Raw genomic sequence first — 57,485 nt, 5'->3', positions numbered from 1 at the left:
GCTCCCCTGCCTGTCCTCGCGGATGTCGCTGCGGATCTTGCCCGCGTCGAAGTGGTACGGCCCCTGGGTGGTCTCCTCGGTCAAAACGCACGTCGGCGCGTCCTCGAACAGCGCGGCCAGTCCGGTGGAGGAGGCGGTGGTCGGCTGAACGGTCGCGGTGCCTCCCGTCGTCGTCGCCACCCGCGTGGTGCTGCTGTCCGATCCGGCGCAGGCGGCCAGCAGCGTCCCGAGGCCCACGGTGCCGAGCCCTGCCAGAGCCGTTCTCCGGTCGATGTTCTTCATGGCGATGCCTTCCTCGTGTCGGCCCCTCGTGTCGGCCCCCACGCTCACCGCGCCCTCTGGACTCTCGCTGAGCGGGTCCTTAACGCTTGATGAGAAGCCTCACGGCGCCGCGGGAATGTGGGCGCGGGCCGAGGAGCCCGGCAGGCGGACCCGCGCCAGGATGCCGCCGCCCTCGGCGTTCCTCAGCTCCACCTCTCCCCCGGCGTCACGCACCGCCTTGGCGACGATGGCCAGCCCGAGCCCCGAGCCGGGCATGCTGCGGGCCGAGGAGGACCGCCAGAACCGGTCGAACACGTACGGCAGCTCCTCCTCCGGGATGCCGGGGCCGTGATCCCGCACGGTCAGCTCGCCGTCGCCGAGCCGCACCTGCACGGGTTCGGCCCGGTCGGCGGAGAACTTCACCGCGTTGTCCAGCAGGTTCACCACGGCCCGCTCCAGGGCCGCCTGGTCGCCCAGCAGGTACCAGGGGCTCAGCTCCACCTCGATCGAGGTGTCGGGGGCGCGCAGCCGCGCCCTGCGTACGGCCGCCTCGACGGCGTCGTGGAAGGCGACCTCGACGTGCGGTTCGTGCTCGTCCTCCGACCGTGAGAGCTGCAGCAGGTCCCCGACGAGCGTGGACATCTCCTCGAACTGGGCCTTGAGGTTGGTCAGCAGCCTGCGTTTGGGAGCGGCGTCGAGAGGGCGGCCGGCGTTCTCGCTGCGCAGCAGCAGGTCGATGTTGGTGCGCAGGCTGGTGAGCGGGGTGCGCAGCTCGTGGCCCGCGTCGGCGATCAGCCGCCGCTGGCGCTCGCGGGACCCGGCCAGCGCGGTGGTCATCGCGTTGAAGGAGACCCCCAGTCTGGCGATCTCGTCGTTGCCCTCGACCGGGATCCTGGTGTCGAGGTCCTCGGTCCTGGCGACGTACTCGACGGCCTCGGTGAGGCGGCCGACGGGGCGCAGCGCCGTACGGGAGACGAGCAGCCCGGCGGAGGCGGCGCCGAGCACGCCGAGCGCGGTGACTCCCGCGAGGATCCCGGCGAGCGTGGCGAGGGTGGTGCGGACCTCCTCCAGGGATCGGGACTCCATGACCGCGACACCGGGCCGGACGTTCCTCGTCAGCACCCGGACCTCCTCGCCGTCGTCGGTGACGCCGTTCCTGAACACCTGCCGGCCCGGGGGGCCGTGGGTCAGGGCCAGGTCCGCCGGGGTGACCTTGACGGGGGTGGAACCGGCCACGCACCTCTCGCCGTCGGCGTAGAGGAGCTGGATGGGCGCGAGGCGGGGCAGCGGCCTGCGACCGGGGGCCCCTCCGGGGTGATCGGGGCCATCGGGGACCTTTCCGGGATGGTCGGGACCTCCCGGAACCCCCACCCCTCGCGGCCCTTCGTGGCAGTAGGGAGCGATCCACTCGATGCCCTGCGGCCGTCCCTCCAGCGAGCGCTCCACCTGCCGCAGCAGCTCGGCCTTCACCACGAACCAGCACAGCGCCGCGCACACCGCGATCGCGAGCGCCACGGCCGCCGCCACCAGCAGGGTAAGCCGGGAGCGCAGGGAGCGGCGCCCGTTCACGCGGAGGTCCGCAGCACGTATCCGACGCCCCGGACGGTGTGGATCAGCCGGGGGCGCCCGCCGATCTCGGTCTTGCGGCGCAGGTACATGACGTAGACGTCGAGGGAGTTGGAGGACGGTTCGAAGTCGAAGCCCCACACCTCGCCGAGGATCTGCTCGCGGGTGAGCACCTGGCGGGGGTGGATCATGAACAGTTCCAGCAGCAGGTACTCGGTGCGGGTCAGCTCCAGCGGCTCGCCCGCGCGGGTGACCTCGCGCCCCGCGGTGTCCATCCGCAGGTCGCCGAAGATGAGGACCCCGTCGTCCCGGGCCGTGGGGGCGCTCAGGGCGCCGCGCCGCAGCAGCGCCCGGACGCGGGCCAGCAGCTCGTCCAGCTCGAACGGCTTGACCAGGTAGTCGTCGGCCCCCGCGTCCAGGCCGGACACCCGGTCGCCCACGGCGTCGCGGGCGGTGAGCATGAGCACCGGCAGGTGGTTGCCCGCCGCCCTGAGCCTGCGGCAGGCGGTCAGCCCGTCCATCCTGGGCATCATGACGTCGAGCAGGACCAGCTCGTACGGCTCCCGGTCGATCGCCTCCAGCGCCGCCTGGCCGTCCGGGGCGACGCCGACCCGGTAGCCCTCGAACTCCAGGCTGCTCTGCAGCGCCTCCCTGAGCGCGGGCTCGTCGTCCACGACCAGCACCCGCGCCGCCTCACCCTCAGCCATGACCTCCACGGTAGACGCACACCATGAGAGCGGGATGAACGCCTCAGGTGAGCGGCGCCATCGCTGCCATCGCGGCGTTGTGGCCGGGGATGCCGCTGACGCCGCCGCCGCGCCTGGCGCCCGCGCCGCAGAGCAGGACGCGCTCGAAGGCGGTCTCCACGCCCCAGCCCCCCGGTTCCCCGTACGGCCAGGACAGGTCGCGGTGGAAGATGTGACCGCCGGGCAGGCCCGCCTCGTTCTCCAGGTCGACCGGGGTCTTGGCCTCCAGGCAGAAGCTGCCGTCGGGGGCGCGCAGCAGGCAGTCCTCGACGGGTTCGGCGAGCACCTCGTTCATCGAGGCGAGTGTGGCGCGCAGCGCCGCCTCGCGCGCCCCCGCCGGGTCCTCCCGGAACAGCCTGGCCGGCATGTGCAGGCCGAACAGCGTCATCGTGTGGGCTCCGCTCCGGCGCAGCTCCGGGCCGAGGATGGAGGGGTCGGTCAGCGAGTGGCAGTAGACCTCGGCCGGGGGCAGCGAGGGGATCCGTCCCGCCGACGCCTCCCGGTACGCGCGGGCGAGCCGGTCGCGACCCTCGTTGATGTGGAACGTGCCGCTGAACGCGGCCGCGGGGTCCACCCCGGTGTCCCTCAGGCGCGGCAGCCGCGAGAGCACCATGTTGACCTTGAGCTGTGCCCCCTCGGGGGTGGCGGGCTCGGCGTCCCCGAGCAGCCGGGCGAGCACGGCGGGCGGCACGTTGGCCAGGATCCGCTCGCCCGTCACCGTGTGCTCCCCGAGGGCGTCGCGGAAGGAGACCTCACCGGAGGGATCGACCGCGAGGACCTCGGCGCCGGTCAGGATCTCCGCCCCCGCGGCGCGGGCGGCGTCGGCGAGCGCGCCGGAGACCGCGCCCATGCCGCCGACCGGGACGTTCCAGTCACCGGTACCGTCGCCGATCACGTGGTAGAGGAGGCAGCGGTTGGCGAGCAGGTCCGGGCCCGCGGGGTCGGCGAAGGTGCCGATGAGGGCGTCGGTGAGGACCACGCCGCGTACGGTGTCGTCGGCGAACCGCTCGTCCACCACCTCGCCGATCGGGCGTTCGAACAGGTCGCGCCAGGCCTCCTCACCGACGAGGTTCCGCGTCGCCGCGCGGTCGGCGAGGGGTTCCAGCAGCGTCGGCGCGATCCGCCGGGCCACCTCGGCGGTCATCCCGTAGAAGCGCCGCCACGCCTCCAGCTCACCGGTGCCTCCGGTGACCCGGGCGAAGGAGGCGGCCGTCCGCGCGGCGTCGCCGTTGTCGACGAGCAGCCCGGTGTCGCCCACCGGCGTGTACGAGGCGTACCTGCGCCGGCGCAACTCGATCTTGAGCCCCAGGTCGGCGACGATCTTCGAGGGCAGCAGGCTGACCAGGTAGGAGTAGCGCGAGAGCCTCGCGTCGACCCCGGGGAACGCCTGCGCCGAGACGGCGAGGCCGCCGACGTGACCGAGGCGTTCCAGGACGAGGACGCGTCGTCCGGCGCGGGCGAGGTAGGTGGCGGCGACCAGGCCGTTGTGGCCGCCGCCGACGATCACGGCTTCGTAGCGAGAGCGGAGCACGAGACCTTCCAATCGGTGATGGGTGAGGTGGATGGGATGAGGTGAGGGAGTCGGTCCGGGGTCATCGCCGCTCGCGGGCGGCGGAGAGGGTGATGTCGAGGAGGGTGGCGGCGGGGCCGGTGAGGACGCGGCCGTGGCGCCACACCGCCCGCAGGCGGCGCGTGAGGTCGATGTCCTTCGTGGGCACCTCGACCAGGCGGCCGGTGGCCAGTTCGGCCTCCACCGCGTAGCCGCTGAGCACGGCCGGGGCGGCGCCCTCACGGGCGGCGCCCTTGACCGCGGTGTTGGAGCCGAGTTCCAGCCTCGGGGGGGCGACCGTGTGGCCGGTGAGCGCGAGGTCCAGCGTCTCGCGGGTGCCCGACCCCCGCTCGCGGACGACGAGCGGGGTGGCGGCCAGCTCGGCGGCGAGCAGCGGGGTGCGACGACGCGCCCACGGATGCCCCGGCGCGACCACCACCACGAGCCTGTCGGTGGCCACCACCCGCGACACCAGCCCTGCCGGGACCGATGGCCCCTCCACGAACCCGAGCTCGATCTCCCCTCCGATCAGCTTCGCCACCTCGGCCGAGTTCTGCACGTCCAGGCCGACCTGGACCTGGGGCTCGCGATCCTGGAGTTCGCCCAGCCAGCGCGGCAGCAGGTATTCGGCCACCGTCATGCTGGCGGCGATGTGCAGGTGCGCGGCCCGGCCGTGCCGTACCGCCTCCGCCCCCCGCATGAGCTCCTCCGCCGCGGCCAGCACCTGCGCGGCCCAGGCCGAGACCATCACGCCCTGCGGGGTGAGGGTGGATCCGCGCGGGGTGCGTTCCAGCAGGGGCAGCCCGAGACGGCGTTCCAGCAGGGAGATGCGCTTGCTCACCGACGGCTGCGCGATGCCCGCGGCCCGGGCGGCCTGGCCGAGACTGCCCAGGCGTTCCACGTCGACGAGCAGGCGCAGGGATTCGAGGTCGGGCAGCTCACTCATAGCGCCAGGCTATGACCTGCCACAGAGGTGACGGCTACCGGCCTCCCGGCGTCACACCGACACTCGGGGCATGCCCGTCTCGCACTCCCCCCGTCCTGTCGGCTCCGCCACTCAGTCCCCGACGACGCCCGTACGCCCGGCACCGGGCTCGGCCGCGGCACCGACATCGGCACCGGGCGCGCGGCCCGGAACCCTCGGGGCGTTCGGGAGGCTCGCGCCGGGGCTCGGGGCCGCGATCGTCGCGGTGGTCCTGGCGACGGCCGCGACCGGGGTCGTTCCGGGGGTGAGCGCCGGCGTGATCGCGGTGTTCCTCGGGGTCGCGCTCACCAACCTCGGCGGCCTGCGCCGGTCGCTCGTCCCCGGGCTCGGGTTCGTCTCCCGCCGGGTGCTCCGCCTGGCGATCGTGCTGCTCGGCCTGCAGATCGCGTTGCCGGAGCTGCTGGCGCTCGGCTGGCGGGCGCTCGCGGTGGTCGCCGCGGCGACGGGCGTCACGTTCGCCGCGACGCGGTGGATCGGCGGCCGCCTCGGGGTGGGGCCGCGCAGGTCCCTGCTGATCGCGACCGGCGTGTCCGTCTGCGGGGCGGCGGCGGTGGCCGCGATGCACGAGGTCGCCGACAGTGACGACGACGACGTGGCGGCCGCGGTCGGCGTGGTCGTCCTGTACGGCAGCGCCTCGATCGTCACGCTGCCCCTGCTCGCGGGGGCGCTGGGACTGACGTCGCGGCAGCTGGGCCTGTGGGCGGGGGCCTCGGTGCACGAGGTCGCGCAGGTGGCGGCCATCGGCGCGGCGGCCGGAGCGGGTGTCCTGGTGAGCGCGGTCGCCGTCAAGCTGGCCCGGGTCGTCCTGCTCGCCCCGATCGTCGGGCTGACCTCCGTCTCCCTGCGCCGTGCCGCGACGGACCGCTCCAAGACCGGGGGCCCTCGGAACGCGGAGAGCGCCGCAGACGACGGGAACTCCAGGAGCACCGGGAGTGCCGGGAGTGCCGGGAGCACCGACGGCACGCTGCGGCGCCCGCCGGTGGTGCCACTGTTCGTCGCCGGGTTCGTCGCGGCCGTGGCGGCGCGGAGCCTGGGCGCGGTGCCGCCCGAGATCATCGAGGTGGTTCCCGGTCTCACGGCGGTGCTGCTCGCCGCCGCGCTCTTCGCCCTGGGTACCGGTGTGGATCTGAGAAAGCTCGCGCGGGGCGGGCGATCGCTGCTCCTGGGCGGGATCGCCACGGCCATCATCGGCGGGATCTCACTGTTCGGGGTGCTGGTCATTGGCTGATCTTTAAGTGGACGTCTCCCCGCAACCGCCGTAACGTGCTCTTTTTGGGGAAGACGGTGTCGTTTACACCGTTCCAAAAGCAAGCAATGATTACGACCTCGGACAAGGAGACAGAACCAGCTCATGCGTACCACCCGACAGTCCCTCTCCGGTGTGCTCCGCCCCTCGGACGAGGTGGCCGAAGCGCTGGAGCGGGGTGCCCCGATCGTGGCACTGGAGTCCACGATCATCTCTCACGGCCTGCCACAGCCCCGCAACCTCGAGGTCGCGGTGGAGCTGGAGCGGATCGTCCGGGAGACCGGGGCGGTGCCCGCGACGATCGCGGTGCTGGACGGCGTGGCGCGCATCGGCCTCGACAAGAGCGAGCTGGAGCGCGTCGCCGGCGAGCCGGGGCTTCGCAAGCTGGGCTTTCGCGACCTGCCCACCGCCGCCGCGCTCGGGGCGAGCGGGGCGACGACGGTCTCCGCCACCTCGTTCCTCGCCGCCAGGGCGGGCATCCGGGTCTTCGCCACCGGCGGCCTCGGCGGCGTGCACCGCGGCTGGACCGAGAGCCAGGACGAGTCGGCCGACCTCGACATGCTGAGCCGGACCCGCATCACCGTGGTCTGCGCGGGGGTGAAGTCGATCCTGGATGTTCCGGCGACCCTGCAGCGGCTGGAGACGCGCGGCGTCACGATCGCGGGGTTCCGCACCGACGAGTTCCCCGGCTTCTACCTGCACTCCTCCGGCGAGCCGATCGACTGGCGCATCGAGACCCCCGACGAGGCGGCGGGCATCATGCGGGCCCAGGACGCGCTCGGCGGCCCGGAGACCGCGCTCATCGTCGCCAACCCGGTGCCGCTGACCGAGCAGCTCGACCCCGAACTGCACGACCGCGTCCTCGCCGGTGCCCTCGCCGAGGCGGAGGAGCGGCGGATCACCGGTCAGGCCATCACCCCGTTCCTCCTGGGCTACCTGGTGCGCGGCACCGACGGCGCCTCGCTGGAGGCGAACCTGGCCGCGGTACGGGGCAACGCGCGTGTCGCCGGGCAGATCGCGGCCTCCTGGAGCCGGGGAGACTGAGGGCACCGTGGCCGGAACGGGTCTGCTGATCATCGGCGACGTGGTGACCGACGTCGTCGCGCTTCACGGCGGGTCCGCCAGGAGCGGTCTGGCCGTCGGGACGGACACCGCCGCCGACATCGTGCTGCGTCCCGGCGGCTCCGGCGCCAACACGGCCTCCTGGGCCGCCTGGCTGGGCGCCGACGCGCGGATCCTGACCCGGGCCGGCTTCGACACCGCCGACTGGCACGCCGCCGAACTGCGGCGGTTCGGGGTGCGGCCGCATCTGCGGGTCGACCCCGACCGGCCCACCGCGGTGGTGATCGCCATGGTGGACGTGACCGGGGAGCGTTCCATGCTCACCAACCGGGGCGCGGGCGGGCACATCGGCACGGGCGACTGGGACGAGACCCTGCTCGACGGTGTGGGTCATCTCCATCTGTCCGGATACACACTGTTCGCCGAGCCTGGGCTCCAACTTTCCCGGCTGGCGATGGCCGAGGCGTCCCTGCGCGGGGTCTCGATCAGCGTGGACCCGGCCTCGACCGGTTTCCTGCGCTCGTTCGGCGTCGAGCGGTTCGTCCGGGAGACCCTCCCCGCCCAGCTGGTCATTCCCAACCTGGACGAGGCGCTGCTGCTCACCGGCGAGACGACCCCCGAGGGGGCGGCCGAGAGTCTGAGCCTGCGCTACGGGGCCGCGGCGGTGAAGCTGGGATCCCGCGGCGCGCTGATGGCCAGGGAAGGAAAGTTGGCCGCCCGGGTTCCCGCGCTCACCACCGAGGTGGTTGACTCCATTGGAGCGGGGGACGCGTTCGCCGCCGGGCTGCTGACGGCCCTGCTGAGCGGGGCCGCCGACGAGGTCGCGCTGGACGCGGGACGCCGTGCCGGGGCGGAGGCCGTGACGGTTCTGGGTGGCCGTCCACGTGTCCTACCGTCTGATTTGGGTACCAGGGAGCTTTACCCTCTTAATGCCAATTGATAGCTTGCGGCGTAAGCTGCACCATTAGCCACACGCGTCACTTTGGGGAGGTTACGGTCCGCCGATGGATGCCGAGTCATCGATCTGCCTGAGTGATCTGGTCCCGGCCCTGCGCTGGAGCCGTCCCCAGCAGGTCGCCGAAGCCCTCGCCGACCCCCGGCTGCCCGCCGGCTGGTGGTCGTCGGTCACCCTGCCAAAGGCCCTCGGCGCCGCGGGGCTCGACTGGGTTTGCGACAGGCTGGCCCGGCTCTCGCTGTCACGCTGGGATCATCTGCCGTTGAGCGACGTGCTGCCCGCGCTGCACGTGCACACGGTCGATCCCACCCTGCCCGACTGGCCGGAGCCCGCGCGCTCGGCCATCGCCGGCCTGGGCGGCTGGAGCCGCCTGCGCCGCCTGACCGCGGGAGACCTGAGCGCGCCCGCGATGCCCTCCCCGGAGATCGTGGTCACCGCCGTCTTCCGCGAGGTGCTCAGCCACGTCCCCGGGCTCGCCGAGCAGACCGCGCCGTCCGCGCCGGCCGCCGTCCACGCCCAGGTCCCGCTCCAGGAGCACGACCAGGACCCGGCGCAGACGCCCGCGCCGCGGATCCCGGCTCAGCCGTCGGCGCCGCCGGCACCCCAGGTGCCGGTCCCCGAGCCCGCGGCCACAGAACCGGCGGTCCCCGAACCGGCCGCCCCCGCGCCCCCGGTCAACCTCAACGACTATCCGCTGGTGCGCCTGGTCGACAACATGTTCCGCGACTGGAGCCCGCTGGAGCGCGCGGTCGCCGTGGAGCGGCTCTTCGCGGTCGAGCCGATCAGCCTGCGCGCGCTCGCGCACAAGCTGAACGCCGACCGTGACGCGCTCTCGGCGGCCCAGCGCGCCGCCGAGGAACGCATCCTGCTCTGGCTGCGCTCCCCGGAGTCCGCCCCGCTCACCGGGCACATGTTCGGGCTGACCGAGTGGCTCGGCGCCGCCGCCACCAAGGACCAGCTCATCGGCGCCGACCCCGCGCACCCGATCGAGGTTCCGACCCTGCGGACCCCGCTGTGGAGGGTGCTCGTCACGCTCATGCCGGACCGGCGGCTCCAGGACGACTGGCTCGTCGTGGGCGATCTGGGCGGCCTGCGCGAGCGGACCCGCCAGCTCCTGTCGAACAAGCCGATCGACAGCGACTCGCTCAGGCTCATGGAGCACCAGCTCGGCATCCGCGCCCACTCGGCCCAGCCCTGGCTGGACGCCCTCGCCGCCGCGAGCACCGCGCAGGAGGCGGCCCTTCAGGAGGGTCCCTCCGAGGAGGTCAGGCAGCTGCCACGCCGCACCCCGGGGGCCAACGGCCACCACCACCGCGGCGGGCAGCCGATCCCGCAGGTGAACGCCGGCGCCATCGATCCCCGCGCGGCCCTGGCCACCCTGTCGGCCCTGGCGAGCGGAAACTCCAGACCGCACCTGATCACCAGCCAGCGGGCCCCGCTGCACTCGCCCGCGAGCCCGTCGTCCGACCCGGGCCGCTGGCAGCGCATCGAGGTGACCAGCGACCACCTGCGGGGCGGCCCGGTGGCCGTGCCCGAGGGGTACGCCACCCGGCTGGGCATGCGTCCCGGCACGCTGCTGTCGGTCACCGGCCCCGGCGACAACGCGGTGGTCCTGGTCTGGCGGGACCACCCCGTCTTCGACTCGCTGCAGCCCGTCCTGATGCGTCTGAACGCCCGTCCCGGCGACCAGGTCTACGTCACCGTCGACGGCTACCGCCTGGACGCCCAGCTGCCCGCCTGATCCCTTCCCTGTGGGGAGACCCACGGGAAAGGACGGCGTGAGGCACGAGAATCCAGCGGGAAGAGCGGGCTTGATTTCGCTTATGTGAATCGGCGCTATGCTTGGGCCTCCCGAGGCTGGAATCAACAATGGGACCCGCATTCCAGGGGTCCCATTGGTCGTTTTCATGTCAACAAAGTCCCATTTCTCCGCTTCTGCTGGCGATTTTGACGGCCCACCTCACAAATCAGTTGTCAGCTGTTGTCCAACGGCTGACAACGAGAACAGGAATACGCAAGCTGTGGGGGACGGACCGGCGAAGGCGCCTCGGATACGCAACGCCAGGAACCTCAGGTTGGCGTGGGCCGGCTCGGCGCTTTCCATGACCGCGTTCCGGACCCTCGGCGTTTCCTATCCGCTCATCGCCCTGGCGCTCACCGGTTCTCCCATGGCCGCCGGATGGGTGGGATTCGCCTCGACCGTTCCCGGCCTGCTGCTGTACATTCCGGCCGGTGCTCTGATCGACCATTTCGACCCGCGCCGGGTCATGCTGTGGACGGAGGCGATCCGAGGGATCGCCGCGGCCAGCGTCTTCCTCGCCCTGCTCTGCGGCTCGGCCTCACTGCCACAGCTGCTGGTGGCCGCCCTCGTCGAGGGAGCCCTGTGGGTCCTGCACTCGCTGGCGGAGAACGCGCTGATCCCGATGCTGGCCGGCCGTGACGGACTTCGCCGCGCGCTCGCGCGAAGCGAGATGAGCTTCCACACCGCCGTCCTGACGGGAAGGCCTCTCGGCGGCTTCCTGCTGGGAGTCGGGCAGGCGATACCGTCCGCCGTCAACACCGTGCTCTTCTTTCTCTCGTTCGGCCTTCTGATGCGAATGGACGCGAAGGGCGTTCGGCGAGACGCGCGTCCGCTGGTCAAAGTCGGCGACGGGCTGCGCGAGGTCGCCCAGCAACCCTTTCTTCGCACCGCGATGGCGCTGACCGCCTTCACGAATCTGATGGTCAACGCGCTCACCATGGTCTTTCTCGCGAGCTCGGCGGAGCTGTCGCCACTGATCGTCGGGGTGGTGCTCGCGGGGGGCGGGCTGGGGGGAGTCCTGGGGTCCCTCGTCGTCCTGCGAGTGACACCGCCGTCCTACATGCTGTTCGCGCAGGTGTGGGTGTGGGCATTGGCGCTGTTCATCGCCGCCTTCGGCGGGCACCCCGCCTTCTTCGCCGTGGCGACGCTGGTGACCGGGTGCAGCGGGGCCCTCAGCAACATCAGCATCAGGACCTTCGAGGCTCACGCGTTCGACTCGGACAAGATCGCGAGGGTGGCGAGCGTGTCCCGGCTCACCAGCCGTGTGGCGATCTCGGTGGCGGCGCCGCTCGGCGCCCTTCTCGTCACCTGCTTCGGCGGCGACGGGGCGACCGTGATCCTTTTCGTCACCATGGTCGTGGTCGCGATAATCGTGACGGCCGTTCCCGCTCTACGCGGCAGCCTGATGCCCGGAGGAGAAAGGCTGATGCCCGGAGAGGAAAGCCCCGCCCACTCCTGAATCGCCCGCTCAGGTGAGCCGGACCAGGCGCTCCGCCTCCGCCACCAGGTGGGCCGGGAGCCCGGGCGACCTGGCCGCGCCGGCCCGCCGGGCCAGCGCGGCCGCCTCCGCCGTCGCATCGGCCAGTGCCTTGATGCGGGCGGCGTACAACAGCACCGGGCCGTGATCTCCCGCCTCGGCCCGCACAGCCCCGATCTCCCGTTCCGCCTCGGGAAAACGGCCCAGCGTGGCCAGCGCGAGAGCGTGGGCGGCCCTGGTGGAGGGCCACTGCAGCGGCCGGACCCTGTCGAGGTCGCGTAGCGCGGCCTCGGCCTGGCCGAGGTCGGCGAGGATCTCACCGCGGGCGCGCAACGCCTCGGCGAGGTTCCCCTCCCTGCCCAGCACGTCGTTGAGGACGTCGCGCGCCGCGTCGGGATGGCCGTCGTACCAGAGCGCCCAGGCGAGCTCGGTCTGGATGTTCATGTCATCGGGCAGGCGGCGTATCGCCGAGTACAGCTCCCGCACCGCGGCCGAAGGGCGTCCCTGGGCCAGTCGCAGCCTGCCGATCCCGGCGAGAAGGCCGCCGACCGCCGAGGTCGCCCCCAGCGACTCGAAGAGGACCGCGGCGGTGCGGTAGTGGGAGACGGCCTTCTCGAAGTCCTCGCGCCGGTGCGCGACGTTACCGAGGAAGGACTCGATCTCCGCCCGCGACCTGGTGTTGTCACCGCAGCGCTCCAGGGCCTCCTCCGCCTGCTTCGCGGCCAGCGCGAACTCCCCGTCGCGGAACGAGAGTTCGGCGGCGCGCAGGTAGTCGTCGGGGAACGACCCGCTCTCGGCCCGCACGACGAGATGGTCGTTCTGGAGGATGGGCTGGATGAGACGCTCGTGCGAGAGCTCACACCACCGAGTTCCGGCCTTGATGTCCTCACGCAGGATGTGGCGGTCGACCAGCGCCCTGACCAGCGCGTTCGGCATGCCGGCGGTGACGGTCTCCCCCTGGTAGACGACCTCGCGGGTGCCGAGCTCGGTGATGAAACAGCGGCGCAGCCAGCTCCTGAGCTCCGCGACGTCGCCCCCGAAGTGGTCACGGGCCACCTCGGAGATCATCCGCTCGGAGAAGTCGGTGAGCGAGCGGTCGGCGTTGGCGAACCTGCGGACGTGGTCGGAGGAGATGACCCGCACCTCCTCGGGCAGGGAGCGCCACATGGCCGAGCACACGACCTGCAGCTGGACGGGCTCGACCACCTTGGCGTCGGCGACGACCTCCTCGCCGAGCGCCCTGCCGACCCTGATCATGCGCAGGTCGTCCACCAGCCCCCGCGCCGCGCCGGGGGCGAACGAGCGGCCCGTCCCCTCGAGCGGCCCCTCGGTCGCCCGGACCGCGGCGGCCGTGTCGAGGGCGGTCAGTGAGAAGCGGCTTCTGGCCATGCCCGCCAGTTTCGGCTCGTGGGGCAGGATCGCGGCGAGGTGGTCCTCCCGGATCGAGACGAGCAGGCGCAGGTTCGGGTCGTCGTCCAGCGCCTCGACGAGCTGGCCGATGAACCACTCCCGGTACGGCTGGCGGTGGGCGAAGCCGCCGAAGAGCTCCTCTGCCTGGTCGATCGCGGCCAGGGTGAGCACCGGATCGCCGTACGGATCCTGGCGGGGCGGGCGCCGGCCCAGGAACTCGCGGATCGTCAGCCCCGCCAGCCGGGTGGGCGTCTCCAACGGGGACCACGACGACAGCAGCGCGAACACGTGCGGGTTGTGCCGTGAGAGCGCGGCGGAGGGGAAGGGCGAGCCGTGCGAGACCCGTCCTATCGGCAGGACGTCGGTCCTGCCCGCGTCCAGCAGCGGGAGCACCCCGGCCTGGATCAGCGAGGTCTTGCCCACGCCGGACGGTCCGTACAGCACGGTCAGGCGCCCGGCCTGCCACAGGTCGGAGACCTCGCGAGCCTCCCTGTCGCGGCCGAAGAACTTGGCGCGGTCCTCGCGGCGGAAGGCCCGCAGGCCGACGTACGGCTGGCCGGTCGCGTCGGGCCGGTCGCGATCGGGGGTCACCTCGGAGGTCACGGCACCGGTCCCATCCGCCGGCGCAGCTCACGGCAGAACTCCTCCGCCGTCCCCCAGAAGATGGAGATCCGCCAGTCTTCGTAGTATCTGGCCAGCTGGCGCTGGACCTCCAGCACGTCCGCCTTCGTGCTGGCGAGCGAGGGGGCGAGCTGGACGCTCACGTGCCTGCGGCGGTTGATGCCGGGAACGGCTTTCAACAGCCCGTGGAAAAGCACGCGAAACGTCCAGTCCTGCAGGCTGTAGCCGATGAACAGCAGAGGTCTCCTGGTCAGCGCCGCGAGAATGGAGGTGGGCAGCATGCGCTGCCCACCCGCGACGCCGTCCACCGCGAGGTTGGTGAGAAACTCCAGATAGTCGTCCTCGGCCAGCACGATCGACGCCGGATCCTGCAGGTTGCCGTGCAGATGATAGATGAGCGGAGCCTCAGGCCTGGGGTTCCAGCCTGCCTCGCTGCTGAACAGATCTTCCGCGTAGGCAAGCCCTTTGTTCCATGGGCAAATTGCCACATTCGGCCTTTTTCCCACTGCTTCGAGCGAGCGCAGGATGAAGTCGTCGTAGTTCGTCGTCAGGTATACCGGAAGAGGGAAACTCGCCAGCAGGGCGTGCGGCTCAAGCGGGTCGAGGAAGTCGGGAGCTCCCCCGGCATCGAGTTCGTCGCAGATCCGCCTCTTCACATATACCGAATCCCCATATCTCATCACCGCGAACTGCGTCACCCTGGGGAGATCGTGGTCGTCGGCGAAGGGATAGTCCCATCGGCGCGCCATGTCGCGGCTCAGCGCCGTCCCCGTCGGCAGGGTGCCCACGCACGCCCCCGACCCCAGGAAGGGCGTGCAGTCTCCGCTGTTCAGCTGGTCGAGCAGGCGCTCCCACTCGGCCTCCCCCATGTCGTGCACGCAGGGCACCACCTCACGGACGGCAGGTCCAATCAGGTCATGGACTCGATGCCGTACGACTCTATTGTCGCGGTCAACCCCCAGCGAGCACGACCTTGACGCCCGGCTCACCGACCGGCAGGAAACGGGCGGATGCTTCACGCTTATCTTTCTGTCGCACTCTGCCCGGAATCGCAAGGCGATCGCTCATATCGAGCTGTCGAAACCCGCGCTCGGCTCCAGATCCGCACCGTGCTCGAAAAACTCCTCCAGCACTCTCCTGAGGGAGGCGCTCCCGACCTTCTCAAGATCCCTGAACGACAGATCGGTGATGTCGATGGAGACCGTCGACGCCGCACCGTCATAATGCATTTGCGCTCCCTACTAAACGACCTTGCCGACGACCTGTTTTCGGCCACCCCAAACAGGCGTGGCACCCCTCCGCCGTGCCCGCGAAATTCAAGATGCGCCGTTCATTTATTTGATTCTGTTCTGCCCGGCTTCTCGAATCAAGCTCTAAGATGGCGACAGAATCCTTCGGATCGAACAGGGCGGAGGCCAGAGGTGGTGGAGCTTTCACACGCCGCGAACACGGTGCCGGAGCGTCAGCCCGAGATCTGGGAGAAAGTGCCGCCCCGCAACAGAAACTTCACGGGACGGGACGACCTGCTTCTCAAGCTCCGCCAGGGCATCAGCACCGTCACCGCCGTGGTCCCCCAGCCCCAGGCCCTTCAGGGATGGGGCGGCGTCGGCAAGACCCACCTGGCCATCGAGTACGCCCACCGCTATCGCTCGCACTACGACCTCGTCTGGTGGATCCCCGCCGACCAACGCGTGCTGGTGCCGTCCGCCCTCGCCGCGATGGCCCCGCACCTGGGCCTGCCCGCGGTCTCGGCCACCGGCGTCGAGGAGGCCGCGGAGGCCGTGCGCAGGACACTGCAGAGCGGTGACCCCTACCGCCGCTGGCTGCTGATCTTCGACAACGCCGAGGAGCCGGGGCAGGTCGCGGAGTTCATCCCGCGCGGGCCGGGCCATGTCCTGATCACCTCCCGCAACCCCAAGTGGGAGGACCACTTCGAGACCCTCCAGGTCGACGTCTTCACCCGCGAGGAGAGCGTGGCGTTCCTGAAGAAGCGCCTGCGCAGAGAGGTTCCCGACGACGACGCCTCGCGGCTGGCCGAACAGCTCGGTGACCTTCCCCTCGCCCTGGAGCAGGCCGGAGCGCTGCAGTACGAGACCGGCATGTCGGTCGACGAATACCTGGAGCAGCTCGAAGAGCAGGCGAGCCGCCTGCTGGGCGCGAACCGGGCACCGGGATACCCGCTGTCGATGACCGCGGCCTGGAAGGTGTCGGTGTCGCTCCTGCAGGACCGCCTCCCCGAGGCGATCACGGTCCTGCGCTGCTGTGCCTTCTTCGGGCCCGAGCCCATCCCGCGCGACGTGTTCCGCAGGAGCAACAAGGCCGTCGTCCCCCGCCTGAGCGCGATCCTGTCCGACCCCATCCTGCTCGCCACGGCGCTGAGCGAGCTCAGACGCTTCGCCCTTGCCAGGATCGAGCCCGCGACGCGCACCATCCAGGTCCATCGTCTGGTCCAGGCGCTCCTGCGCGACGACCTGCCGGAGAAGGACCAGCAGGAGGTCAGGCACGAGGTCCATGTGCTGCTCGCCGGCAGCGCCCCGAACGATCCCGACGACACCGACAAGTGGCGCGGTTTCGAGGAGCTGGTCGCCCACGTCGCTCCCTCGGGCCTGGAGGAGTGCACGGATCCGCGGGCCAGGTCGTTCGCCCTGTCCATGGCCCGTTACCTGTACCGGTCGGGCAACTACCAGTCGGCCCATTCGTTCATCACGAGCTTCATCGAGAGATGGAGCCAGGTCAGCGGGCCGGACCACCTGGACGTGCTCGTCGCGTACAGACACCTCGGCAACATCCTGCGAGGTCTCGGGCAGTACGCCAGGGCGTACGACATCGACCACGCGACCCTCGACAAGATGACCGAGATCCTCGGTCCCGAGCATCCGGAGACCCTCGCGACGGTCAACGGCTACGCGGCCTCGCTGCGTGCCCGCGGCGACTTCCTCGCCGCCCGCACGCTGGACCAGGAGTCACGGGTCACCCATATGAACGGCCTGGGCCCCTCCGACCCCTCCACCCTGCGCGTGGTGTACAACCTGGCCCTCGACTACGCGCTGACCAGTGACTACGCGGAGGCGCGCAGGCTGCACCAGGAGACCTACCTGGAGCAGAGCTACATGGCGGAGGGGATCAGCAAAGGCACCCTGCTGCTGTCGTGGAACAGCCTGGCCAGGACCGTGCGACTCTGCGGCGACTACACGGAGGCCTGTGACCTGGGCGAGGAGGCCTACGCCTACGGTGTCCAGGAGCTGACCCTCGATCACCACTACACCCTGCTGGCCGCCAAGGACCTCTCCATCGCGAAACGGCGGGCGGGAGAGATCACCGAGGCCCTGGAGCTCGCGCACGACACGCACACCCGCTTCCAGCGGCTGTTCGGAGACGCTCACCCCGACACCATGGCGGCCGCGATCAACCTCTCCAACGCCCTGCGGGCAGCCGGGAACATCGACGAGGCGTACGCGATCGCGGAGAAGGCGGTCACCCGTTATCCGAAGGTGTACGGGGCCGACCACCCCTACACCAACGCCTGCGAAGGCAACCTGGCGATCCTTCATCGCCTGCGCGGGGACCTCGCGAAGGCCCGCGCCCTGAACGAGAAGGCCAGGGATGCCCTGATCACGAAGGTCGGCCGCAACCACCACTACCCGCTGAGCTGCGCCATCAGCCTCCAGAGCGACCTGGCGGCGATGGGAGAGCGCGACGGTGCCCGCGAGCTCGGCGAGGACACCCTCGGCAGGCTGCGCAAGCTCCTCGGCGAGAACCACTTCCTGAGCCTGGCCTGCGCCGCCAACCTCGTCCTTGACCTGCGGGCGACTGGCGCCGGGAAGGAGGCCGATCTCCTGTACGCCGACACGATGCGGCGATACGAACGCCCCCTGGAGGTAGGTCACCCGGACGCCCTGCTCGCGAGCGAGGGCCGTCGCATCGAGTGTGACTTCGACCCCCCGCCGATCTGACCACTCCCGGCTCAGGAGTTGCGGCGCCTCCAGCTCTCCAGGTGCTGGTCGGCCTCGCGACGGGCCTGCGCCACCGCCGCGAGATCCACCGGCTCGTCCAGCCAGGCTTCCAGTGTGCCCCTCATCGCCTTCACGAATTCCGCCCCGCGCTCGTTCAGGCCCCCGCTCGCCATGAGCGTGCCGGTGACGCCGTACGCCGCCTGTCTCCAGCGTGCGAACTCGACCTGTCCGCGGAAGGCGCGGGCTCCCTGCTCCGAGGCGTGCTGGCGTCTCCAGAATCCCGCCACCCCGAGGTAGGCATACGCTCCCTGCAACAACCCGTTGACGGGGCGGGGGTCGTTCCGCCACGGCGCGTAGTGCCTCCGCCCGTTCTCGGGCAGGGTCAGCTCGACCGTGTCGGTCAGCGCCGTCAGCTTCGCGTGCTGGATCTCGTGGGCGAACGTCGCGGCCATTCCCAGCCCGTGCTGCGGCTCCGACAGGGCGACGGTCCCGAACGTCTCGCGCGAGGTGGCGCTGTTCTGGCCGAAGGCCGGTGCGTGGATGGGGGTGAGCACCGAGATGCCCGAGGTCAACTCCGCGGCGACGGTCCAGTGGCGGGCGGTCAGCACGCGCCACGCGTCGCGCAGGCACGACGCCCAGTGCTCCAGCCGCGATTCACTCAGCCGCGACTCGGTGACATGTCCTGCGGGCCACCGATAGGGGTCCGCGTCGTCGACGACGAGGCTGAGCCCGGAATCCGCCGGTAACCTGCGCAGGACCTGCCAGCCGGCCCCGTCGCGAAGGGGGTCGGCGCGGACCGTCGAGCGGCCGATGTCGAGCTCGGCCCCGTCCGCGTCCGGCCGCACGGTGACGTCGAGCACTCCCCGCGCACCCGCCGGAACGGTGAGGCGGCCCAGCCCCGGCAGGACGACGGCGTCCTCCTCGACGGCGAGGCGGACCTCGCAGGCGATCCGCGCTCTGACCGCGATCGCGACGACCAGGGCGGCCAGCCGGCCGGGATCGTCCTTCGCCCCCGTACCGGCCCTGAGCGAACGGTACGTCCGCAGCGCCCACGCGCCCACGGCCGGGTGGCACAGCTCCGGTTCGACCTGTTCTCTCCCCTGGCTCTCCATCTCGGCCAGGAGATCGTAGGCGCGAGCCGCGAGATCGGCGTGCGGATGGCCCGCCGCCTTCGCCTCCAGGACGAGCGCGCGGATGAGGAGCCTGGTCTTGAGGCACTGCCACACGCGCAGCTCGGCCATGGCCTCGGCCCCGCCCCCGCCCTTCGCGAGCCTGGAGAACGTCTCGTCGGACACCGGAGGCGAGGTGAACCTCATGCGTTTCCCTTCAGCCGGGCGACGTCGCGTACGAGCCGCGCGCGAATGTGATCTATGAGCCGGTAGAGATCGGGACAGTAGACCGAGGGGCCGAGGAATCCGTGGGTCTCGCTGTAGCGGTGCGGGTAGAGTCCGCCGCCGCAGACGGAACGAAGGTCGCAGGCCCGGCACACGGGTGCCAGCGCGAGCTCGCCGATCTGACGGGCCGCTATGGACGGGTGCCCCAGCACCGTGTCGAAGGAGTCGCGAAGGACGTGCAGCAGGGTGGCGGGAGCGCCGTGATAGCTGGACTTGAGGATGTCCGACTGCTCGATGCTGCCGTCCGTCTCGATGACGACCATCCGCGCCGGGGAGAGGCCGATGGCCTCGGTACGGGACGCACGCCCGGTGAGCAGGCGGACGATCTCGTTGAAGAACCGGATCTCGGTCTCCTCCACCGCCGCCCCGTACCAGCGGTCGAAGATCGGCAGCAGCCAGTCGGCGTAGGGGGTGGCGGCCGAGCCGGGGTCGCGAAAGGGCGGAGGTGTGAGCCAGTTCCCGTGCGGCAGGAGAAAGTCGACCGCCGGCGGGTCGAACTCCAGGAGCGCGTCGTAGGTGGCCAGCGGATCGTTGCGGACGTCGATCGTGCACAGAAGACCGCTGAAGAGATGGTGGAAGGGACCGGCCGTCAGTCTCCGCAGCGAGGCGGCGACCATGGCGTGGCTGCCCTTTCCGCTCGTGAAGAGCCTGTGCCGGTCGTGGGCCGCCTCGTAGCCGTCCAGGCTCACCCCTACCCGGATCTCCAGGTCGCCGAAGAGCCGCAGGTAGGTCTCGTCCAGGCGCAGCCCGTTGGTCTGCACGCCGACGTGGACGCGAGTTCCGACGTCGGCGGCCGCTCCCCTGATGGTGCGCACGGCGTGGGAGATGAGTTCCGGGCCGGCCAGAAGCGGCTCTCCCCCGTGGAGGATGACCTCCACCTCCGCCAGCTCGTGGGCGAGGGCGTGCTCCGCGATGCGCTGTGCCGTCCGCTGGACGATCGCCTCGGACATGCGCCGCGGCTGGGCCTTCCAGGACTGGTCCGCCATCTCGTAGATGTAACAGTGACGGCAGGCGAGGTCACATCTGCTGTGGATCTTCAGAATGAACTGTCGGAAGGCGAAGGGCCTCCATCCGGAAGCCAGTAGTTCGGCCACATCAAGCGTGGCCGGAAACACGTTTTCGGCCGACAGGATTTTCGGTTCCGGCTTCTCTGACAAATGCGGCACGCCTCTCTTGCGCCATTCCCATCTCGCACCACTTTGTGCCGTTAGTCAAGATTAAAGCCAGTAAAGCTTTCTTCAGTAGCGCCTCACAGTCGTACAGCGAGACGACTTCTTCGACCGCGACGCCCCTCATCCTCCATCTACCCTCTAGCTGACTTTCGGTACCCCGCATAACACCACGCCGAGGTGGAGGCCGATCAACCGTGCGCGATTGGCCCTCGGACCTGGACGTCGGCGAGCTTGCCGCCACCGCCTGGAGAGCCATCCCTTTTCGGCAGTTCATTTTGAAGATCCACAGCAGGTGCGATCTCGCATGCGGATATTGTTATATGTACGAAATGGCGGACTCCAGCTGGCGCAGCTGTCCGAGACGCATGTCGCGCGAGACCTTCGCCGCCACGGCCGCGAGAATCGCCGAACACGTTCACACGCACGACCTCGGCAACGTCGAGATCGTGCCGCATGGCGGCGAGCCGATCCGCGAGATCGTCGCGCGGATCCGGTCGGCGAGCCGGCCCTGTCGGAGAAATGCCGGGCATGCCCGATGGGCAGGGTGTGCGGAGGCGGTCCCTACGCCCATCGCTGTCGGGCAGGCCACGGTTTCGCCAATCCATCGGTCTACTGCGTCGACCTGTTCCGTCTCATCGGGCATATCAAGAACAGGGTCGGAGCCGATCCGGCCTTCCGAACGAAGCGCGAAGATTGAAGGGGCGCGATGAATCTACCCGAGCACCGGATTCCGGCGAAGGTGTTCTCCGACTTGGCCCACGGCGGTGGTGGCGCCCCCGCGGTCAGCCGCCTCTCCGCCGCCCAGTACAGCAAGCACGCGCTTCTCGTACGAGCGGTGGTGGAGACGGCTCGCACGACCGGCCACGCGGAGGCGCCGGCCACCCGCCGCGCCTACGATCTGCTCGCCACCGTCCAGCGCCGTCACCCCGGCGCCGTCGACGCCGTGCTACGGCATTCTTCGGTGGGCGCCTGGGCGCGCCGGACGATCAGAATGCTCCGTGCGGGCGACACCCGCGCGACACCGGGACAGCTCTCGGCGCTGGCCGCCGCGGCGGCGATCCGCTCCCGTACGGCCTGCGACATCGACGTGCCCGCGGCGGACGGGGTGGTCACGCTGCCGTCACTGGGGCAGGCGATCCTGTCACCGACCGTCTCCTGGGCCACGGTCGAGTGCGCCGCCGAAGGCGCGGAGGTCACCGCGGACCGGATGGTCGTCCGGATCCCCGACGACCCCCGCCGGGACGCGTCGGGGTGGCGGGGCCTGCGCACGCTGTCCGCCGAGGCGGACGGCGTACCGCTGCGCCTGGTCATCGATGACCTCGACCCCTACAGGATGCCGGAGACGGCCAACATCGGCGAGCGGCTCAGCGAGGCCGAGACCGAACGATGGCAGTCGACGCTGCACACCGCCTGGGATCTACTGGTACGGCACCACCGGACCGTGGCGGAGGAGGTGTCCACCGCGATCACGGTCCTCACACCCCTGGTCGCGCCCGCCGGGGGCCAGTCGAGCTCGACCTCCAGGGAGACCTTCGGTTGCGTGGCCCTGTCGACACCGCCGGACGCGCTCTCTCTCGCGGTCACGTTGACGCACGAGACACAGCACGCGAAGCTCTCGGCACTGCTCGACCTCGTGCCTCTCACCCTCCCCGACGACGGCTCCCGCCACTACGCCCCCTGGCGTGAGGACCCCCGCCCCGTGCCGGGACTCCTTCAGGGGGCGTACGCCTTCCTGGGCGTGGCGGGCTACTGGATGCGCCAGCGCACCCTGGAGTCGGGGGAGGCGGCCCTGCGCGCGCACGCGGAGTTCTTCCAGTGGCGCGAGGCCGCGCGCCTTGTCACCGGCACCCTGCTCACCGGTGGGCGGCTTACCCCCACCGGTGAGAGTTTCGCGGCCGGGATGGCGCGGCGCCTCGACGACTGGTCGCGGGAGAGCGTGCCCGCCCGCGCTCGGGCCATGGGCCTGCGGCGCGCGGACGAGCACCGCGCGCGCTGGCTCGAACGCAACGGCTAGCCCTCGGAGCGGGCCGGTCACGATGTGACGTCCGGCGCGAGAGGCCACGGCGCGTCCGCCGGAACGCGGCGGTCACAGCACGGGCGGGTCGAAGTCGAAGTCGAGCCGCTCGCTCCTCAGGGCCACCTTCGTGTCGGGATGGTCGTTGCCGAGCACCCGCTCGTAGCGCTCGTGGGTGTCGGCTTCAAGCTCTGCGGCCTCCTCCACGGCACCCTCCGCTCGCAGGTCTATGACCAGGTTGTTCGCGCAGGCCAGGGTGAGGGGGTGGTCTGCGCCGAGAAGCTCCCGCAGCTGGACGAGGGTCTCCTGGCCCAGCTCCCTGGCCGCAGGGACATCCCCCCTCGCGGCGAAGTCGCTGGCGAGGTTGATCGCGCAGGTGAGCGAGTAGTGGTGTTCGCGACCGAGCGTGCGATCGAAACCGTCCAGGGACCTGCGGTCGAACCGGCTCGCGTCCTCGATCTCCCCGTTGACCCGCAGGAGCAACGCCAGGTTCATGTCGCAGCCGAACGTGAAGGGGTGCTCGTCGCCGTATCTCCTGGGGTAGCGAGCCGCGGTGTCGCGCAGCAACTCCAGCGCCTCGGTGATCTCCCCTCTGGTGCGCTGGGCGTTGGCCAGGCACAGGGCCGCGGCGAGCGTGTCGTGGTGGTCACGGCCGAAGATGCGCTCCTGCCGCTCGTACGTCCGCTGCGCGATCTCGAACGCCTCGTCGACGAGTCCCGCCCTGCGCTTGGCGATGGACAGGTCCTTGGCCACCCGCAGGGTCCACGGATGGTCGGGCCCCAGCTCCTGCATCCCCAGCTCGTAGGCGTCCTCACCGAGGTCACATGCCTCCGAGTAGTCGCCCCTGAGCCTGACGATACGGGCCAGGCCGTTCCGTGACGCCAGCACGAACAGCGAACTCGACTTCGAGGCCGAGGAGGGCTGCTTGGTGTAGAGCACCTTCTGCAGCTCGAACGCCTGCCGGTAGTCGCCGAGCAACATGTAGTCGACGGAGAGGTTGTTCATCGCGCGCAGCGTCCGGCGATGGTCGGGGCCGAACACCTCCTGGTGCCGGCGCAACGAGTCCCTGTCGTGCTCCAGCGCGGCCGCGAAGTCGCCCAGCATTCTCATGTCGGCGCCGTGGCTGTTGACGAGCAGGAGGGTCTCCTCGTGGTCGGGCCCGAGGGTCGTCCGCATGCGTGCCAGGGTGTCGCGATTGAGCTCGAAGGAGGCCCGGTAGTCGCCGAACTCCCGCAGGACGATGCCGAGATGCCGCTGCGCGGAGAGCACGGCCTGATCATCGCTGCCGCTGTCGGCCCGCCACGTCCGGATGAGGCTTCCCACGAGATCGACCGCCGACTGGTAACCGCCCGACGAGTAGAGGTAGCGAACGATGTCGAGGGCGAACCCGCGGATGCGGGGATCGCGGCTCTCCTCCACCAGGGAGGGCCTCACGTGACTGAGCAACTCCCCATAGCGCGGCCAGGAGGCGTTGTCGTCGGGCAGGCCCGGTGTCGCCGCCGCCAGCAGGAGGTGGACCTCCCTGCGGAAGGACAGGTGCTCCTCCTCGCTCAGCTCGTCGCGGAGGAGCGCCTGGACCAGCCGGTGCACCTGGATCGTCCGGTTCTCCGAGTCGATCCGCACGAGGGCGTAGCGGCCCAGCTCCCTGATGACCTTGCTCAACAGGATCGGGTCGGCGAGGAGCGAGCCAAGACGCGACTCCGACGCGAAATCCTCGGGAAGTACTCCGAAGACGTCGCGGGGAATCGGATCCGGGCCGAAGAAGGCACAGCAGCGCAGGAGCTCCACGGCCTCGGGCAGCTTCCCCTTGAGCTGGGACACCGACAGTGACCACGCCGCGGTCATGGACAGCGGGTAGTCGGCCGCCTTGTTGGCATCCAGCAGCTGGACGGTCTGCTCTTCGAGCAGGCGGAGATACTGCTCGACGGACATCCCCGTCTCCGTCTGCAGGGCCCCCGCCTGCTCCAGTGCGAGCGGGAGGTCACCGAGTTGTTCGGCCAGCCGGTTTCTGTCGTCGAGGCTGGTCGACCTCGGAACCCGCTTGCTGAGGAATTCGATGCTCTCCGCCCGGGTGAAGACGTCGACGGGCAGGGTGTCGACCACCCCCTGCCAGGCGTGGTTGCGCGAGGTGATCAGGACGTGTCCCGGACCCCGCGGGATGATCTCGTTGATGTCCTCGGGCTGTTCTGCGTTGTCGAAGACGAGCAGCCACCGGGAGTACGGTTCGCCGAGGCGCAGGGCGTCCAGCACGGCCCTGGACGCCTCCTCCACCCCCATCGTGGCGGATGACGATATGCCCAGATGCGGGGCGAGCGCGGCCAGCGACGAGCGCACCAGGATCGGCTGATCGGCGGGGATCCACCAGACCAGGTCGTACTCGTGCCGGAAGCGATAGGCGTATTCGATCGCGACATGGGTCTTGCCGACCCCCCCGAAACCGTGGAGAGCGTGCGGCACCACCGCGGTGACCTCGGAGGTGACCCCGGTGTGCAGCTTTTCGAGGAGATCTTCACGACCGGTGAAATTCCTGTTCTGCTGCGGGATCTTGCCCCAGATTCGGGGCTGACGTCCCGGCACCCCGGGAATTCCCGAGGACTCTGAAATGGACACCCGACCGCCTCCGCTCGCCCGATTCTCGTTCAGCCTAGACTCCCGGCCAGGCCGGGTGCATGGACAGAGAAGTCAGACTCTCATGGCGGCATACCGAACGAAGGATAAGACGTGAATATCTTTCTATCCTTGTGATGCCAAGATAACCGTCTACCCTGGGTTAGAAGTGCTCGGCGAACGTGGAAAGATGACGGTGTAAGTGATGCGCGCGCTGCGAGTGGCTCGCGTGAACAGGCCACGGACAGGGGAGTCCGCATGGGCGAGGAAGTCGTCGCAGGCGAGATCGATTACATCAAGAGCAATCTCATCGACGTCACCGGGCTGAGTTTGACCGACCTTGATCATATAGATAATCCCAACCTTAAGCGCGCATTAAGGCGGATACTTGAGGACGACAGCGCGGGGCCGGCGGCCGGATTCACATCATCCATATGAAAGATCTTGACTTTCGCGCAGGCATGACGGGAAATAGAGTCCTATAAGGGACCGTTTCCCAATGATCAGGGTGGCCCATGGACGATGTCGACTGGGAACGTTTGATCGACCAGCTCGGCAGGGGTGACTGCGCCCCTTTTCTCGGAGCGGGGGCCTGTGCCGGCACCCTGCCCACCGGCGCCGCTCTCAGCAACCAGTACGCCCTCCGTTACGGCTATCCGTTCTCCGACGCGGGCGACCTGGCCCGTGTGATGCAGTACGGCGAGGCCGTGGTGCGCGATCCGGTCGACCTCAAGGAGACGGTCTGCGGCCACCTGCGCTCGCACGGCCGGCCTCCGGTGACCGATCCCGGCGAGCCTCACCGGCTGCTCGCCGGTTTCCCGCTCACGACGTTCCTCACGACGAACTACGACGACTTCCTGGCCGAGGCGTTGCGGGCGGAGGGCAAGGATCCCCACGTCGCCGTCTCCCCCTGGTGGGACACCGACCCCGGCGCGGCCCCTCTCCTGCCGGAGCCGACGGTGGAGCGGCCCATCGTCTACCACCTCCACGGGAGCTGGGCGGAGCCCGCGTCGCTGGTGCTGACCGAGGCCGACTACCTGACGTACCTCGTCAACATGGTGGACGCCGTCGCGACCGACGGGCGGCATCCGCTGCCGATCCCGATCCTGCGGGCGATGACCACCCGGCCGCTGCTCTTCGTGGGCTACAGCCTGCAGGACTGGACGTTTCGGGTGCTGTTCCACGGCCTGGTGCGCAACACACCTCGCAGCAACAAGCGGCGGCACGTGAGCGTGCAGCTCATGCCCGAGGTGAGCCGCCCCACGGGCGGCACCGGGAGCACCGGGAGCGCGAAGAGCACCGAGAGCGCGGAAAGCAAGGCCAGGCGCTACATCACCCACTATCTCGACCGCTGGAACATCTCGATCTTCCTGGGGACCGCCTCGGAGTTCTGCGCGGAGCTCCGGCGGAGAATGGGACGGACATCATGACGACCGCGACACGCGCCGGCGACGGAACCGTCCGGCCCTACGTGGGGCTGCGTCCCTACGACCGGAGCGAGCACGCCCTGTTCTTCGGACGGGAACGCGAGGCCCGCGACATCGCCACCATCTGGCAGGCCACCGGCCTCACCGTGCTGTTCGGGGCCTCCGGGGTCGGCAAGACGTCCCTTCTGCAGGCGGGTGTCCTGCCCCGCGTGGAGCCCGAGCGCGCCGACGTGCTGCCCATCGCCCGCGTGTCACCCCACGGCATCGCCTCGCTGCGTCCGAAGATGCCCGGCAACCCCTATGTGCTGGCGCTTCTGTCGGCCTGGGCCCCCGACCGGCCACTGCCCGCGCTGGCGGGGCTCACGATCTCGGACTTCCTGGCCGAACGCCCGGAACGCACCGACAGATACGGCGACCCGGTGCCCGTCCTGGTCGCCCTCGACCAGGCCGAGGAGCTGTTCGGCGGCCCGCTCGACCGCGAGGAGGACCGCAACGAGCTCCTGCGCCAGCTGGCGCGGGCGGTGGAGGATCACGACGGCCTCCACCTGCTGCTTTCCCTGCGCGAGGAGTATCTGGCCTCCGTCCTGCCGCACGAGCGCCCGCTGGGCCGAGGTTCGCGGGCGCGGTTCCAGCTGCCGCCGCTCACGCGCGCCGCGGCGCTCGACGCCACCGTGAGGCCGGTTGAGCGCACCGGCAGGTTCTTCGCCCCCGGGGCCGCGGAACGGCTCGTCGACGACCTGCGCACCGTCCCGATCTCCAACGACGAGGGGCAGACGACCACGCTGACGCTGAACACGATCGAACCGGTCCAGTTGCAGGTCGTCTGTTCCGCGCTGTGGGAGTCGCTGCCCTCCGGGCTCAGGGAGATCAGCGTGGACCACGTGAACCTGCACGTGAACGTCGACCGGTTCCTCACCGGATTCTGCGATCGGATGCTCGCGCGCGTCTCGGCCGGATCCGGTGTCACGTCGAGCGAGATCCGCTCCTGGCTGCGCAGGACCTTCGTCACCGAGCACGGGACGCGCAACACCGTCTACGAAGGACTCCACGAGACGGCCGGCATGCCGAACGCCGTCGCCAAGGCCCTGGAGGACTCCCACATCCTGCGCGGCGAGCACCGGCTGGGGATCCGCTGGTACGAGCTGCAGCACGACCGTCTGATCGGGTCGGTGCGCCAGTCGCGGCCCCCGGCGTCCTATCTCGGCGACGCGCGGCTCGCACTGGCCAGAGAGAGCTGGGAGACGGCCCGCGGGCTCGCGGAGGAGGCGGTCCGCGCCTCGGGGAGCGGCGAGACGTGGGTGCGTGCCGAGGCCCTGCTGATCCTGGGAGAGGTGGCGTCGGCGGAAGGTGAGACGGAGAGCGCACGCAGCCGGTTCGAGGAGGCGGCCGACCTGTTCGCGACGCTGCAGCGATTCAACGGCGTGGCCTCCGCGCTGACCGGGGAAGGGCGGCTCTGGCTGGCGCTGGGACACTACGACAGCGCCGTCGAGCGGCTGCGCGCCGCCCTCTCCTGGGTTCCCAACGACCTGCCGGCGCATCTGGCGCTCGGGCAGGCCCTGTGGCGTCTGGGACAGCCGCGCGCCGCCCTCGCCCTGCTCAACGGGGCCGTGGCGCTCGCGGACGAGCCCCCCGCCGAGGCACTCGCGCTGCGCGGTGAGATCCTGGCCGACCTCGGAAAGCCGGTGGAGGCCCTGCGCGACCTGGATCGGGTACGCAGGCACCAGCGGCCCGGCACGATCGCCGCCAGGGCGCTCGCCCTCGCCCTGGAGCAGCGGTTCGACGCCGCCCAGCAGGAGATCCTCGACGCCCTCGCCGACGGCTCCGACGGCGACTCCGACAGTGGCCCCCTGCTGGTGCGGGCCGCACGTGTCCACGCCCTGCTGGGGCGGCCCACCCTGTCGGAGGAGTTCGCCTCGCGGGCGCTCGGCGCGGTCACTCCCGGGCTTCCCGGGCATCTGCGGGCGCAGGCCGAGGAGCTTCTGCGGAGGACGGCGTGACGTCGTCCGCTCTCGCCGCCTCCCACATGTGGTCGAACTGGCTCACCCAGTAGGTGTACCAGCGTTCGTCGCGGCCACGGGTCAGCTCGAGGTGCATGCGCGAGGAGATGGACGTGTTGTGGAAACCGTGAATCTCCACGATGACACGGCCCCCGGGGGTTTCCGGGTCGACAAGGACGAGGCTGAATCCCGGGTTGTAGGAAAGAAGGCGGTATTCGAACCGGCCCGCCGTTTTCCAGCCGCTCATCAACCGTAGGCGTTCCATCGTGCTCTCCAGCGCGGCGGGAAGCCGCTGGACGGGAAACTCGACCGAATCGTCCAGCTGTTTCGCGGCCTGCCGGACCGCCGTCTTCTCCGTGGGGTCGAGAATGACGATCCTGGCGCTTCCCCGCTCCCTGGCGAGGACCGTGTTGCGTATCAGCTCGCAGGTCTGCGCCGACAGCAGGTTGACCGCGGAGGGCGCGAACACGCGCACGTCACGGGCCTGGGCGAGCAGCAAGGAGAGCGGCACCCTGTCGTACACGGAACGGTCGTGCAGAAGGTCGGTGCGCGATTCCGCGGGCTCGTCGGTGAGGGTGAGCCGGTAGAGGAGCAGCCCGACCCCGGAGAACAGGGCCGCCCATCTGAGGTCGTCTTCCAGCTTGTCGGCGAATATCGAGAGAAAGGCGAAACCGAAGAGGACGACGGTGAGAGCGTACGCGTCGATATGCTGCCGGGCCTTGAAATCCCTGCCGATTCTCTGGATCAGACGCACACCGACCCCCAACTCTTGAGCGCTGTCGAGAACAGCTATGCCCATTGTCCGGGATCGGGACCTCGTAATGTTCGATGTCGTTGGTTCCGGTCGGCCGGGCCCTCCCGCTCGGGAAAGACCCGGCATCCGTAATTCCGGCGACCGGCCGAACCACCCGGGGCGGTGACCGCTCCAGGAGCCGGCTCCGTACGACGGCCGGTCGGATGTGACGGCGGTGTCGGACAGGGGCCGACGGTGTCCTACAGGGTCTTACAGGGTCAGACGGTGGCCGGCTGGCGGCGGCGCTGCCAGAGGGCGTCGACGGCGAGGGCTCCGCCGCCGCTGAGGGCGATGACCATGGTGCCCGCGGCGAGGGCCAGCACGTACTCGTAGCCGCCCTCGCTCACCGAGAAGCCGTTGGAGAGGTGAACGAAGACGAGGGCACCGAGCATGACGAGCGTGAGCAGGAAGCCGAACACGGGCAGGGCCGCGCCCAGGATGAGCGCGATACCGCCCACGACCTCGATGATGGCGACCGCCGGTGCGGAGACGACCGCGAGGGGGATCCCCATGGCGTCGAAGGCCGCGGTGGTCTGGGCCAGCCCCGAGCTCAGGAACTTCTGTGAGCCGTGGAATACGAAGATTACGCCGAGAGCGATCCTCGCCAGCAACAGGACATACGGTCTTAGCTGGTCAAGCATTCTGACTCCTCCTGTCATTCGAATTTGTACAAACCATAGCGGTTAGTTCAAATTTGAACAAGCAGTAGAATGTTCCGGTGAGCGACGTGAAATGGCTCAATGAGAGCGAGATGGCCGCATGGATGGCTTATGTGGCCGCGACACACCTCCTGGAGCGACGCGTCGAGGATCAGTTGAAAGTCGATGCCGATCTGACCCACGCCCAGTACGAGATCCTGGCGAAACTCTCCCAGGACCCCGGCGGGCGGATGCGGATGACCGAGCTGGCCAACCGGTTGATCGTTTCGAAGAGCGGCCTCACCTATCAGATCGGCCAGCTGGAGCGGAGAGGGCTCGTCACCAGGGAGGCCTGCCCCTCCGACGAGCGGGGCGTGCTCGCCGTGCTCGCCGAGGAGGGCAAGCGTTGCCTCGAGCGGACCGCGCCGGGGCACGTGGCCGTCGTGCGCGCCTTCCTGATCGACCAGCTCACTCCCGAGGAGGTCGAGAGCATGCGACAGATCATGACGAAGGCCGCCGCGGCCATGCGGGCGGCCCCTGCGGGCCCGCTCCGGCCGGGCAAAATCCCAGGGTAAGGCGCGGAACGGACCCATGAGACCGGTTCTCCCTTTCGGCTACGCGGTCGGAGGGAAGGCGGAAGAATCCGGTACGGCTCGCGCGGGGGGCATACCGCGCGAGCCGTCCGGATCAGAGCCGCACCACCGGGTCAGGCGGCGGTGCAGCTGACCGAGGAGGGCGCGCCGTTACTTCCTGACCAGTTGCCGGTGAACCCGAAGTTCGCCGTGGCACCCGCGGAGAGGTTGCCGTTGTGGGACACGTTCCGCACCGAGACGCTCGCGCCGCTCTGGGTGTGCTGTCCGTTCCAGAGCTGGGTGATGCTCTGGTTGTTGGGGAAGGACCAGTTCACCGTCCAGCCCGTGAGGGCCGCGCCGCCCGAGTTCCGCACGGTCACCTCGGCCTGGAACCCGCCCGGCCAGGAACCGATCAGCTGGTAGCTGGCCGTGCAGGCCTTGCCGCCACCCGGAGTGGGAGTCGGCGTGGGCGTCGGCGTCACCGTGGGGGTCGGGGTCGGGGTGGGATCCGGGCCGGGTCCAGCGGCCATGGCCAGGTCGTAGGCGCGCTGCGGGACGAACTGCCCGGCCGCGGCGATGCAGCCGTCGGCCTCGCCCGGCAGCTTGATCCACAGGAAGGCGTCGATCATCGAGTCGCCGGTGGCGTTGGTGCTCGGCGTGCCGATCGCCCGTCCCGGCGGGTCACACCACTCGCTGCCCTGCGGGCCGTTGCCGTTGCGGCTGGTGTCGATCACCGCGCGGAGCCTGGAGATCCCGGTGGCGGAGATGATGTTCTTGGCGTAGGGGACCTCGGTGGAGGTCCACCGGTAGTTGGAGACGTTCAGGGAGATGCCGTCCGCGCTGTTCGCCACGTCCGCGGCCCTCAGACGGTTGGCGGCCTCCGACGCTGACAGCCACCCCGAGTGCCCGATGTCGAAGTAGACCTTCGCCGAGGACGAGCCCGCCTTCAGCTTCTTGCCCGCGTACGCCATGGAGGCGTTCGTCTCCTGCTGCTGGGAGGAGTTCATGCAGCTGGTCATGATCGGGAGCACGTCCGGCTCCAGGATGATCGTCGCCGGGCGTCCCTGCAGACCCGCGGCCACCTCGTCGACCCACTGACGGTAGGCCGTGTGGTTGGGCGCGCCACCCGTGCTGGCGCCGCTGCAGTCCCGGTTGGGGATGTTGTAGACGACGAGGATGGGGATCTTGCCCGCCGACGCCGCCGCTCCGACGAACGACGACACCTGGCCGCGCACGGTGGAGGTGTTGGTGGTGGTGAACCACCGGGCCTGCGGCACGGAGGCGATCCGGGTCCGGATCACCTGCGCCTTGGAGTCGCCGGGATTGGCCGCGACCCACTTGGCGGCACCGGTGTCCGGGTCGACGTAGAACGGGGAATCGGCGGCGGACGCGCCGGAGGCGCCGGCGAGCGCCGCACCTGACGCGATCACCAAGGCCGCGCAGAGCGTGGCCAGGATTGATCTTCTTGGCATGGATCGGCTCCTTCGAAGGAGGCATGGGAGCGCTCCCACCATAGGTGGCACGCCTCTTCCGCTGTAGTCCCCGCCGTCGGCGCCTCACTTCCTCGCGCGCTGACCTGTGCGAACACTCCCGACATCCGTTGAAAGTTTCACCACCCGGCACCGCCCGGCTGATCGGCGAGACAGTGACGATCGACAACGCCGCAGGCGCCGAGTGCGCGTTCCGCCGCCGCACGATCTTCACGGAATCCTTCGAAACGGATGAGCCACACCAAATGACGTGGTCTGCAGGCCTGTGTTCTGGAAGCCTGGTCTCCTATGGCCCGAGCATCCGAGACCCTCCCTCGCGACGCCTCCGATCGGTCGCGCACCGGATTCGCCCCTCCCCCGCAGGCCCCCCGGTGAGCCTCACCGGCCGGATGAGCCCCGCGGGCGGGATTTACGCCCGACGGTGCCGCGAACGACCGCGACGATGAAGGTTTCCTCTGGAGTGCGGGCCACCCTCGACAACGCGCGAGGCACTCTCACGGGGGCGCGCACGAAGGCGGGGGCGTGGTTCGTGCGCGGGCTTTCCCGGCTCCGAACACGATGGCCGGGAACGAGCCGTTCGCGGGTCGCCGACGTGCTCCTCGCGCTGGGCGCGTGGGCGGTGTACGTCACCCTCGCCGTTCTGCAGGACAGGTTCACCACGCGGGAGTTCTCCGTCCTGGCGTTCGCGTTCTTCACGGTCTCGTCGGCGGCGCTGCTGTGGCGGCGCAGCAGGCCGGTCGTCGCCGTCGCCGTCGCCGTGGCCTGTGACTGCGTGATCGTCGTGTCGACGGGCTGGAAGGGGTACGGCCTGCAGGCGATGCTGGCCCTGTACGCGGCGGGCAGGTACGGTGAGGCCCGGCGTGCCTGGGTCGCGGCCGTCGCGGTGGGGCTGTTCTACCCGTCGGTGTCGACGGCCGTCCAGCTCGCCACCGGAGCCGAACGTCAGGACTCCGGCTCCATAGGGATCTTCGTCCCGCTGCTGCTCGTCGGGCTGGGCAGGCTGGCGCGGCTGCGTGCGGAGGCCATCCGCAGGAGGCAGGCCGAACTCGCCGAGGAGATCGTGCGGGCGGAGCGCCGTCACATCTCCCGCGAGCTGCACGACGTGGTCGCCCACAACATCAGCACGATGCAGGTCCTCATGGGGGCGGCGCGCACGACCATGGCCCGCGATCCCGCCGGGGCCGAGGCCGCCCTGCTCAGCGCCGAGCGCGCCGGGCGGGAGGCGATGGCGGAGATGCGGCAGTTGCTGCACGTGCTGCGCGCCGACCGGGCGGACGACCCGGCCCCCGTCGAGAGCCCGTCCTTCACCGGCGAGGAAACCGGCCTCTCGGGGAGGGTTTCCTCGCTGGTCGGCCGGGCCCGCGAGGCGGATCAGCCCGCCTTTCTGGAGGTGACCGGCACCCCAGGGCGGCTGCCCGCGGCGGTCGACCACGCCGTCTACCGGATCGTCCAGGAGTCCCTGACCAACGCGCGCAAGCACGCGGGAAACGTCCCGGTGAGGGTGAGGGTCGAGTACGGGCCCACCGCGGTCGAGGTGGAGGTCGTCGACGACGGGCCCGGGGTGACCTCTGCCGGAAAGAGGCACGAAAACCACTCCGGCGAGGGTTTCGGGTTGGGTGGCATGGCCGAGCGTGTGGCACTCTGCGGTGGGCGGCTGGAGACGGGCCCCCTGCCGAGCGGGGGCTTTCGGGTCCACGCCCGGCTGCCCCTCCCGGTTCTGGGAACCACCGGACGACCGGAGCCGGGCCACGAACCGGCCGCGCGGGAGGAAGGGACATGATCAGAGTGCTGGTCGTCGACGACCACGCGCTGGTGCGCTCCGGCTTTCAGATGATCCTGGACGCCCAGGACGACCTCTCCGTGGTGGGTGAGGCCGGCGACGGCGAGGAGGCGCTCGCCCTCGCCCGCGACCTGCTCCCCGACGTGGTGCTGATGGACCTGCACATGCCGGAGGCCGACGGCGTCACCGCCACCGGACGGATCACCGCCGAGCTGCCCGGCGTGCGCGTGCTCGCGCTGAGCACCTTCGACCTGGACGAGTACGTCGTCGAGGCTCTGCGTGCCGGAGCCTCGGGCTTCCTGCCCAAGGACATCTCCCCCGAGGAGCTCCTGGAGGGCGTGCGGGTGGTGCACCGCGGCGACTCGGTCGTCGCGCCACGGCTGCTGACCCGGCTCATCGGCACCTTCGTCAGGGCCGTGCGGCCCCGGCCCGCGACGATGCCGCCCGAGCTCGCCGGGCTGACCGACCGCGAGCGGGAGGTGCTCGTCCTCATCGCGCGCGGGCGATCGAACCTGGAGATCGCCGAAACCCTCGACGTCGCGACCTCCACCGTGAAGAACCATGTGACCAGCCTGTTCGCCAAACTCGGCGTCCGCGACCGCGCCCAGGCCGTGGTCGTCGCCTACGAGGCGGGGTTCGTCACCCCGGGCACCACCGGCTGAGCCCTTCCGGCCGTTCTCCCTTCTGGGACCGTACTCCCAAAAGAGGAGAGCGGCCGGTGCCCGGCTCCCAGGCGGGAAACCGTTCCCCGTGCCGAGGAAAGGGGGCCGATCACGGACGAGCCTGGAAAGCATGAACGCGGACCAACGATCCATCACACGCCGGGTCGCGGCGGCGCTCGTCGGCGCGGCAACCTGCGGGGCGCTTCTCGTCTCGCCGCTCACCACCCGGAGCGCCGCCGCCCACGACCACGACACATCCCAGACGATCACGCGGACCGGGACCGCGGAGGCGGCAGGAGAGACGAAGGACGCGGGCGGGTTCCGACATCCGTGTGCCGCCGCGAAGACCCGCTGCGACGGAGAGATGACGGTGCCCCTCGACTGGAACGATCCCGCGTCGGAGCGGATCACGGTGGCGTTCGCCTGGCTGCCCAGGAAGAACGCCGGCCGTCCCTCGGCCGGGACCATACTGGCCAATCCGGGCGGGCCGTCGCCGGCGCTCCCCGCGGTGCCGTCCCTGACCGAGGCGCTGGGACCGGTGCTCGACCGGCACGACCTCCTGGTGGTGGAGCCGCGTGGGCTGGGGAAGTCCAGCCCGCTGCTCTGCCCGGGGCTGGACCTGGAGCGCCGGGAGACCGTGAGCGCCTGCGTCGCGCACCTGGGTCCTCGCGCCCGGTTCTTCACCGCCGACCAGGCCGTCACCGACATGAACGCCGTCCGCGAAGCCCTGGGGGTGCCGAAGGTGACGTTCTACGGCATCTCGTACGGCACCGTGTTCGCCCAGGCCTACGCCACCCGCCACCCGGACCGCCTCTCCGGGGTGCTGCTCGACAGCATCGTGCTCACGGGCGAGGACGGTTACGTGACCACGCCGATCCGCTCCCGCGCCGACCTGCTCGACGTGGCCTGTGACCCCTCACGCGCCTGCCGCCGCCTGCCGGGTGATCCCTCCGGCCTCCTCTCCAGGCTGGTACGGCACCTGCGCGCCCACCCCGATCCGCAGCTGCGGCTCTCGTCCCTCATGAACCTGACGCACAGCCTCTACCTGCCGATGGTCGGCCGCGAGGCGAGCGCGGCCGTCGCCGCCTACCTGAACGGCGACCGGCTCCCGCTGCGCCGCCTCACACGAATGATCGACGAGGCACCGCGCCAGCCGCTGCGCGCGCCGGAACTGGCGGGCCTGCTCTCCTACGTGTGCGCCGACACCGCCTTCCCGTTCGAGCGCACCGCCCCGGCCGACGAGCGGCGACGCCGGCTGAACCGCTACTACGACCGAGAGCGCCCGTTCCGGCCGTTCGCCGTCACCGACCTGGCCGCACCGCCTCCGGCGAATTCGATCCTCGGCATGCAGGACGTCTGCGCCGACTGGCCGGCCCCTCGCGTCAGCCCGCCCGTGCCGCCGGGCGCGAAACACCCTCGGGTGCCGGTCCTCGCCCTGGGAGGGGACTTCGACTCCACCACCCCGGCGGAGGCCGCCGCGGTGACCCGGCGCTTCCCCGACTCCACCTTCTCCCGGGTACGCTTCGCCGGCCACAACCTCACCACCGGCGCCCTGGTGAACGAGTGCGTCCGCGACGCGACGCGCGCCTTCCTCACCGATCCGGACGCCTTCGACGACAAACCCCGCTGTGACGACGCGAACTACCGCGCCGTCGGCTCCTTCCCCGAGACCGTGGCGCGGGTGCCCCAGGCACGCGGCACCGACCTGCCCGCGCGGGACCGCCGGGTCCTCGCCGCCGCCTTCGCCACCGTCGCCGACGCCACCGCCAGGCGCAACCCGCTCAGGACCCCGCCCTGGGCGCCGGCCACACAGGCGGGCCTGCGCGGCGGCGCGCTGACGTTCGACGACAAGGCCGCCACCGTCGATCTGCGAGACGTCCGCTTCGTCGGCGACCTCACCGTGAACGGCGAGGTCCGCCTGAGCGGCGGCGACGCCACGGCCCGGCTCACCGTCACCGGTGGCGGCGGCGGATCCCGCGCGCTGGAACTGTCGTGGAAGCCCTTCCGCGCCGAGGACGACACCGCCGTCTCCGGCACCTTCGCGGGGCACGGCTTCACCGCGACGATCCCCTCGCACTGACCCCCTTTTCCGGCCCAGGACCCTCATGAGACCGGGACGTCTTTCCTCGGAATCGCCGTAGCCGGTGCTCGCGCGGCCGGGACACCCGTCGGCGAGACCTCCGTAACCGGTAACCATGCGACGGGAGGCAAGGGAGAAAAGGCCACGAGAGGCCCATACCCACCCCTTGCCTCCCGTCCGGCCGTCTCAGACGGCCGGCTCACACATCGGGGTCGTCGTGGCCGCAGCGACCACCGCCGCAACACGAGCGGCCCGTGGTCTCCCGGCCGTCGGGACCGGTGACGGCCTCGAACACGAACTCGGGTCCCCTGTTCTCGCGAGTGGTGTCATCGTTCACGATGTTCCTCCGTTCGCCGACGCCTGCCGGGGCAGGGCGGGATGACGGCCCGATGCCGGGCCGGCTTCTCCGCGATCCGGCACACCGGGTGGCCGGACGCGGAGGATCGATGGCGACCGCCCGCAGGAGGTCGCGCCCCGGATGCCGGGGCGGGGGCCGGTATCGGCGGAACGGGGTCCGCACGCGCGTCTCGTCCAGCCCTGCCGGTCACGATCGGCACCGCCTTCCACCTCGCGGTGACGCCCCGTCGGGATCTCGCGAGAGTCGACAAGGATCCTCCCGCCGGGCGACGCGTGCGGAGTCAGGGTCGCGGCCACACCAGACCGGCCACTACCAGCTGGGTGAGCGTTTCCGCGGCTCGGGCGCGGTCGCCGCCCACCGCGGCGATCACCTGGACGGCGTCGCGGGTGCCGTCGCAGCGGGCCAGCAGCGTGGCGGTGCCGTCTCCGATCCGGTAGGCCCGCAGAAGGGGCGCCCGCCATCGGCGCTGCAACAGCACCCGCGTCGTCGCGGCGGGCAGCTCACCGATCGGCGGCCCGGCGGTGACGTCATGGGTGTACGTCCCGATCCGGACGGCGGCCGACAGCCGCAGCGCCCCGGTCACGGTCCGGCCGCCGGGTTCCGCCATGGTGGCGGCCTCGCGGGCGGCCAGCGCCGCGTCGCGGTCGTGGACCAGCGTGGCGCGCGCCAGCTCGTAACGGGCGTAGGCGGCCAGCCGCGGTGTCGCGTGGACCGCGAGCCAGGCCGTGAGCCGTTCGGACTCCCAGATACCGAACGGCCGCTCCGCCGGCTGCGGGCGGCGTACGACACCTCGGGCGAACTCCTCCCACAGGGCGCGGTGACCGCCGGTGAGCTCGGCGACCGTCTCGGGCAGGCAGGTGGCGATCGCCGACCGCAGCTTGCCCAGCACGCCGGCGCGCGTCACCCGGTAACCGCCGACCGCGGCACCGGCCAGCATGGCCAGCTCGGCCTCGCTCAGCCCGTACCGGAGCCGCAGCCTCTCGGGGTCCTCGCGCAGCAGCGCGGACTCACCCTCGCGGGTCAGCATCGCCGCGAGCGCGTCCTGCACGCCCATCAGGTGCCTCCCGCCGGTTGTGCCGCCCCGCCGACGGGTCGTCGGCCGGACGGTTCGTCGGCGGGGCGGGAGCGCAGGACGGTTCGCGCGCGGTCGATCTCGGCGAGCAGGTCACCGAAGTCGTCGGGGAAGTTCTGGTCGCGTTCGACCAGGGTGGCGTTGAGGTGCGTACGGGACACCAGCTCCGCCAGCAGCCCCCACACCCGGGCCGGGATCGCGGCACCGTGGCTGTCGAGGGACAGCCGCTCCCCCTCCTCGTCGACGCCCCCGTCGACGCCCCCGTCGACGCCCCCGTCGACGCCTCCGGCCAGATGCACCTGGACGACCCGTTCGACCGGGATGGCGTCGAGGAACTCCAGCGGGTCGAAGCCGTGGTTGCGCGCGTTGATGTCGAGGTTGGCCAGATCCAGCAGCAGGCCGCACTCGCAGTGCTCCATCACCTCGGTGATGAACTGCGCCTCGGTCAGCGGGGTCGCCATGTCCACGTAGTAGGTGATGTTCTCCAGCAGGAACGGCCGGCCCACCGCCTCCTGCACCCGCCCCGCCCTGCGTCCCAGCCGCCGGGCGACCTCCCTCGTCCTCGGCAGCGGCACCAGCAGCCCCACGTCGACGCTGCCGGTGCGGGTGAAGGACAGGTGGTCGCTGAACCACGGCGCGTCGACGTCGGCCACCAGCGCGGCCAGCGCCTCCACGTACGCCGCGTCCGGCTCCCGCTCCGAGCCGATGGACAGCTCCAGCCCGTGCGGCACGACCGGGAACCGGCCGGTCAGCCCTCTCAGCCGCTCACGCTCGTCGGCCGGGGCGAACAGAAAGCGCTCGGTGATCACTTCCAGCCAGTCGATCCGATCGGCGTGCGCCTCGATCTCCTCGGCCAGCTCCACGCGATGTCCCAGCCCTGATCCCAGTGCGGGCAACCCTGTCAGCATGTGGTTCTCCCATCACTTCGCAGTGATGTTCACCGGCACTTCGCAACCGCCGTACCCGCAGCGTGCCCGACGGGGTCCCGAGCCACGCCGGGCCGCCTCGTCAAACTTCCGCAAAGCGCGCCGACCGGTCCCCCGCAACGGGGTCAGAGGCCGGAGAGCCCCATCTCCCGCGCGATCAGCATCCGCTGGACCTCGCTGGTGCCCTCGCCGATCTCCAGGATCTTGGCGTCGCGGTAGAAACGACCGACCGGGTACTCGTTCATGAACCCGTAGCCGCCGAAGATCTGGGTGGCGTCGCGGGCGTTGTCCATGGCGGCGTCGCCGGCGACGAGCTTGGCGATCGCGGCCTCCTTCTTGAACGGCTCGCCCGCGAGCATCTTCTCGGCCGCGTGGTGGTAGGCGAGGCGGGCGGTGTGGGTGCGGACCTCCATGTCGGCGATCTTGAACTGGATCGCCTGGTAGTGGCCGATGGGGTGACCGAACGCCTCGCGCTCGCGGACATAGCGCAGCGACTCGTCCACGCAGCCCTGGGCCAGGCCGGTGGACAGGGCGGCGATCGCGACGCGGCCCTCGTCGAGCGTCTGCAGGAACTGCGCGTAGCCGCGTCCGCGCTCGCCGAGCAGGTTGCCCGCGGGGACCCGGCAGTTTTCGAAGGAGAGCTCACGGGTGTCGGAGCAGTTCCAGCCCACCTTGGAGTACTTCTTCGAGACGGTGAGGCCCGGTGTGCCGGACGGCACCAGGATCGTGGAGATCTCCTTCTTCCCTCCGGCCCGCTCGCCGGTGATCGCGGCCACGCCGATCACGCCGGTGATGTCGGTGCCGGAGTTGGTGATGAACGCCTTCGTACCGTTGATCACCCACTCGTCGCCGTCGAGCACCGCGGTGGTCCGCATGCCGCCGGGCACGTCGGAGCCGCCGCCGGGCTCGGTGAGGCCGAAGGCGCCGAGCATCTCGCCCGAGGCCAGCCGGGGCAGCCACCGGGCGCGCTGCTCGGGCGTGCCGAACCGGTAGATCGGCATCGCGCCCAGCGACACCGCGGCCTCGACGGTGATCGACACGCTGGAGTCCACCCTGGCCAGCTCCTCCAGGGCCAGGCAGAGCGCGAAGTAGTCGCCGCCCATGCCGCCGTGCTCCTCGGGGATCGGCAGCCCGAACAGGCCCATCGCGCCCATCTGCCGCACGATGTCGTAGGGGAACTGCTCACGCTCGTAGAGGTCCCCGATCACCGGGGCCACCACGTCGCGGGCGAACGCCTCGACGGTCTTGCGAAGCTCCTCGTACTCCTCGGTCAGCTTGGGCATGATCACTCCTCGGCGTTCTCTGCGGTGGTGCGGGACGGGTGCTCGCCCAGGGCCTGGACGACCCGCGACGGGCTGGGGCGGCCGAGCCTCGCGGCGAGCCAGGTGCTGGTCTCCACCAGCGCGGCGAGGTCAAGCCCGGTCTCGACGCCGAGGCCGTGCAGCATCCAGACCAGGTCCTCGGTGGCGAGGTTGCCGGTGGCGCTCTCGGCGTACGGGCAGCCGCCGATGCCTCCGGTGGAGGCGTCGACGACGGTCACGCCCTCGCGCAGGGCGGTGAGGGTGTTGGCGAGGGCCTGGCCGTAGGTGTCGTGGAAGTGCACCGCGAGCCGGTCCGGGCCGCCGAACGCCTCGATCAGCGCGGCGACGTGGCCGGGGGTGCCGACACCGATGGTGTCGCCGAGCGACAGCTCGAAGCAGCCCAGGTCCAGAAGCCTGCGCCCGACGGAGACGACCTGTGCGACGGGCGTCGGCCCCTCCCACGGGTCGCCGAAGCACATCGAGACGTACGCCCTCACCTTCAGGCCGTGCTCCAGCGCCCGCGCGACGACCGGCTCGAACATCGCGAACTGCGACTCCAGCGTCCGGTTGAGGTTCCTGCCCGCGAACGTCTCGGTGGCGCTGGCGAAGATCGCGATCTCCTCGACGCCGTGTTCGAGCGCGCGGTCGAGGCCGCGCTCGTTGGGGACGAGCACCGGGTAGCGCACGCCGGGAACCCGTTTCATGCCCGCCAGCAGCTCCGAGGCGTCGGCGAGCTGGGGCACCCACTTGGGATGGACGAAGCTGGTGGCCTCGATCACGCGGTGCCCGGCGGCGGCGAGCCGGGCGACGAACTCGGCCTTGACCTCGACGGGAATCACCGCGGCCTCGTTCTGCAGCCCGTCGCGCGGCCCGACCTCGTAGATCGTGACCCGTTCCGGCAGCCCCGCGGCCTCGACCCTCTGTGGCCGGCGCATCATTCCCCCCTCACCGGTTCGTGCCTCGCGGTCCCCGTGGCCGGAATCCCGACCTCGGCGACCCGTCCGGCCGTGACTCCGCCGTCGTCGTGGGTCACGGCCCATCCGGTCGTCCGCGTCGCGACCTTCCCGCGTTCCCGTACGGCCTCCGCGACCTGAGCGGAGACCGTCACGACTCCTCCTCGCGGACCACGGCGAGCACGGCGTCCATCGCGACCGCCTGGCCCGCGCGGACCCGCAGCTCGGCGACGACCCCGCCGATCGGCGCGGTCACGGTGTGCTCCATCTTCATCGCCTCCACGATGAGCAGCGGCTGCCCCTCGGCGACCCGCTCCCCCTCGCCCGCCTTCACCACCAGGACGGTGCCCGGCATCGGGCTGCGGACCAGCCCGTCACCCGCGCCTCCCGCGCCGGCCCGGTCGCCGGGGTCTCCCAGGTGGTGGCGGGTGAGCGCCCAGGCGTCGCCGTCGCGGCCGAGCCAGACGACGTCGCCGTCCCTGGCGACGGCGTAGCGTCTCGCGGTCTCGCCGAGAGTGACGAGCAGGTCGCCGTCCTCGCCGCCGCTCTCCTCGGTGAGCCGTGCCCGCACGGCCTCCGCGCCGGGCAGGCGGACCTCGGCCCCCGAGGCGGGCAGGCCGCGGACCCTGATCTCGCAGACCCCGTCGCGGCTCTCCAGCCGGTGGACGGTCCAGGCCGCCTCGCCCAGCCGCCAGCCGTCGGGGACGTCCCACGGGTCGGCGGGCGTGCCCGCGGGCGCGTGCTCGCGGTGCAGCACCAGGGCGGCGGCGGCGAGGACGTCGGCGGGGACGTCCTCGCGGGAGACGAGCTCGTCGAGGTGGCGCTCCACCAGACCGGTGTCGAGGTCTCCGGCGAGGACGGCGGGGTGACCGACCAGGGCCCTCAGGAAGGCGATGTTGGTGGGCACCCCGAGTACGGCCGTCGCCGCGAGCGCGCCGTCGAGCCGCCGCAGGGCGGCCGTCCTGTCCTTGCCCCAGGCGATGACCTTCGACAGCATCGGGTCGTAGTCGCTGCCGACCAGGCCCCCGGCCATCAGTCCCGAGTCGACCCGCACCCCCGGTGGCTCGCGCAGCGCGAGGACCCGGCCGCCGGTCGGCAGGAAGCCCCGGGAGGGGTCCTCGGCGTAGACGCGGGCCTCGACGGCGTGGCCGACGAGGCGTACCTCGTCCTGGGTGAGCGGGAGGGGCTCACCGGCGGCGACCCTGAGCTGGAGTTCGACGAGGTCCAGGCCGGTGACCAGCTCGGTGACGGGGTGCTCGACCTGCAGGCGGGTGTTCATCTCCATGAAGTAGTAGTCGCCGGTGGCGCCCTGGACGATGAACTCGACCGTCCCCGCGCCGGTGTAGCCGACGGACCTGGCGGCCTCGACCGCCGCCGCGCCCATCGCGGCCCTGGTCTCGGCGTCGAGGAGCGGCGACGGCGCCTCCTCGACGATCTTCTGGTGGCGGCGCTGAAGACTGCACTCGCGTTCGCCCAGGTGGATGACGCCGCCGTAGGCGTCGGCCATCACCTGGATCTCGATGTGCCGGGGGTTCTCCACGAACCGCTCGATCAGCAGGGTCGCGTCGCCGAACGCGGCGGCGGCCGTGCGGCGGGCGGACGCCAGCGCCTCCGGCAGCTCCGCCGCGGAGCGCACGAGCACCATGCCCTTGCCTCCGCCGCCCGCCGACGGCTTGATCAGCGCGGGGAAGCCGACCCGCCCGGCCGCCTCGGCCAGGTCGTCGCCGGGCTCGGCGCCGCCGGGCACGACCGGCACCCCGGCCGCCGAGACGGTGGCCTTGGCGCGGATCTTGTCGCCCATCGCCTCCACGGCCTCCGGCGGCGGGCCGACGAAGACGAGCCCGGCCTCCGCGCAGCGCCGGGCGAAGTCCGCGTTCTCGGCGAGGAAGCCGTATCCGGGATGCACCGCCTGGGCGCCGGTCGCCGCGGCGGCGGCGAGGATGCCGTCGGCGTCGAGGTAACCGCCGGCGAGCCGCACCGCGACGTCGGCCTCGCGGACGTGCCGCGCCCCGGCGTCGGCGTCGCTGTGGACGGCGACCGAGCGGATGCCCAGCCTCCGGAGAGTGCGGGTGATCCGCAGAGCGATCTCGCCGCGGTTGGCGACGAGGACGGTGTCGAACATCCGGCCCCCGCGCGGCGGCGACGCGTGTGCCGAGGAGGTCTGGTGAGTCGAGTGGGCTGAGTGGGTCATGGGTGCGGTCACATCCGGAAGACGCCGTAGCCGACGGGTTCGAGGGGGGCGTTGGCCGAGGCCGACAGGGCCAGGCCCAGGACGGTACGGGTGTCGAGGGGATCGATGACCCCGTCGTCCCAGAGGCGGGCGGTGGAGTAGTAGGGGTTGCCCTGCTCCTCGTACTGCGCGCGGATGGCGTCGGGGTCGGCGTCGCCCACGGTGGACAGGACGTTGGCGGCCTGCTCGCCGCCCATCACCGAGATGCGCGCTCCCGGCCACATCCACAGGAACCGGGGCGAGTAGGCGCGCCCGGCCATCGCGTAGTTGCCGGCCCCGAACGAGCCGCCGACGACCACGGTGAACTTGGGCACCCGGGCGCAGGCGACGGCGGTGACCATCTTCGCGCCGTGCTTGGCGATGCCCCCCGCCTCGTACGCCCTGCCGACCATGAAGCCGCTGATGTTCTGCAGGAACACCAGCGGGGTGTTGCGCCGGTCGCACAGCTCGATGAAGTGGGCGCCCTTGAGCGCCGACTCGCCGAACAGGATGCCGTTGTTGGCGACGATCCCGACGGGGTGGCCGTGGATGCGGGCGAACCCGGTGACGAGCGTGGCGCCGTACTCGGCCTTGAACTCGCCGAACCTGCTGCCGTCCACGATCCTGGCGATGATCTCGCGGACGTCGTACGGGGTGCGGGTGTCGGCGGGGACGATGCCGTACAGGTCGCGGGGGTCGTGCGCGGGCTCCTCGGAGGGCACGCGCTCCCAGGGGGAGGGCGTGCGCGGCGCGAGGGTGGAGACGATGTCGCGGACGATCCGCAGCGCGTGGCGGTCGTCGTCGGCGAGGTGGTCGGTGACGCCGCTGACGCGGGCGTGCAGGTCGCCGCCGCCCAGCTCCTCCGCGGTGACCTCCTCGCCGGTGGCGGCCTTCACCAGCGGCGGGCCGCCGAGGAAGATCGTGCCCTGGTTGCGGACGATCACCGCCTCGTCGCTCATCGCCGGGACGTACGCGCCGCCCGCGGTGCAGGAGCCGAGGACCGCGGCGATCTGCGGGATGCCGCGCGCGGACATGGTCGCCTGGTTGTAGAAGATCCGGCCGAAGTGCTCGCGGTCGGGGAAGACCTCGTCCTGTTCGGGGAGGAACGCGCCTCCCGAGTCGACGAGATAGACGCACGGCAGGTTGTTGTGGAGGGCGACCTCCTGGGCCCGCAGATGCTTCTTGACGGTGATCGGATAGTAGGTGCCGCCCTTGACGGTGGCGTCGTTGGCGACGACCACGCACTCGCGCCCCGAGACACGGCCCACCCCGGTGATGATCCCGGCGGCGGGGGCCACGTCGTCGTACATCCCTCCCGCGGCCAGCTGGGAGAGCTCCAGGAAGCGTGAACCGGGGTCGAGCAGCGAGTCGACGCGGTCGCGGGGCAGCAGCTTGCCCCGGGAGACGTGCCGGGCACGCGACTTCTCGGGGCCGCCCAGCCCCGCCACGGCCAGGCGCTCCCTGAGGTCGGCGACCAGACGCTCGTTCACCTCGGCGTTGCGTTTGAAGCCCTCACCGCCCGGATCACAGGCGCTCCGCAGCACCGGCCAGCCACTCATACGAGCCTCCCCGTCCGCTCCGCCCGGATCATCCGATCCGCCCCGGCGCTGCCGTCGCCGGGGCACCGATGCCCGACTTCACCGCAGATGTTAGTCATTATTAACGTTACCGTCTACCATGCGAGAGGTGACGACCGCTCAGTCCCCTGCACGCACCCGTGGCTCCCGGCGCGCGGAGATCCTGGACGCCGCCGCGGAGCTGTTCGCCGCCCGCGGCTTCCACGGCGTCTCGATCGAGGAGATCGGCGGCGCGGTCGGCACCTCGGGCCCGGCCCTGTACCGCCACTTCAGCGGCAAGGACGCCCTGCTCGCGGAGATGCTGCTGGATGTCAGCGAGCGCCTGCACACCTCGGGCGCGCGCCGCGTGACCGAGGCCGCAGACGCGGAGCAGGCACTGGACGCCCTGCTCAGCTGCCAGATCGAGTTCGCGCTCGGCCACCCCGCACTGATCACCGTGCACGACAGGGAGCTCGGCAACGTGCCCGAGCCCGCGCGCCGCCGGATCCGTCGGCTGCAGCGGCTGTACGTCGAGGAGTGGGTCACCGTGCTGAGCGAGCTCTACCCCGCGCGTTCCCAGGCCGGGCTGCGCGCCGCGACCCACGCCGTCTTCGGACTGCTCAACTCCACCCCGCACAGCGCGGGCGAGCTGCCGCCCGCGGCGATGGCGGAGCTGCTGCGCGGTATGGCACGTGCGGCGCTGGCCGCCTCCCAAGGTTAAGGGTCGCTAACCTCTGGCGGACAGCTCCGCCCAGCTGGACGGACTCCACGCCTGCGAGGGGGTCACCACGACCGTGCACGGCGCCTCGCTCAGCATCACCCGGCAGACCGGGCCGATGGCGGGATCCAGCGGATCGTGGTGCTCCCGGTCGGGGACGACCAGCAGGTCAGAACGGTCGGCCGCGTGACGGAGCGCCTCGACGTGAGGGCGTGTCTCGATCATCGTCTCCACCACGACCGTGGGATACCTCTCCTCCCACACCGAGACGCTGGTGTTGAAGTGGACGGCCGCCGACCTGAGATCGCCGGCGTCCTCGGAGCAGAGGCAGATGATGAGCAGCGTCGCCCTGCGCAGCCTCGCCTCCTCGAAGGCGATGGCCAGCTCCTGCGAGTCGACGGCCGCGTCCTCCACCGCGATCGCCACGCGGCCGACGCGCTGGTGGCCCGGCCTCCTGACGACGGCCACCGGGCAGCGGGCGTGCGCGGCGACCTCGACGGTCGAGCCGATCCGCAGTTCCTCGGGGTCGCCCGCGCCACGCGGGCCGATCGCGATCAGCTCCGCGTCGTTCGACAGGCCCACCAGGGCGGCGGCCGGGGTCCCCTCCACCAGTCGCCCGTGTATGGACGCCCTGGGTGCCATCTCACGCGCGGTCATCAGCCCGTTCTCCAGGACGCGCCCGCCCATCCGCCGTACGACCTCGGTGGTCTCGGGGGCGAGGGAGAGCCTGGGGTAGGGCCACTGCCAGGCGTGGCAGACGAGCAGCGGGAGAAATCTCAGGCGGGCGTCCTCGACGGCCCATCGCAGGGCCAGGCGGCTCTCCGCCGAACCGTCGTATCCGACGACCACCGGTCGCCCTTCGTCCCGTACCGGCATGGTGGCTCCTCTCCCGCGTCACTCCTTTCCATCCTTCTCCGAGTCCGCCCGCCGAGAAGGGCACCCTTCCACAAGACTCTTCCTGTTTTGCGGCGCGCATCGGCAAAGACGCCTTCTCCCGCCCGGGGGCGGGAGGGCGATTGAAGACCGGCCGGGGCCGGGAGGGGTTTCGCGCGGGCCGCACGGCCGCGCGAATCTGCCGGAGTGGCACGGCGGCCGGTCACCGGCACGGTCATCCGTAACGTCGCCGTGTCTTGTCCGCGTCTCACCCGCGTCTCCCTCGCGCGGGACGGTCACGGGCATGGGACCGTCACCGGCGCGAGCCGATCACAGGTGCGGGCACGGGACGGTCACGAGCACCGGCGTGAGCCGGTTACAGACACGAGCCGGTCACGGCCACGACGCCGGTCGGCGCACAGAACGTTCCCGCCCATGCGGCGACGGCCGACGTGACCGCGAGCGGCGTGCCCGGCGCGGCGAAGATCACCGGCGTCGATACGACCTGGACCGGCGGGACGGTCACGGGCGGCGCGACGCCGACCGGCGGGGTGGTGTCGACCGGTGGAGTCGTGCCAGGCGGGGTCGTGCCAGGCGGAGTGGAACCGGGCGGGGTCGTGTCGGGCGGGGTCGTGTCGACCGGTGGAGTCGTGCCAGGCGGAGTGGAACCGGGCGGGACGACGCCGGGCGGGGTCGTGCCGGGCGTGAGCGACGCGTCGGGCGGCGGCGGAGTCCCGGGCACCGCGGCCGCGGGCACCGGAGCGGTTCCCGGTACGGGCGGAGGCGGCGTCGCGACCGAGGGCGCCGACGCGGACACCGGTGCGGACAGCGGCGCCGACGCGTTTCCGTACGCCGGTGCGCTCCCAACGGCCGGCATCCCGGAAACCGGCGTGTCACCGGAAAGCGCCGTGACGGACCTCGCCGTATCCGGAGACGGTCCGGCGGCGTGGGCGGCGGCCGGCAGCATGACGACCGCCCCCACCGCCCCGGTGAGAATCAATTTTCCAAGCATGCGCGTCTCCACTCATGTGACTGATGCGATGGACGTGAACTCCGAAGATGCTGGCAGCCGCAGTATCCGCCGATGGCAAAGAGACCCTCCGCGAGAAGTCCGCAGGAGGAACGGCTTGTGGCAACAGGGGCGCGAGATACCCATGGATCGGAACACAAGGCAGGAAACGAATGCGCTCACCCTGTTCGGGGCTTCCGCCCTTCTGACCCGACTCATCCTGCCCGGCAGGCCCGGTGTCGGATTCCCGTGTCAGAGCCCTGCGCCGGCTGTGTCGCGCCGGGGTTCCGGCGTCAAGGCCTCACCCTGGGGACCGGCGTGAAGTATCCGGCTCCGACGTTCCCGTTCATTCGTCGAACGGGCCGTAAAATCACGTCTGACAATGCGTCATGAATACTGGTTAAACATGATCGGTCCGCCATCTCGTCGCCATCAAAGATGTCAAGGTTGGGGACGGCGTCCGTCGATGGGGGACATAATCGGGCTGTGGCGCGCGACTCTGTTGAGACCCATTTCACCGACGCCGTGAGTGCCCTTTCCCCCGGCACACCGCGCGACCCCGGCCTGCCCGTGCGGGAGGACACCACCCTGACCGGGGCCAGGTGCCGCGAGCTGTTTCAGTTCCAGCTCGGCAGCAGGCTGCTGGACGTCACCGCCCGCTGGCTGCGCGAGCAGGGCGAGGGGTTCTACACGATCGGCTCGGCCGGGCACGAGGGCAACGCCGCGGTCGCCGCCGCGTCGCGCGTCACCGATCCGGCCCTCCTGCACTACCGGTCGGGCGCCTTCTACCTGACCAGGTCGGCGATGGCGGGACGACTGCCCGAGGAAGGGCTGCGCGACGTGCTGCTCGGCCTGACCGCCTCGGTCGAGGAGCCGATCGCGGGCGGGCGGCACAAGGTCTTCGGCCACCCGGACCTCGCGGTGATCCCCCAGACCTCCACGATCGCCAGCCACCTGCCCCGCGCGGTGGGCGTGGCCTTCGCCATCGAGCGCGCCCGCCAGCTCGGCGTACCGGGGCCGTGGCCGAGCGACGCGATCGTGATCTGCAGTTTCGGCGACGCCTCGACGAACCACGCCAGCGCCCTGTCGGGCCTCAACACGGCCGCCTACGGCTCATACCAGAAGCTGCCGCTGCCGATCCTCTTCGTCTGCGAGGACAACGGCCTGGGCATCAGCGTGCGCACCCCCGACGGCTGGGTCAAGGCCGCCCGCCACCCGTTGATGAGGTATTTCGAGGCCGACGGCTGTGACCTGGCCGACGTCCACGACATGGCGCTCGCCGCCACCGACCACGTCCGCACGCACCGCGCGCCCGCCCTGCTGCGCGTGAGCACCGTCCGGCTGATGGGCCACGCGGGCTCGGACGTGGAGCTGTCGTATCGGACCAAGCGGGAGATCGACGCCGACCTGGCGCGCGACCCGCTGGTGGCGACCGCCAGGCTGCTCGTCGAGGCCGGCCTGACCACTCCCGACGAGCTGCTGCTCCGGTACGAGACGACGCGCGAGCACCTGTTCAAGATGGCGATGGAGAGCTCTCGGCGCCCTCGGCTGATCTCCGCCTTCGACATCGTGGAGCCGCTCGCCCCGCGCACCCCCGCGGCCGTCGCCGCGGCCTGCACCGAAGTGGCGGCCACCGACGTCAGGTCGAGGGCCTTCGCCGGCAGGCTCCCCGAGCGGGAGGGCCCGCTGACCTTCTCCCAGGCCGTCAACCGCACCCTCGCCGACTCCCTGGCCGCCCACCCCGACGTGCTCGTCTTCGGCGAGGACGTGGCACGCAAGGGCGGCGTCTACGGCGTCACGCGCGGCCTGCAGAAACGCTTCGGCGCCGGCCGGGTGTTCGACACCCTCCTCGACGAGCAGTCCGTGCTCGGCCTCGCGCTCGGCTCGGGGGTCTCCGGCCTGCTGCCGGTGCCCGAGATCCAGTATCTGGCCTACCTGCACAACGCCCTGGACCAGATCCGGGGCGAGGCGGCGACGCTCCAGTTCTTCTCCCAGGGAGCCTTTCGCAACCCGATGGTGGTGCGCGTCGCCTCCTACGCCTACCAGAAGGGCTTCGGCGGCCACTTCCACAACGACAACTCCATCGCCGCCCTGCGCGACATACCCGGCCTGGTCGTGGCCTCCCCCGCCCGGCCCGACGACGCCGCCTCGATGCTGCGCACCTGCCTCGCCGCCGCCCGCGTCGACGGCAGCGTCTGCGTCTTCCTTGAGCCCATCGCCCTGTACAACACCCGCGACATGTTCGAGGAGGGTGACAACGGCTGGCTCGCCCCGTACGCCCCCCCGGCGCGATGGGCGGAGACGCACATCCCGATCGGGCGCGCCCGCGGCTACGGCGACGGCCGCGACCTGACCATCGTGACCTTCGGCAACGGGCTGCGGATGAGCCTGCGCGCCGCGGTGAGGCTCACCGCGGAGGGGCACAGCTGCCGGGTCCTGGACCTGCGCTGGCTCTCCCCCCTCCCGGTCGAGGACCTGATGCGAGCCGCGGAGCTGACCGGCCGGGTGCTGATCGCCGACGAGACCCGCCGCACCGGGGGCGTCTCGGAGAGCATCGTCGCCGAGCTGCTCGACGCGGGTTTCACCGGCAGGATCGCCCGGGTGACCTCCTCGGACAGCTTCATCCCCCTGGGCGAGGCGGCGAGGCACGTGCTGCTGTCGGAGGCCGAGATCGAGGCGGCCGCCCGCAAGCTGCTCGGCTGACCACCCTCGCTTTTCGAAATCCCGGAATCGACCTCACCGCATCAGCGGAGCGTGTTCAATTGGTAGCACGCCGTCACAGATCGCGCCTCTGGTTCGTCGGCAGGTCAGCCCCTCATTCCCCCGACCAGGAGATAGCATGCCCGACGTGGCGACGAAGAGCACCGGTCAGCGCGTGGTGCACCTGGAGGCCTGGGCCTTCAGGACGGACACGGACCTGGCGGATATCAAGGAGACCCTGCACGATCTCCCCAAGATCATCCGCGAGGAGGTCATGACCTACGCCGCGCCGATGTTCGAAGAGGTCATGAACCGGATGGCCACCAAGGAGGATCTGTCCGCTCTCGCCGTCAAGGTCGACACCTTGGAAACCAAGGTCGACAACCTCGACGTCAGAGTCCGCGACCTCGACATCAAGGTCGACAACCTCGACGCCAAGGTCGACAACCTTGAGGTGAAGATGGACGCCCGGATGGAGTCCTTCGAAAGCCGGATGAAGTCCATGGAAGGCCGGATGGACGCCTTCGAAGGTCGGATGGACGCCTTCGAGGTCCGAATGGACTCCATGGACGGCAAGCTGGACCTGATTCTGACCAAGCTCGGCTGAGCCTCGCCGATGGGCCTCGGGCCGGTGGCCCGGGGCTCACGACGGGTTCACAGCCAGTCTCGGCGTTTGAACACCAGATAGAGGGTGAGGCAGACGCCCGCCATGAGCATGACCGCGAAGGGATAGCCCCACGCCCAGTGGATCTCGGGCATCACGTCGAAGTTCATGCCGTAGATGGTGCCGACGAGGGTGGGGGCGAACAGGATCGCGGCCCACGCGGAGATCCGCTTGACCTCCTCGTTCTGGGCGTTGCTCGCCTCGGTGAGGTTGGTCATGTGCTCGTTCTGGGCCTGGGCCACCATGGTCGAGTTGACCACGAGGATGTCGTGGAGCATCTGGCGGAAGCCGCTCACCCGCTCGGCGACGGTGATCGCGTGGTCGGCCACGTCCCGCAAGTATCTCTGCAGCTCCTGGTCCACCCCGTACTTGTCCGCGCCCGCGATGAAACCCTCGATCATGCCCAGGAGCGGCTGGGTGGCCCGCTGGAACTCGATCACCTCGCGCGACAGCTCGTAGATGCGGCGGGAGACCCCGGGTTCGTTGCCGAAGACCTGGACCTCGATCTCGTCGATGTCGTTCTGCAGGCCGGCGACCACGGGGGCGTAGCCGTCCACGACCGCGTCGAGGATGGCGTAGAGCACCGCCTGCGGTCCCTGGCCGAGCAGTTCGGGGTCGTGCTGCATACGGCGGCGGACCTGGGACAGGTCGGGAGCCTCACTGTGCCGTACGGTGATCACGAAGTTCTTGCCGACGAAGACGTGCAGCTCGCCGAAGTCGACCTCCTCGGCCTCGTCGAGGTAGCGGGCCGGGCGCAGCACCACGAACAGGGTGTCGCCGTAGCGGTCGGCCTTGGGGCGTTGGTGGGCGACGATGGCGTCCTCGACCGCCAGCTCGTGCAGGTCGAACTCCTCGGCGACGTTGAGGATGACGCCGTCCTCCGGCCGGTAGAAGCCGATCCAGGCCATGCTGTCCGGGGTGTTCTTCAGGCGGTCGAACGCCTCGGGCAGCGACTCGGGGGTCGCCGCCCGATGACCGTTGACGTAGATCGCGTTGTCGATGACGCGCGAACGGGGCGGGGGCGGCCGCTCCTCGCCGGCGGACCTGGGGTCCATCGATCGCTCGGGAGACTCCCGACCGGTGCCGGAACGCCCGCGCATCAGGCTCCGCAGGCCTCGCACTCGCCGGTCGGTCACACGTCTCTCCTCATCGGGCGCTCATGAACTCCTGCAGCGACCGCATCGCGGTGGCACGGATCTTCGCCCTCAGCATCGGGGTCCAGCCGAGGACGATTCCGACCGGCCGGCCCATCGCCATCTTGGACCAGCGCCTGAGGTCGAAGTCGTCGTGGTGGCGGACGATCAGTCCGTCCTCGAAGCGGAAGAGGGCGTCGACCTCGTTGACGACCCTCCTGCCCCTCTCGCCGAAGGTGTAACGACCGGTCCAGTGCGCCGTGCCCTCGTACGGGCGCACGGTGATGTCGCGTACGGTCACGGCGAGGTCGGGGCTGCGGCTCAGCAGCATCCGCCACATGCCCATGACCTTGTCGCGTCCTTCGAGGTCCTGGAAGACGGGATCACCGAAGGTGACGTCAGGGTGGTAGCAGAGCTCCATCGCGTCGGCGTCGCGGCGCGCGAATGCCTCGTAGAACGTCTTGATGAGCTCGGCGTTCCGATCGTTCACGAGTTTCTCCCGACCATCAATGTCCTGCCGACCGAGTGTAGTGCGCGGAGGAGCCAAGGAGATTGTCCGCGTTTTGCCAGTACAGCGCATGGATCCGGTCGTCGCCAGGCCTGCCGGGCGCGTGGGGCCGAGGGGCGTACGGATGGGGGACGTTCGAGAGGTCGCCGCCGAGCGGGATCCCTCCGGTCCGGCCCGGTCCTCGCCGGCGGGCGGACCCGCCCGCGGCCGCGAATTCCGGCATCATATTCGGCACGGTTCCGACTTTATCCCCAGCACACCGGCACTCGTGGGACGCTTTACTCTCACGCCGCGAAGGAGAAACGAGCGTTGTCCGACCTCTGGGTGACCCTGACCACGTCCCGTTCCGGGCCGCCCCTGTGGGTTGTGCTGCTGTCCGCTCTGGCCGCGCTGGGCGTGGTGTCGTGGTCCACCTCGTGGCAGCTGTCGCGAGGGCTGATCACCATCGCCCACGAGGGCGGGCACGCGCTGGTGGCGCTGCTCACCCGGCGCAAACTGGAGGGCATCCGGCTGCACTCCGACACTTCGGGTGTCACCCTGACCAGGGGAAAGCCCCGAGGGTTCGGCATGATCCTGACCGCCGCCGCCGGATACGTCACCCCGTCCCTGCTGGGACTGGGCGGAGCGTGGCTCACCTCCTCCGGCTATGTGGCGGTGCTGATCACGATAGTGATCGGGTTGCTGTTCTGCATGCTGCTGCTGATCCGCAACCTGTTCGGTGTGGTGAGCCTGCTCGCCACCGGAGGCGCGATCTTCGCCTTCACCTGGTACGCGGCGCCCGACATGGACGCGGTCCTGGCCTATCTGGCCGTGTGGTTCCTGCTGCTGGGCGGCATCCGGCCGATCGTGGAGCTCCAGCGCAAGCGGCGTCGCCACCAGGCGCCCGATTCCGACGCCGACCAGCTCGCCAGGCTCACCTTCCTGCCCGGCGGATTCTGGGTCTTTCTGTTCCTCGTGGTGGCGGGCGCGTGCCTGGTGGCCGGAGCGTACCTGCTGCTGCCCTCGGCGCTCGGGCTCATCTGAGAGATCCCGCTCGATACTCCCGCCCGCGTCCCCACGCGGGAAGCATGGCGATCACGATTCGCCGACGAAGCATTAGATGGGCTATATCACCGCATTTCATGCTGATTTCCTGGCGGTCCTCGCCTGCCGCCTCATGTCGCGGAACCACGCCTCTTGATTGACATTTAACGACTTTTTTGAGTTTATTAGCGGGAATATCATTTCTCCTGCGAGAGGCGTTCCATGCCCCACCCCGCTTACCTCGTCGGAGCGGTCGGAACGGGCATCCTGCTGGTCTCACTGGGCGCGACACTCGTTCTCGCCCTGCGGATCAGACGGCTCCACGCCGAGCGGGAGCGGGCACTCAGCAGAGCGTACGAGAGATTCGCCCGCGACATGCACGACATCGTGGGGCACTGGCTCTGGCTGGCGTCCATCAAGGGAGAGCTGGCCCACAGGAAGGCGAACGGCGACGCGCGCCTGCGCGAGGAGCTGGAAGAGGTGTTGCAGGCGGTGCGGCAGGCCGCGCACGCCGTACGGAACGTGTCGGAGGCCGCCCGCCGGCTGTCGTTCTCCGGCGAGGTCACGCGGGCCAGGACCCTGATGGAGGGCTTCGGGGCCTACTGCTCGGTCCGGGTCGACGTGGACGAGCTTCCCGAGGTGGTGAGCACCGCGCTGGGCGCGGTGGTCCGCGAGGGCGTGACGAACATGCTGCGGCACAGCCGGGTGAAGCGGTGCGCGATCGAGCTGGTCGAGTACGACGGCCGGCTGCGCCTCACCGTCGTCAACGACGGGGCTCCCCGGCAGGAGACCCCCTCCACAGGCGCCTTCGGGACCGCCTCCACCGGCAACGGCGTGGACAACCTGGGTCACCGCGTGGGCGAGCTGGGCGGCACGGTTCGGGCGGTCGGCGGCACGGACGGGTGGTTCACGCTGATGGCCGAGATTCCCACTAATTTTCCCGAATCATATTCACGTTTGCCACAAAAGCGCAGGTAGCGCACATCGTCATGGTTGACACTGTGAGTTTCGCATATACGACTGGTTTAGTTTGTAACTAGTGGTTTCTCGGGTTATCCGTAATTCTCTCTTCTGGAAGACAGCAGGGGAGAATGTGGTGGATGACCAGTATGAGCTTTATTGCCTGGCCGACCCGCTTTTTTATGACACGCTTGACGGCCGCCGGGGTGATCACCCCGATTTCGCGCTCGCTACCCGAGATGTCCCGGACGGCTGGCAGCACCAGGCGACCGACACCTGGATGCACTACGCGCCGCTCGACGGTCGCACACCCGCCCAGGGCTGGAAGATCCACGTCTCCGCTCGCGCCGAGGACGCCGACCGCGCCATAGAGGCGGTCTGGGACTACTGCGTCCCCCGCGGCATCGCGTTCAAGTTCCTGCGCAGCCTGCCGGTCATGACCATGTTGAACTCCAAGGCCGCCCCCCGTGGCTCCAGCGGGAAGCTCGTGACGATCTACCCGGTGGACGAGGCGCAGCTGGAGCTCACCCTCAAGGAGCTCGACGAGCTGCTCACGGGCGTCGAGGGGCCCTACATCCTCAGCGACCTCCGCTACGGCCAGGGCCCGCTCTTCGTACGGTACGGCGGCTTCGCCGGACGGCGCTGCCTGGCCGACAGCGGCGAGCTGGTGCTGGCCATCGAGGACGGCGAGGGCCGGCTCGTCCCCGACGTGCGGGAGCCCTCCTTCGGCGTGCCGTCCTGGGTGACGCTGCCCGCCTTCCTCGAACCCCACCTGGCGGCCCGCAACGCGGTCACCACCGAAGGGCTGCCGTACCGGGTCGAGAGCGTGATGCAGTTCTCCAACGGCGGCGGCGTCTACCTGGGAGAGGACCTGCGCACCGGGGAGCGGGTCGTACTGAAGGAGGCCCGCCCGCACGCCGGCCTGGACGCCGCCGGCCGGGACGCGGTGGCGCGGCTGGCGCACGAGCGCGACATGCTGGAGCGCCTGTCCGGACTGGACGCGGTGCCCACACTGGTCGACTACTTCACCCTGGGCGGGCACCACTTCCTGGTCGAGGAGTTCGTCGACGGCAACCCGCTCCAGCGCCAACTCGTGCACAAATACCCGCTCACCAGGGCGACCTGCGACGAGGCGGCCATCGCCGAGTACACCGCCTGGGTGCTCGACATACTTCCCAAGGTGCGCCGGGCGGTCGAGTCCCTGCACGAGCGCGGGGTGGTCTTCGGCGACCTGCACCCGAACAACATCCTCGTGACCGAGGACGGCCGCCTGACCCTGATCGACTACGAGGTGGCGACCCTCACCGAGGACCGCGGCCGCGCGGCGCTCGCCCACCCCGCGTTCGGCGCCCCGGCCGACCGGCAGGGCGTCGACGTCGACCTGTACGCCCTCTCCTGCCTCTGCCTCGGGCTCTTCGCCCCCCAGCTCACGATCATGCTGCCGCTCGACCGCGCCAAGGTGACCGAGCTGGCCAGGCTCATCGGCGAGACCTTCCCCGTGCCGCGCGAGATGCTCGACGAGGCGGTCCTCACCGTCGCGGGCCCCGAACCCGCTGCGGCCACGCCCTACCCGAAACCGGGACGCGACAGCTGGCCCCGGCTCAAGGAGGCGATGACCCGGGCCATCCTGGCGAGCGCCACCCCCGAGCGCGAGGACCGGCTCTTCCCCGGCGACGTCGCCCAGTTCCAGCCCGGCGGCGGCGTCAACCTCGCGTACGGCGCGGCCGGCGTGCTCTACGCGCTGGCGAGCACCGGAGCCGAGCGCCGTCCCGAGCACGAGGACTGGCTGCGCGCGAAGGCGCTCGCCCCCGCCCCGGGGACGGGGATCGGGTTCTACGACGGCCTGCACGGTGTGGCCTACGTCCTCGACCTGCTCGGGCACCGCCAGGACGCGATCGACACCGCCGACCTGTGCCTGCGCCAGAAATGGGAGGCGCTGGAGCTCGGGCTGTTCAGCGGCCTGGCCGGCATGGGCCTGAACCTGCTCCACCTGGGCCGGACCACCGGCGAGCGGACCTTCACCGAGGTGGCCCTGCAGATCACCGGCATCTGCTCCGACAGGCTGGGCGGGCCCGAGGACGTACCCCAGGTCAGCGGCGGCGTCCACCCCCGGGCCGGGCTGATGTACGGCTCCTCCGGGCCCGCTCTTCTCTTCATGCACGCCTACGAGCACACCGGCGACGCGTCGCTGCTCGACAGGGCCGCCGTGGCGCTCCGGCAGGACCTGCGGCGCTGCGTCACCGGTGAGGACGGAACCCTCCAGGTCGACCAGGGCTGGCGTACGCTGCCCTACCTGGACGAGGGGTCGGTGGGCATCGGCATCGTCCTCGCCCGTTACCTCGCCCACCGGGAGGACGAGGACCTGCGCGCCGCGCTCGACGGCTGCCGGCGTGTCACCCGGGGACGCTACTTCGTGCAGTCCGGCCTGTTCACCGGCCGGAGCGGCATGCTCGGCGCCCTCGGCTGGGGTCTGGGCCCCGAGCCGGACGCCTCCCTCACCGACCACACCGATGTGGCCGAGCAGCTCCGCGGGCTGGCCTGGCACGCGCTGCCCCACGGCGGCGGGCTCGCCTTCCCCGGTAACCAACTGCTCAGGCTCTCCATGGACTTCGCGACCGGCACGGCCGGAGTCCTGTTCGCGATGAGCGCCGTGCTGCACGACCGGCCGGTGTTCCTCCCCTTCATCGAGCCGCCCGGCGACACGAGCACCCCGTCAGGGGTGTCCGCGCACGAACCCGCCGGGCGGTTTGGCCCCCACGACACATCGACATCGAAGGAGGTGTAACGACATGGTCCTTCTCGACCTGCAGTCCCTGGAGGCCCCCACCGGCGGTGGTGGCGGTGGCGGCGGCAGCACCCTCACGGTCCTGGGCTGCCAGTCCGGCAAGCCCAGCAACCTGAGCGTCGCCCTCTGCCACTAGGCATCCCGGTTTTCCCGATATCGGTTCGGTTCCCACCAGAAGTGAGGCAATCCCATGGTCCTTCTCGACCTGCAGTCCCTGGAGACCCCCGGCGGCGGCCACGGCGGCGGCGGTGGCGGCAGCACCCTCACGGTCCTGGGCTGCGAGTCCGGCAAGCCCAGCAACCTGAGCCTCCTGCTCTGCCACTAGTCCTTCCCCGTTCCACACAACCCGTAGAACCCGTAGAAACGGAGCAACTTCGATGGTTCTTCTCGACCTGCAGTCCCTGGAGACCCCCGGCGGCGGCCACGGCGGCGGCGGTGGCGGCAGCACCCTCACGGTCCTGGGCTGCGAGTCCGGCAAG

General features: G+C 70.6%; 49 protein-coding genes (1 of these 49 cut by a window edge). 23 read left to right on the top strand and 26 right to left on the bottom strand.

Translation table 11 applies throughout. The annotated features are described in order from the left end of the window. The 5 genes from AB0B90_RS09905 to AB0B90_RS09885 all read right to left on the bottom strand — a co-directional run. Nucleotides 1–282: the 5' end (the start) of an intradiol ring-cleavage dioxygenase gene (locus AB0B90_RS09905; protein WP_362921976.1), read on the bottom strand. 582 nt of this gene lie to the left of the window's left edge; 282 of the gene's 864 nt are visible here — the first part of the coding sequence; its start codon is at nt 280–282; the stop codon falls past the left edge of the window. 99 nt (nt 283–381) lie between these two features. Then, nucleotides 382–1,830, bottom strand: a complete 1,449-nt coding sequence (locus AB0B90_RS09900; RefSeq protein ID WP_350944010.1) for a HAMP domain-containing sensor histidine kinase — start codon at nt 1,828–1,830, stop codon at nt 382–384. Continuing rightward, a complete protein-coding gene (locus AB0B90_RS09895) occupies nt 1,827–2,534 on the bottom strand; it encodes a response regulator transcription factor (RefSeq protein ID WP_350944012.1) in 708 nt (235 codons plus the stop codon). Before AB0B90_RS09895 ends, AB0B90_RS09900 begins: the two co-directional genes overlap by 4 nt. Nucleotides 2,535–2,577: 43 nt before the next feature. Beyond that, entirely contained in the window at nt 2,578–4,104 is a 1,527-nt protein-coding gene (locus AB0B90_RS09890) for an NAD(P)/FAD-dependent oxidoreductase (RefSeq protein WP_350944014.1), read from the bottom strand. Between the two features lie 61 nt (nt 4,105–4,165). Continuing rightward, nucleotides 4,166–5,068, bottom strand: a complete 903-nt coding sequence (locus AB0B90_RS09885; RefSeq protein WP_350944016.1) for a LysR family transcriptional regulator — start codon at nt 5,066–5,068, stop codon at nt 4,166–4,168. Nucleotides 5,069–5,138: 70 nt separating this feature from the next. On the opposite strand from AB0B90_RS09885, the gene AB0B90_RS09880 reads away from it, so the two are divergent. The 5 genes from AB0B90_RS09880 (at nt 5,139) to AB0B90_RS09860 (ending at nt 11,630) form a co-directional block, all read left to right on the top strand. Continuing rightward, entirely contained in the window at nt 5,139–6,335 is a 1,197-nt protein-coding gene (locus AB0B90_RS09880; protein WP_350944017.1) for a putative sulfate exporter family transporter, read from the top strand. A gap of 123 nt (nt 6,336–6,458) precedes the next feature. Continuing rightward, on the top strand, nt 6,459–7,397 hold the full coding sequence (locus AB0B90_RS09875) for a pseudouridine-5'-phosphate glycosidase (protein ID WP_350944019.1): 939 nt from the start codon (nt 6,459–6,461) through the stop codon (nt 7,395–7,397). Nucleotides 7,398–7,404: 7 nt separating this feature from the next. Continuing rightward, nucleotides 7,405–8,355: a sugar kinase gene (locus tag AB0B90_RS09870; protein ID WP_350944021.1), complete on the top strand. Its 951-nt coding sequence runs from the start codon at nt 7,405–7,407 to the stop codon at nt 8,353–8,355. Nucleotides 8,356–8,419: 64 nt separating this feature from the next. Continuing rightward, a complete protein-coding gene (locus tag AB0B90_RS09865) occupies nt 8,420–10,111 on the top strand; it encodes a hypothetical protein (protein ID WP_362921972.1) in 1,692 nt (563 codons plus the stop codon). 97 nt (nt 10,112–10,208) lie between these two features. Next, nucleotides 10,209–11,630: an MFS transporter gene (locus AB0B90_RS09860; protein ID WP_362921970.1), complete on the top strand. Its 1,422-nt coding sequence runs from the start codon at nt 10,209–10,211 to the stop codon at nt 11,628–11,630. A 9-nt stretch (nt 11,631–11,639) separates the two neighbouring features. On the opposite strand, the gene AB0B90_RS09855 is transcribed toward AB0B90_RS09860, so the two are convergent. The 3 genes from AB0B90_RS09855 to AB0B90_RS09845 all read right to left on the bottom strand — a co-directional run bounded on the left by AB0B90_RS09855 (nt 11,640) and on the right by AB0B90_RS09845 (nt 14,908). Continuing rightward, a complete protein-coding gene (locus AB0B90_RS09855) occupies nt 11,640–13,661 on the bottom strand; it encodes a tetratricopeptide repeat protein (RefSeq protein ID WP_362921968.1) in 2,022 nt (673 codons plus the stop codon). Continuing rightward, nucleotides 13,658–14,548, bottom strand: coding sequence for an SIR2 family protein (locus AB0B90_RS09850; RefSeq protein WP_350944250.1), 891 nt, complete (start codon nt 14,546–14,548; stop codon nt 13,658–13,660). Before AB0B90_RS09850 ends, AB0B90_RS09855 begins: the two co-directional genes overlap by 4 nt. A gap of 195 nt (nt 14,549–14,743) precedes the next feature. Continuing rightward, complete coding sequence (locus AB0B90_RS09845; protein WP_350944028.1) at nt 14,744–14,908, bottom strand: hypothetical protein; 165 nt, start codon at nt 14,906–14,908, stop codon at nt 14,744–14,746. 192 nt (nt 14,909–15,100) lie between these two features. On the opposite strand from AB0B90_RS09845, the gene fxsT (AB0B90_RS09840) reads away from it, so the two are divergent. Next, on the top strand, nt 15,101–17,632 hold the full coding sequence (fxsT, locus tag AB0B90_RS09840; protein WP_350944030.1) for an FxSxx-COOH system tetratricopeptide repeat protein: 2,532 nt from the start codon (nt 15,101–15,103) through the stop codon (nt 17,630–17,632). Between the two features lie 11 nt (nt 17,633–17,643). Here fxsT (AB0B90_RS09840) and AB0B90_RS09835 read toward each other — a convergent pair whose 3' ends face one another. Next, on the bottom strand, nt 17,644–18,948 hold the full coding sequence (locus AB0B90_RS09835; protein ID WP_362921965.1) for an HEXXH motif domain-containing protein: 1,305 nt from the start codon (nt 18,946–18,948) through the stop codon (nt 17,644–17,646). Further along, the gene (locus tag AB0B90_RS09830) at nt 18,945–20,120 is read right to left on the bottom strand and encodes an FxsB family cyclophane-forming radical SAM/SPASM peptide maturase (protein WP_362922216.1); all 1,176 of its coding nucleotides are present in this window, start codon (nt 20,118–20,120) and stop codon (nt 18,945–18,947) included. The genes AB0B90_RS09835 and AB0B90_RS09830 overlap by 4 nt, the downstream gene beginning before the upstream one ends. A gap of 784 nt (nt 20,121–20,904) precedes the next feature. Here AB0B90_RS09830 and AB0B90_RS09825 point away from each other — a divergent pair. After that, on the top strand, nt 20,905–22,212 hold the full coding sequence (locus AB0B90_RS09825) for an HEXXH motif domain-containing protein (RefSeq protein ID WP_350944033.1): 1,308 nt from the start codon (nt 20,905–20,907) through the stop codon (nt 22,210–22,212). Between the two features lie 72 nt (nt 22,213–22,284). On the opposite strand, the gene fxsT (AB0B90_RS09820) is transcribed toward AB0B90_RS09825, so the two are convergent. Further along, on the bottom strand, nt 22,285–24,822 hold the full coding sequence (gene fxsT / locus AB0B90_RS09820) for an FxSxx-COOH system tetratricopeptide repeat protein (protein ID WP_362921963.1): 2,538 nt from the start codon (nt 24,820–24,822) through the stop codon (nt 22,285–22,287). Nucleotides 24,823–25,077: 255 nt separating this feature from the next. Between fxsT (AB0B90_RS09820) and fxsA the strand changes: the two genes are divergently transcribed. The 3 genes from fxsA to AB0B90_RS09805 all read left to right on the top strand — a co-directional run bounded on the left by fxsA (nt 25,078) and on the right by AB0B90_RS09805 (nt 28,243). Beyond that, nucleotides 25,078–25,257 (top strand): FxSxx-COOH cyclophane-containing RiPP peptide, encoded by a 180-nt coding sequence (gene fxsA / locus AB0B90_RS09815; protein ID WP_350944035.1) that lies wholly within the window; start codon nt 25,078–25,080, stop codon nt 25,255–25,257. A gap of 77 nt (nt 25,258–25,334) precedes the next feature. Then, nucleotides 25,335–26,249, top strand: coding sequence for an SIR2 family protein (locus AB0B90_RS09810; RefSeq protein WP_362921960.1), 915 nt, complete (start codon nt 25,335–25,337; stop codon nt 26,247–26,249). After that, complete coding sequence (locus tag AB0B90_RS09805; protein ID WP_350944039.1) at nt 26,246–28,243, top strand: tetratricopeptide repeat protein; 1,998 nt, start codon at nt 26,246–26,248, stop codon at nt 28,241–28,243. The genes AB0B90_RS09810 and AB0B90_RS09805 overlap by 4 nt, the downstream gene beginning before the upstream one ends. Here AB0B90_RS09805 and AB0B90_RS09800 read toward each other — a convergent pair. After that, nucleotides 28,179–28,997, bottom strand: coding sequence for a hypothetical protein (locus AB0B90_RS09800; RefSeq protein ID WP_362921958.1), 819 nt, complete (start codon nt 28,995–28,997; stop codon nt 28,179–28,181). The genes AB0B90_RS09805 and AB0B90_RS09800 overlap by 65 nt on opposite strands. 257 nt (nt 28,998–29,254) lie before the next feature. Beyond that, the gene (locus AB0B90_RS09795; protein ID WP_350944042.1) at nt 29,255–29,677 is read right to left on the bottom strand and encodes a DoxX family protein; all 423 of its coding nucleotides are present in this window, start codon (nt 29,675–29,677) and stop codon (nt 29,255–29,257) included. 77 nt (nt 29,678–29,754) lie between these two features. Here AB0B90_RS09795 and AB0B90_RS09790 point away from each other — a divergent pair, with 77 nt between their 5' ends. Then, the gene (locus AB0B90_RS09790) at nt 29,755–30,249 is read left to right on the top strand and encodes a MarR family transcriptional regulator (RefSeq protein WP_362921956.1); all 495 of its coding nucleotides are present in this window, start codon (nt 29,755–29,757) and stop codon (nt 30,247–30,249) included. Nucleotides 30,250–30,380: 131 nt separating this feature from the next. Here AB0B90_RS09790 and AB0B90_RS09785 read toward each other — a convergent pair whose 3' ends face one another. Beyond that, entirely contained in the window at nt 30,381–31,718 is a 1,338-nt protein-coding gene (locus AB0B90_RS09785) for a glycoside hydrolase family 6 protein (RefSeq protein WP_350944046.1), read from the bottom strand. Nucleotides 31,719–32,178: 460 nt separating this feature from the next. Between AB0B90_RS09785 and AB0B90_RS09780 the strand changes: the two genes are divergently transcribed. From AB0B90_RS09780 to AB0B90_RS09770, 3 genes are all read left to right on the top strand, one after another. Then, nucleotides 32,179–33,516 carry a sensor histidine kinase gene (locus AB0B90_RS09780; protein WP_362921954.1) on the top strand — a complete coding sequence of 446 codons (1,338 nt, stop codon included), beginning with the start codon at nt 32,179–32,181 and terminating at the stop codon, nt 33,514–33,516. Then, nucleotides 33,513–34,178 carry a response regulator transcription factor gene (locus AB0B90_RS09775; protein ID WP_350944050.1) on the top strand — a complete coding sequence of 222 codons (666 nt, stop codon included), beginning with the start codon at nt 33,513–33,515 and terminating at the stop codon, nt 34,176–34,178. Before AB0B90_RS09780 ends, AB0B90_RS09775 begins: the two co-directional genes overlap by 4 nt. A gap of 130 nt (nt 34,179–34,308) precedes the next feature. Then, complete coding sequence (locus tag AB0B90_RS09770) at nt 34,309–36,258, top strand: alpha/beta fold hydrolase (RefSeq protein ID WP_362921951.1); 1,950 nt, start codon at nt 34,309–34,311, stop codon at nt 36,256–36,258. 199 nt (nt 36,259–36,457) lie between these two features. On the opposite strand, the gene AB0B90_RS09765 is transcribed toward AB0B90_RS09770, so the two are convergent. From AB0B90_RS09765 to AB0B90_RS09730, 8 genes are all read right to left on the bottom strand, one after another. After that, nucleotides 36,458–36,595 carry a hypothetical protein gene (locus AB0B90_RS09765; RefSeq protein WP_350944053.1) on the bottom strand — a complete coding sequence of 46 codons (138 nt, stop codon included), beginning with the start codon at nt 36,593–36,595 and terminating at the stop codon, nt 36,458–36,460. A 301-nt stretch (nt 36,596–36,896) separates the two neighbouring features. Further along, complete coding sequence (locus AB0B90_RS09760; RefSeq protein ID WP_362921948.1) at nt 36,897–37,670, bottom strand: hypothetical protein; 774 nt, start codon at nt 37,668–37,670, stop codon at nt 36,897–36,899. Beyond that, a complete protein-coding gene (locus AB0B90_RS09755) occupies nt 37,670–38,596 on the bottom strand; it encodes a DUF692 domain-containing protein (RefSeq protein ID WP_362921946.1) in 927 nt (308 codons plus the stop codon). Before AB0B90_RS09755 ends, AB0B90_RS09760 begins: the two co-directional genes overlap by 1 nt. 143 nt (nt 38,597–38,739) lie before the next feature. Continuing rightward, nucleotides 38,740–39,903: an acyl-CoA dehydrogenase family protein gene (locus AB0B90_RS09750; protein WP_350944059.1), complete on the bottom strand. Its 1,164-nt coding sequence runs from the start codon at nt 39,901–39,903 to the stop codon at nt 38,740–38,742. Continuing rightward, nucleotides 39,900–40,853: a hydroxymethylglutaryl-CoA lyase gene (locus AB0B90_RS09745; protein ID WP_350944061.1), complete on the bottom strand. Its 954-nt coding sequence runs from the start codon at nt 40,851–40,853 to the stop codon at nt 39,900–39,902. Before AB0B90_RS09745 ends, AB0B90_RS09750 begins: the two co-directional genes overlap by 4 nt. Next, nucleotides 40,850–41,023, bottom strand: coding sequence for a hypothetical protein (locus AB0B90_RS09740; protein WP_350944063.1), 174 nt, complete (start codon nt 41,021–41,023; stop codon nt 40,850–40,852). The genes AB0B90_RS09745 and AB0B90_RS09740 overlap by 4 nt, the downstream gene beginning before the upstream one ends. Continuing rightward, nucleotides 41,020–42,990, bottom strand: coding sequence for a biotin carboxylase N-terminal domain-containing protein (locus AB0B90_RS09735; RefSeq protein ID WP_362921943.1), 1,971 nt, complete (start codon nt 42,988–42,990; stop codon nt 41,020–41,022). Before AB0B90_RS09735 ends, AB0B90_RS09740 begins: the two co-directional genes overlap by 4 nt. 77 nt (nt 42,991–43,067) lie before the next feature. Next, on the bottom strand, nt 43,068–44,636 hold the full coding sequence (locus AB0B90_RS09730) for a carboxyl transferase domain-containing protein (protein ID WP_350944066.1): 1,569 nt from the start codon (nt 44,634–44,636) through the stop codon (nt 43,068–43,070). 118 nt (nt 44,637–44,754) lie between these two features. Here AB0B90_RS09730 and AB0B90_RS09725 point away from each other — a divergent pair, with 118 nt between their 5' ends. After that, a complete protein-coding gene (locus AB0B90_RS09725) occupies nt 44,755–45,354 on the top strand; it encodes a TetR/AcrR family transcriptional regulator (protein WP_350944068.1) in 600 nt (199 codons plus the stop codon). Nucleotides 45,355–45,360: 6 nt separating this feature from the next. Here the strand turns inward: AB0B90_RS09725 and AB0B90_RS09720 are convergent, their stop codons facing one another. After that, the gene (locus AB0B90_RS09720) at nt 45,361–46,227 is read right to left on the bottom strand and encodes a universal stress protein (protein WP_362921941.1); all 867 of its coding nucleotides are present in this window, start codon (nt 46,225–46,227) and stop codon (nt 45,361–45,363) included. 373 nt (nt 46,228–46,600) lie between these two features. Beyond that, nucleotides 46,601–47,236, bottom strand: coding sequence for a hypothetical protein (locus AB0B90_RS09715; protein WP_362921939.1), 636 nt, complete (start codon nt 47,234–47,236; stop codon nt 46,601–46,603). A gap of 483 nt (nt 47,237–47,719) precedes the next feature. Between AB0B90_RS09715 and AB0B90_RS09710 the strand changes: the two genes are divergently transcribed. Then, entirely contained in the window at nt 47,720–49,936 is a 2,217-nt protein-coding gene (locus tag AB0B90_RS09710) for a thiamine pyrophosphate-dependent enzyme (protein WP_362921937.1), read from the top strand. A 136-nt stretch (nt 49,937–50,072) separates the two neighbouring features. Next, complete coding sequence (locus tag AB0B90_RS09705) at nt 50,073–50,540, top strand: hypothetical protein (protein WP_350944075.1); 468 nt, start codon at nt 50,073–50,075, stop codon at nt 50,538–50,540. Nucleotides 50,541–50,587: 47 nt separating this feature from the next. Here the strand turns inward: AB0B90_RS09705 and AB0B90_RS09700 are convergent, their stop codons facing one another. Further along, entirely contained in the window at nt 50,588–51,733 is a 1,146-nt protein-coding gene (locus tag AB0B90_RS09700; protein WP_350944077.1) for a magnesium and cobalt transport protein CorA, read from the bottom strand. A 10-nt stretch (nt 51,734–51,743) separates the two neighbouring features. Beyond that, nucleotides 51,744–52,220 (bottom strand): nuclear transport factor 2 family protein, encoded by a 477-nt coding sequence (locus tag AB0B90_RS09695; RefSeq protein ID WP_350944079.1) that lies wholly within the window; start codon nt 52,218–52,220, stop codon nt 51,744–51,746. A 327-nt stretch (nt 52,221–52,547) separates the two neighbouring features. On the opposite strand from AB0B90_RS09695, the gene AB0B90_RS09690 reads away from it, so the two are divergent. The 6 genes from AB0B90_RS09690 to AB0B90_RS09665 form a co-directional block, all read left to right on the top strand. Beyond that, nucleotides 52,548–53,261: a M50 family metallopeptidase gene (locus tag AB0B90_RS09690; RefSeq protein WP_350944080.1), complete on the top strand. Its 714-nt coding sequence runs from the start codon at nt 52,548–52,550 to the stop codon at nt 53,259–53,261. Nucleotides 53,262–53,483: 222 nt separating this feature from the next. Further along, nucleotides 53,484–54,239: a histidine kinase gene (locus AB0B90_RS09685; protein WP_362921934.1), complete on the top strand. Its 756-nt coding sequence runs from the start codon at nt 53,484–53,486 to the stop codon at nt 54,237–54,239. 118 nt (nt 54,240–54,357) lie between these two features. Continuing rightward, nucleotides 54,358–57,006: a class III lanthionine synthetase LanKC gene (gene lanKC, locus AB0B90_RS09680; protein ID WP_362921931.1), complete on the top strand. Its 2,649-nt coding sequence runs from the start codon at nt 54,358–54,360 to the stop codon at nt 57,004–57,006. 4 nt (nt 57,007–57,010) lie between these two features. After that, on the top strand, nt 57,011–57,142 hold the full coding sequence (locus AB0B90_RS09675) for a SapB/AmfS family lanthipeptide (RefSeq protein WP_350944086.1): 132 nt from the start codon (nt 57,011–57,013) through the stop codon (nt 57,140–57,142). A gap of 54 nt (nt 57,143–57,196) precedes the next feature. Then, entirely contained in the window at nt 57,197–57,331 is a 135-nt protein-coding gene (locus tag AB0B90_RS09670) for a SapB/AmfS family lanthipeptide (protein WP_350944088.1), read from the top strand. A 52-nt stretch (nt 57,332–57,383) separates the two neighbouring features. Then, a partial coding sequence (locus AB0B90_RS09665; RefSeq protein ID WP_350944251.1) for a SapB/AmfS family lanthipeptide occupies nt 57,384–57,485 on the top strand: 102 nt, incomplete at its 3' end.

It is taken from the genome of Streptosporangium sp. NPDC049078 (assembly GCF_040648855.1).
GTDB lineage: Bacteria > Actinomycetota > Actinomycetes > Streptosporangiales > Streptosporangiaceae > Streptosporangium.
The sequence above is the reverse complement of the archived record's forward strand: the minus strand, read 5'-3'. Positions and strand labels throughout refer to the sequence as shown.

What these genes read in the sequence shown, in the direction of transcription:
- AB0B90_RS09895 (WP_350944012.1), bottom strand. Translation starts at nt 2,534, where the DNA reads ATGGCTGAGGGTGAGGCGGCGCGGGTGCTGGTCGTGGACGACGAGCCC.
- AB0B90_RS09885 (WP_350944016.1), bottom strand. Translation starts at nt 5,068, where the DNA reads ATGAGTGAGCTGCCCGACCTCGAATCCCTGCGCCTGCTCGTCGACGTG.
- AB0B90_RS09880 (WP_350944017.1), top strand. Translation starts at nt 5,139, where the DNA reads ATGCCCGTCTCGCACTCCCCCCGTCCTGTCGGCTCCGCCACTCAGTCC.
- AB0B90_RS09875 (WP_350944019.1), top strand. Translation starts at nt 6,459, where the DNA reads ATGCGTACCACCCGACAGTCCCTCTCCGGTGTGCTCCGCCCCTCGGAC.
- AB0B90_RS09865 (WP_362921972.1), top strand. Translation starts at nt 8,420, where the DNA reads ATGGATGCCGAGTCATCGATCTGCCTGAGTGATCTGGTCCCGGCCCTG.
- AB0B90_RS09860 (WP_362921970.1), top strand. Translation starts at nt 10,209, where the DNA reads ATGCTTGGGCCTCCCGAGGCTGGAATCAACAATGGGACCCGCATTCCA.
- AB0B90_RS09850 (WP_350944250.1), bottom strand. Translation starts at nt 14,548, where the DNA reads ATGGGGGAGGCCGAGTGGGAGCGCCTGCTCGACCAGCTGAACAGCGGA.
- AB0B90_RS09845 (WP_350944028.1), bottom strand. Translation starts at nt 14,908, where the DNA reads ATGCATTATGACGGTGCGGCGTCGACGGTCTCCATCGACATCACCGAT.
- AB0B90_RS09835 (WP_362921965.1), bottom strand. Translation starts at nt 18,948, where the DNA reads ATGAGGTTCACCTCGCCTCCGGTGTCCGACGAGACGTTCTCCAGGCTC.
- AB0B90_RS09825 (WP_350944033.1), top strand. Translation starts at nt 20,905, where the DNA reads ATGAATCTACCCGAGCACCGGATTCCGGCGAAGGTGTTCTCCGACTTG.
- fxsA (WP_350944035.1), top strand. Translation starts at nt 25,078, where the DNA reads ATGGGCGAGGAAGTCGTCGCAGGCGAGATCGATTACATCAAGAGCAAT.
- AB0B90_RS09810 (WP_362921960.1), top strand. Translation starts at nt 25,335, where the DNA reads ATGGACGATGTCGACTGGGAACGTTTGATCGACCAGCTCGGCAGGGGT.
- AB0B90_RS09805 (WP_350944039.1), top strand. Translation starts at nt 26,246, where the DNA reads ATGACGACCGCGACACGCGCCGGCGACGGAACCGTCCGGCCCTACGTG.
- AB0B90_RS09795 (WP_350944042.1), bottom strand. Translation starts at nt 29,677, where the DNA reads ATGCTTGACCAGCTAAGACCGTATGTCCTGTTGCTGGCGAGGATCGCT.
- AB0B90_RS09785 (WP_350944046.1), bottom strand. Translation starts at nt 31,718, where the DNA reads ATGCCAAGAAGATCAATCCTGGCCACGCTCTGCGCGGCCTTGGTGATC.
- AB0B90_RS09780 (WP_362921954.1), top strand. Translation starts at nt 32,179, where the DNA reads ATGAAGGTTTCCTCTGGAGTGCGGGCCACCCTCGACAACGCGCGAGGC.
- AB0B90_RS09775 (WP_350944050.1), top strand. Translation starts at nt 33,513, where the DNA reads ATGATCAGAGTGCTGGTCGTCGACGACCACGCGCTGGTGCGCTCCGGC.
- AB0B90_RS09770 (WP_362921951.1), top strand. Translation starts at nt 34,309, where the DNA reads ATGAACGCGGACCAACGATCCATCACACGCCGGGTCGCGGCGGCGCTC.
- AB0B90_RS09760 (WP_362921948.1), bottom strand. Translation starts at nt 37,670, where the DNA reads ATGGGCGTGCAGGACGCGCTCGCGGCGATGCTGACCCGCGAGGGTGAG.
- AB0B90_RS09755 (WP_362921946.1), bottom strand. Translation starts at nt 38,596, where the DNA reads ATGCTGACAGGGTTGCCCGCACTGGGATCAGGGCTGGGACATCGCGTG.
- AB0B90_RS09745 (WP_350944061.1), bottom strand. Translation starts at nt 40,853, where the DNA reads ATGATGCGCCGGCCACAGAGGGTCGAGGCCGCGGGGCTGCCGGAACGG.
- AB0B90_RS09735 (WP_362921943.1), bottom strand. Translation starts at nt 42,990, where the DNA reads ATGTTCGACACCGTCCTCGTCGCCAACCGCGGCGAGATCGCTCTGCGG.
- AB0B90_RS09730 (WP_350944066.1), bottom strand. Translation starts at nt 44,636, where the DNA reads ATGAGTGGCTGGCCGGTGCTGCGGAGCGCCTGTGATCCGGGCGGTGAG.
- AB0B90_RS09725 (WP_350944068.1), top strand. Translation starts at nt 44,755, where the DNA reads ATGCGAGAGGTGACGACCGCTCAGTCCCCTGCACGCACCCGTGGCTCC.
- AB0B90_RS09720 (WP_362921941.1), bottom strand. Translation starts at nt 46,227, where the DNA reads ATGCCGGTACGGGACGAAGGGCGACCGGTGGTCGTCGGATACGACGGT.
- AB0B90_RS09715 (WP_362921939.1), bottom strand. Translation starts at nt 47,236, where the DNA reads ATGCTTGGAAAATTGATTCTCACCGGGGCGGTGGGGGCGGTCGTCATG.
- AB0B90_RS09705 (WP_350944075.1), top strand. Translation starts at nt 50,073, where the DNA reads ATGCCCGACGTGGCGACGAAGAGCACCGGTCAGCGCGTGGTGCACCTG.
- AB0B90_RS09685 (WP_362921934.1), top strand. Translation starts at nt 53,484, where the DNA reads ATGCCCCACCCCGCTTACCTCGTCGGAGCGGTCGGAACGGGCATCCTG.
- AB0B90_RS09675 (WP_350944086.1), top strand. Translation starts at nt 57,011, where the DNA reads ATGGTCCTTCTCGACCTGCAGTCCCTGGAGGCCCCCACCGGCGGTGGT.
- AB0B90_RS09670 (WP_350944088.1), top strand. Translation starts at nt 57,197, where the DNA reads ATGGTCCTTCTCGACCTGCAGTCCCTGGAGACCCCCGGCGGCGGCCAC.